The sequence below is a fragment of the Microbacterium sp. NPDC078428 genome, assembly GCF_044542535.1.
Classification (GTDB): domain Bacteria; phylum Actinomycetota; class Actinomycetes; order Actinomycetales; family Microbacteriaceae; genus Microbacterium; species Microbacterium limosum.
Map to the genome: position 1 here is coordinate 55,167 of NZ_JBITUP010000001.1, position 55,961 is coordinate 111,127.

A 55,961-nucleotide genomic window follows, 5' to 3' on the forward strand; every position below is an offset into this window, starting at 1 on the left:
GACCGGCGAGAGCGAGGGGGTGCGCTGATGGACGGGTTCCGCATTCCTCTCGGAGACTGGATCGACACGGCCGTCGACTGGCTGCGCGACAACCTCGCGGGGCTGTTCGACGTCATCACCGTGGTCGTGCGCTTCCTCGTCGACGGCCTCACCGACGGACTCACCGCAATTCCCGTGTTCGTGGCGATCGCCCTCTTCGCGCTGCTGGGCTGGTTCTTCCGGTCCTGGCAGATGGCACTGGGCACCGCACTGACGTTCACCCTCATCGTCGCGATGGACCTCTGGGTGCCGGCGATGCAGACGCTCTCGCTCGTGCTCGTCGCGACGCTGGTGGCGCTGCTGATCGGCATCCCGCTGGGAATCTGGTCGGCGCGCAACGACACCGTGCGCGCCATCCTGAAGCCGATCCTCGACTTCATGCAGACGATGCCCGCGTTCGTCTACCTGATCCCCGCGATCACGTTCTTCAGCATCGGGGTCGTCCCGGGCCTCGTCGCGACGGTCATCTTCGCGCTGCCCCCGGGCGTGCGCCTGACCGAGCTGGGCATCCGAGGCGTCGACTCCGAGACCGTCGAGGCGGGGCACGCGTTCGGGGCCACGCCGGGACAGATCCTGCGCGGCATCCAGCTGCCCCTCGCCACCCCGACGATCATGGCGGGCGTCAACCAGGTCATCATGCTCGCGCTGTCGATGGCCGTCCTCGCGGGCATCGTCGGTGCCGACGGGCTCGGCAAGATCGTCGTGCAGTCGGTCTCGACGGTCAACCTCGCGCAGGGCGTCGAGGCGGGCCTGGGCGTCGTCATCCTCGCGGTCTTCCTCGACCGCGTCACGGCCGCGCTGGGCAATCCCGCCGACTATCCGAGCTCGCTGCGACGCGCCCTCGGCCGCCGTCGTGCGGCGCAGGGGTCAAGCGGTGACGCGCCCGAGGGCGGTTCGAACGCCGTGGCCGAGCAGACCGAGCGCGAGGTCGCCTCGCCGCGGCGCGCGCCCGTCGGCGGCGGTGCCGTCTGACGCGTGCAGCCGACGAAGACTGACAACTGAAGACCCATACGGAACGAGTGCAATCACACATGAAGATGAAGGGAAGCACCATGAGAAATCGCAAGCTGACAGGAATCCTCGCCCTCGGCGCGGCCGCGACGCTCACGCTCGCCGGCTGCTCGAGCGACGCCGGTGACAACGGAAACGGCGACAACGGCTCGGAGGACATGGGCACGATCACGCTCGGGTTCCTCCCCTCGTGGACCGACGGACTCAGCACCGCCTACCTGCTCCAGAACCAGCTCGAGAAGATCGGCTACACGGTCGAGATGCAGGAGCTCACCGAGGCGGGCCCGCTGTACGCCGGCCTCGCGCAGGGCGATGTCGACATGTACCCGTCGGCCTGGCCCGAGGTCACGCACGCCTCGTACATGGAGGAGTACGGCGACGACATCGAGGACATCGGCGCGTACTACGAGGGCGCCGTGCTCACGATCGCGGTTCCCGACTACGTCGAGATCTCCTCGATCGAAGACCTCAAGGGCAACGCCGACATGTTCGGCGGCCAGATCATCGGCATCGAGCCCGGCGCCGGCCTCACCGGCGTGACGCAGGACTCGATGATCCCCGCCTACGAGCTGGGCGACGAGTACGAGCTCGTCACCTCGTCGACCGCCGCGATGCTCACCGAGCTCGAGAACGCGATCGCCGGCGAGGAGAACATCGTCGTGACCTCGTGGCGCCCGTTCTGGGCCAACGACGCGTACGACCTGCGCGACCTCGAGGACCCGAGGGGCGCCATGGGCGAGCCCGAGGCGCTGCACTTCCTCGGCACGAGCGACTTCTCGGAGCGCTTCCCCGAGGCGGCCGAGCTGATCGCCGGCATCCAGCTGGATGACGCGCAGTACGCCTCGCTCGAGGACATGGTCGTGAACGAGTACGGCGAGGGCAACGAGCCCGAGGCCGTCGAGGCCTGGATCGAGGCCAACCCCGACGCGTTCGACACGATCATCACCGAGTGATCCGGTCCTAGCGATCCTGTGAGCGGGTCCCGGCTTCGGCCGGGGCCCGCTTCTTCGTGGGGGTGGGGCGGGGGCGTGCGCCGGCGTCGGTGCCGCGTACGACGTCGCCCGGCACGCGGTTCGTCGCTTGGTCGACGCCTCGGGCGGGACAACACTCCGGAAGGAACGTGGCCGGGCGGGGTGGACAGGCGGCAGGGGCCCACGGCCGCGCGAAGTCTCCGGAATGTTGTCACGCGGACGGGGCTAACCCGCGATGCGGCCGCGGGGTCCGGATGCGGGATCAGCCGCGCGGACGGGTGATGCGCCCGGGAGGGGGCGGCGTCCCCGGTCCCGTGCGTCTTCTCACGGGTGGGTCCTCGGCGGAGGGCGACGCTTCCTCGGATGCCGGAGCCCGCGGCGCTCCCGGTTCGCGTGCGCCGTCCGCGGGCTCGCTCATGGCACCCGCCGCCCCCGCACCCGCTGCCCCCGGGTCCGGCGGCTCCGCAGCCGAGGTGAGCTCCAGCGCAACGCGCTTCTCGAGCACATCGATGGCCTCGTCCGACACGGAGATGAGCCCGTCGAGTTCCTCGCGCACGCGTCGGTAGGCCAGCTGGCGCTCGGCCGGGGTCGCGGCCTGGTCGACGGCGACCGTCAGCAGCTGCTTCGCGGTGTCGAGCCGCTTGCGCTCCGCCTCGGTGAACGATCGGTCCCGAAGCCGCCGCGCGTCGCGCTCGGCGATGTCGAACGCCGCCTCGTACTCATGCACGGCGTTGCGATAATCGGCGAAATCGTCCTTGCTGATCCTCGCCTTCGCCGACGCCGGGCGGAACCCGTCTGCCGTGCGCTTGGCCCGGAGGAATGCGGCGGTGAGCGGCTGGCGACCGTCGCTCATCGCGGGGAAGGCGATCAGCTTGGCGACATCCAGCTCGTACTCGAGCCATCGAGCGGTCACCGCGTCATGCGCCTCGAACAGGCGCTGGAGCCGGGCGGCGGGGGAGTCGTCGACGCGGGTGGCGCGGTCGGGGCTCACGGCGCCTGCCGGGGCCTGCGATGCGGCGCGCAGTTCGCTCTTGGCCCGCAGCACCTCGAGCCGTCGGACGTGTCGGCGCTCGAGCGCCTTCTGCCAGGCGCCCCCGATGCCGCCCGCCATCGCCATGACGGGGAAGATCAGCCACCAGTAGTTGGCGAACAACTCCCCGAAGTCCACCCCGTCATGCTACGCGTCGGCGGCGGGCGCGCGGGACGTCATTCCGCGGAACGGCGGGGCACCGGCCACGTCGGGCGGCGCGGCGAGGAGGGGGGAGGCGCTGCCCCCGCGCCGGGCTGCGGCGCCGCCTCCGCGGGCTGACCGGCAGCGGTCCCCCGCGATGCCGGGGGTGCCGCCTCCTGCGGTGCTCCCGTGCCGGCGGCGGATGCCGCGGGTCCCTCCGCGCCCGGATCCCGGTTCGCGGCCCGCCAGACGACGTCGCGCGCCGCCTCCGCCGCTGCGGCCGCGGCCGAGGCGGCGACCGCCCGCGTGCCCTCGAGGAAGCCGTTCCAGGCTCCGCGCACCTGCGGCGGCAGGCCGCCCTGCGCCCCGCCGCCGTCGGATCCCGGTGTTCCCGCGCCCGCCGCGCGCCAGGCCGCGGCCTCGGCGACGCGGAAGGCCGTCTCCACCTCGGTCACGGCCGCGCGGTAGCGGGCGAACTCCTCCGGCGTCAGCGTCGGGCGCCCCGGGCGGGGACGCAGCCACCATGCCCGCTCCATGGCCGTCAGCAGGGTCGCCGTCGCGGGCACGCGGGCGTCGCTCATCGTCGGAAACGCGATGGCCTTCGCCGGGTCGGTCTCGTAGGCCATCCACCGGGCGACCACGGCGTCGTGCTCGGCGACCAGCCGGGCCAGCGGCAGGTGCTCGTCGCCCCGCGGCATCCCGCGCAGCAGCGCCCTGGCCGCCTTCACCTGCACGCGTCGGCCGCGCAGTGCGGTGTGGGCGGCGCGCGCCTCGCGCTGGGCGTCGCCGACGGCCGTCCGCGCCGCTTCGACCTCGCCGGGCGCGCCCCGACCGCTCTGCCGACCGCTCTTCGCCACGAGCAGGGCCGCCTGAGCGGCCTTCGCCCGCGCCCGTGCCGCCTGCAGCCGTGCCCGCGCTGCCGTCAGCTCGTGCCGCGCCCCCGCGTACTCCAGGGTGCGGGCGCGCCGCCGGCGACCGTACCGGAGGCCCGCGAAGGACGCGGCGCCGCCGGCGATCGCCGCGGGGCCGAGCCACCACAGCTCCGCGGCGAACGCGAAGAGAGGCTCCATGCCGCCATGCTAACCGCGCCGCCTGGGCGCGTCAGCAGGCTCGGTGCCGCGACTCAGCCGAAGAAGATCGATACGACGGTCGCCCCGCCACCGCCGAGGATGAGCGCGACGATCACGACCCACGCGACCACCCTCATGCGCTTCTGTCGCTTCGCGCCGAGATCGCCGTAGTCGTCGTCCGACATCGGCCCGCTCACGCGACCGGGCGCACCGCGGGCGCCACGAACTCGCCGACGGTGGGGCCGAAGGCCGCGGGAAGCGTCTCGCGCCACGTGCGCGAGAGCTCCGACACGGGCACGGTGAACAGGTCCTGGATCTCCAGCTCGGCCTCGCCCGTGGGTGGGACGTCGGTCACGCCGATGCGCAGCACGGGGTACCCGCGGCCCTCGCACAGGCCGCGGAACTTCACGTCGTCCTCGCGGGGGACGGTCACGATGACGCGACCGGTCGACTCGGAGAAGAGCGCGGATGCGGCATCCACCCCGTCGCGCTCGATGATCTCGCGCAGCCACACCCGTGCGCCCACGCCGAAGCGCAGCACGGCCTCGGCGAGCGCCTGGCCGAGGCCGCCGCCCGAGAGGTCGTGCGCGCTCGAGACGAGCGACTGCTGGGATGCCGCGTGGAGCAGCTCGGCGAGCTGCTTCTCGGCCTCGAGGTTGACCTTGGGCGGGTGGCCGCCCAGGTGCCCGTGCACCGCGGCGGCCCATTCGGAGCCGCTCAGCTCGCTGGCGGTCACGCCGAGGAGGTAGATGTTCTCGCCCGCGTCCTGCCACCCGCTCGGGATGCGGCGGGCGACGTCGTCGATGATGCCGAGCACGCCCACGACGGGGGTGGGGTAGATCGGCTGGTCGCCCGTCTGGTTGTAGAAGCTCACGTTGCCGCCCGTGACCGGGATGCCGAGCTCACGGCATGCGTCGGCCAGGCCCTCGACCGACTGCTGGAACTGCCACATCACCTCGGGGTTCTCGGGGCTGCCGAAGTTGAGGCAGTCGGTGACGGCGGTGGGGACGGCGCCCGTCACGGCGACGTTGCGGTACGCCTCCGCGAGGGCGTGCTGCGCTCCCGCGTAGGGGTCGAGCTGGCAGAAGCGGCCGTCGCAGTCGGTGGCGATCGCGAACCCGAGGCCGGACGCCTCGTCGACGCGCACCATGCCTGCGTCGTCGGGGAACGACAGGGCGGTGTTGCCCATGACGTAGTAGTCGTACTGGTTGGTGATCCACGACTTGTCGGCGAGGTTCGGGCTGCCCAGCACCTGGAGGAACTGCGCGCGCAGGGTGTCGGCGTCGTTCGCGCGGGGCAGCGCGCTGGCCGAGTCCTCCTGCAGCGTCTCGATCCACGTCGGGTAGGCGACGGGGCGCTCGTAGACGGGTCCGTCGACGGCCACCGTCGAGGGGTCGACGTTGACGATCTCCTCGCCGTGCCAGTTGATCAGCAGGCGGCCGTCGCCGGTCACCTCGCCCAGGACGCTCGTCTCGACATCCCACTTCCCGGTCACGGCGAGGAAGGCGTCGAGCTTGTCCGGCGCGACGATCGCCATCATGCGCTCCTGGCTCTCGCTCATGAGGATCTCCTCGGGCGTGAGCGTGGGGTCGCGCAGCAGCACGTTCTCGAGGTCGACCTTCATGCCCGATCCGCCGTTGGCGGCCAGCTCGCTCGTCGCGCACGAGATGCCGGCCGCGCCGAGGTCCTGGATCGCCTCGACGAGCTCGCCGCGGTACAGCTCGAGGCAGCACTCGATCAGCACCTTCTCGGCGAAGGGGTCTCCCACCTGCACGGCGGGGCGCTTCGTCGGGCCGCCGTCGGCGAACGTGTCGGAGGCGAGGATCGAGGCGCCCCCGATGCCGTCGCCGCCCGTGCGGGCGCCGAAGAGCACGACCTTGTTGCCCACGCCGCTCGCGTTGGCGAGCTTGAGGTCCTCGTGGCGGAGCACGCCGACCGCGAGGGCGTTCACGAGCGGGTTGCCCTGGTACACCGGGTCGAAGTACGTCTCGCCCCCGATGTTGGGCAGGCCCAGGCAGTTGCCGTAGAACGAGATGCCGCTGACCACGCCGTGCACGACGCGTGCGGTGTCGGGGTGGTCGATCGCCCCGAAGCGCAACTGATCCATGACGGCGACGGGGCGTGCGCCCATCGAGATGATGTCGCGCACGATGCCGCCGACGCCGGTCGCGGCGCCCTGGAACGGCTCGATGTAGCTCGGGTGGTTGTGGCTCTCGACCTTGAAGGTGACGGCCCAGCCCTCGCCCACGTCGACGACGCCGGCGTTCTGTCCCATGCCGACCATGAGCCTCTCGCGCATCTTGTCGGTCATGCGCCGGCCGAATTCGCGCAGGTAGATCTTGCTCGACTTGTAGGAGCAGTGCTCGCTCCACATGACGGAGTACATCGCCAGCTCGGAGCTCGTGGGACGACGGCCGAGCAGCGCGCGGATGCGGTCGTACTCGTCGGGCTTGAGGCCGAGGGCCGCATACGGCTGCTCGCGCTCGGGCGTGGCGGCGGCGTTCTCGACCGTGTCGGTCGCGGGCCGGGGGGAGACGGCGGCGCGGCCGTCGGGAGTGGGGATGGTCACGCGGCTGGGCTCCAAGATCACGGGATGCCGGACCGCCCCAGTCTAGCCCGGGCCGTCGCCGCCCCCGGCGCTCCGCCCGTCGCCGCCCCGCCCCCGCCCCGCCCGTCGCCCCGCTCCCCTGTCGCAAAGCGACGCATCGCCGGCCGCGGCGGAGCGTTCCGTGACAGGGGAGCGGGCGGGGGCGGGCGCCGCGTGATCACGACACGTGTCGGGAACGCGGTGAGATGACACTGGATGTCACGTATCGCGCGCGGTTTCGGGCGGTTCGGGTCGACCTTGTCGTGACACTTTCCTGAGCAAGGGCTCAGCCCTATACCCGCGAAGTCTTCCGACCCAAGACGCCATCGCTCGCCGACGCAGCCCTCGGGCGTGAGGAACGAACTGGTGACAGGTGTGGTTTAGGCCGCGAGGGTGAGCGGCTCGGCCAGCTTGGACTCGAACTCGATGGGGGTCAAGCCGCCGAGGGAGTCCTGGGCTCGTTGCCGGTGATACTTCCGCTCGATCCAGACGACGATGGCGAGCCGCAGATCCTGCCGGGTGGTCCACCGCTGCTGGTTGAGGACGTTGGTCTGCAGGAGCGACCAGAGGTCAAGTCCCTTCTCGTGGTGTAACTCGGTTCATGCGGTGAGGAGTAGCTCGGGGCGTGTCGGTTCGACGGTTTCGGAGAGGGTGTGGACGAGTTTGCGCATGGAGGTGTCGGAGCAGTAGCGGCGTTCGCCGTAGCCCCATTCCTCGTGCTGCTCCTGCAGCACGGCGCCGATCAGGCGAGTCACGGAGTCGCGGTCGGGGAAGATCTGGACGACGTCGGCGCGGCGTTTGATCTCCCGGTTGAGGCGTTCGATGGGGTTGTTGGACCAGACCTTCTGCCAGTGCTCGCGGGGCAGCGGCGCGAACCCGGTGAGGTCGGCTTCGGCGCCCTCGAGCATCGTTGCGATCTCGGGGAACGATGAGCGGAGGCTGTCGGTGACGGTCTTGTATTGGGCGACCACGGCTTCGGAGGTCGTCTGCGCGAAGATCGTGGAGATCAGCGCGTTGACGGGCTTGGAGCGGGCTGACCCGAGCTTCTGGGTGACGTTGCGGGCGAAGTGAACCCGGCATCTTTGCCACCCGCTCCCGGGCAGGATCGCCTTGACCGCAGCCTTCAGACCGGCATGGGCATCGGACGTGACCAGGGCGACGCCGAGGGGGTCGGTGGCGGTCGCGATCTTCAGCCCTCGGTCCCGGAGCCCACGGAGGAACTCGGTCCAGAAGTCGGTGGTCTCCGCGTCGCCGAGGGCCATCCCGAGGATCTCTCGCCGGCCCTCACCGCTGACACCGGTGGCGACGACGAGGGCTTGCGAGACGACGCAGCCGCGGTGGCGGACGTCGAGGTAGGTGGCGTCCAGGAACACGTACGGGAACCAGGTGTGATCGATCCGGCGGTGCAGGAACTCCTGCACCGCCTCGTCGATCTCGGAGCAGATCCGCGACACCGTCGACCGGGAGATGCCGGTGTCGTTGCCCAGTGCACGGACCAGCTGGTCGACCTTGCGGGTGCTCACCCCGTCGATCCATGCCTGACAGATCACCGCGTAGAGAGCCTTGTCGACCCGGCGGCGTGGGTGCAGCAGGCTCGGGAAGAACGAGCCTTCGCGCAGTTTCGGGATCTGAAGGTCGACCTCGCCCGCGGGGGTCGCGAGCGTCTTCGGCCGGCTGCCGTTGCGGCGGGTGATTCGCTCCGGGGTCCGCTCATGAGGCGCGGCGCCGATCTTGACCGTCGCTTCCGCATCGATCAGATCCTGCAGACCCGCTTGCAGCATCCGCCGGAACACGTCGGAGTGCGCGAGCTCGGGATCGGCGAGGACTTCGCCGATGAGGGTCGTCAAGGCAGACTGATACTGGGTCATCGTGGGATCACTTTCGTGGTTCTTGGCGGAACAACAGGTCTCCCACGATGACCCTCCTCGACGTCAATGACGACGACGAGAACCCCGCGGGAAGTGACACCGCGCTACGAGACGCACCCGCTATCTCAGACGCGTGCGGGTTTCCAGCAGAACCAAGGTCTCTGACCACGCGCTCTTGATCCGCTTTGATTCGGTAGATCCCTCCGTAAATCTGGTTCCGTCCCCTGCGGGGGCGCACCTCGACGTGCATATTCGACCGGGCCTCACCCGGCAGTATTCATTTGTTGGTGCGCCTCATGTTGATGAGCACTATGTGGTGTGCGTTCAACGAGAGCCAGGAGGGCGGGGGGATCGATCGCATTCCACGACGACCTGCGGGATGGCGCTGAGATCGAGGTGTCAGCGCCGCGAAGCACCTTCGGGCTTGTTCCTGAGGCTCAGAGAGCTCTGCTGATCGGTGGGGGTATCGGGTTGACGCCGCTGGTGTCGATGGCGGAGCACTTGTACCAGCAAGGGCGTGAGTTCGAGTTCCATGTGTACGCAAGGAATGCTTCTGCCCTTCCGTTGCACGCCGAGCTCGCCACGCGTGCCTGGGCGGCACGCGTCCATCGACACTTCAGTGACGACGGCGATTCTTTCCGTGCCAGTGCACCGCCGGCGCTGGGTGCGGTTGATCCCCAGGGCGCGGTATACATCTGCGGGCCAGCTGGCTTCATCGATCTCGCGCTTGTTCGTGCCGCGGCAACTGGTTGGCCTGCCGAACGTGTGGTGACCGAGCGATTCTCACCTCCCGCTTCGACGGTCGATGCGGGGACCGTGTTCGACGTCATCGCCGCCGACGGGGGAGCGGATGACGGTGGGCAAGGATGAGTCCATCGCGGATGTGCTCGAGCGTCAGGGCTACGAGACGTATCGGTCGTGCGCGCAGGGCTATTGCGGATCTTGCGTGGTGAAAGTGCGTTCCGGACTGCCTGATCACCGCGACGACTTCCAGACGGACGCGCAGCACGTAGCGAACACGCAGATCAACGTGTGCGTGTCTCGCTCGCTGACGCCGACCCTGGAACTGGACGTCTGAGACTAGGCGTTCATCACCACGAGCATCACTGCCATCCCCGCAGCCATACCCGCGTAACAGACGTCGTGCAGGTGTCGGCCGCGGCTCCGTAGCAGCGTAACTATCCACCAGAGCGCGGCGCCCGCACTCAGTGCGACGAAGAGCCAGTTGACGACATCCGCCCAGATCGGCGTGCTCGTGGGCAGAGCAGCCGCCTCACCGCCGTGGTGATGACCGGAGGATGCCCCATCGCCCGCGGTCAACCCTGCCATGAGGAGCGGCATCGCGAGCAGCATCCAGATCATCGCCGCGTTCAAGACGATGTGGCCGAGAAGCGACACGCGCCGTGCGCCGTGCGTCGCGCCGAACATGCCGGGGAGCAGCGCCAGGGCGAAGATCCCGAACACCGCCACCTGAGCCCACGTGACTGCGTCGATGACGATGACCCAGATCATGAGGATCATCGCGGCACTCATCACGAGGTGGTTGATGTCGACGATCGTGTGCTGGCTGATCGATCCGTCACTCGTGCGGGACTGGGCGCGGTGGCTGATGAGGTCAGCAGCGCACCACGTGCCGGTAATGGCGAACAGGACGGTGAGGATCAGATCCCAGGGTGATGTCAGCACCGCGCCAGTCTATTACTACAATGCGTAGAGCTAATATCCCGCGCGAAGAGGAGCCGACGTGACCACGCCCGATACTGAGGCCGCACCTCAGCCCCCACTCGAACCCGCGACCCCCGCCCCGACAGCGCCGGGCAAGCGGCGGGTGAACTGGTTCGGGGCGTTCTGGCGCTGACACTTCTACGGCTCTCTGATCGTCATCCCGGTCCTGTTCGTATTGTCCGTGTCGGGCATGACCTATATGTTCCGCGCGCAGGTCGACGCGTGGCAGCACCCGGGGGTGCTGACCGTCTCCGTCCCGGCGGGTGCGGAGCGTCTGCCGCTGTCTGACCAGGAGGTGGTTGTACGCGAGGCGTTCCCCGACCGCGACATTCTCTCGGTGACCGACAACTCCGGGGATCGCACAACGGTGTTCGTCACCTCGAGCGGCGAAAGCACCCGAAATGTGTACGTCGACCCCTACACAGCCACGGTCACGGGGGATCTGACCGTCGACGACCTGATTTCGACATGGGCTGAACGCGTGCACGGTGACCTGCTGCTCGGCGATGGCGAAGTCGGGGACCGCATCGTGGAGCTGCGGGCGAGCTGGGCGATCGTCCTGACGATCACCGGGTTCATCATCTTCTTCCTCGGCCGGCGCCCACGAAAGGCTGCCGCGGCGAAGAAGGTGAAGGGCGCATGGTTGCGGAACTGGCACGCCCTTGTCGGGCTGCCCGTCGGTCTGGGGATTCTGATGCTGGTCGTTTCGGGGCTGCCGTGGACGGGCGTATGGGGAAGCCTGGCCTCCAGCGTCGCCTCCAACACCGGTGATTCGCTGTGGGGAGCTGATCCAGGGGCGGAGTCGACGGTGAAGGAGCAAATCGAGGCCAGCAATGGCTCGTCCAGCCCCGCCGGGTGGGAGGTCGCCGACCTTCCGACGGCGACGAGCAGGGGAGGCGGCACGCAGATCTCGATCGACCAGGCGCAGGCGGCCGCGCGGGCCGAGGGTGCGCCCGAGCCGTACTTCGTCACCTACCCCGAGGGTGAGACCGGCGTGTTCAGCGTGTACGGGTACCAGTGGGCCAACAACGGCAACCCGGCCGAGTCGGATGTGACTCTGCAGAAGACGGTGCATGTCGACCAGTACTCCGGCGAAGCCCTGGCGGTGTACAGCTACGATGATCTGTCGCTGCTGTCCAAGACGGTCGCCAACGGCATCGCCATCCACGAGGGCCGCCGGTTCGGGCCGGTGAACATGATCCTCACCACGCTGTTCTGTCTCGCGGTGATCTTCATGTGCGTCTCGGCACCGATAATGTGGGGGACCCGCCGCGGAAACGCCTCGGGTCTGGCCGCCCCGCGGGCGCGGCTGCCGATCTTCGCAAACTGGATACTGCTGATCGCCGTCGTCGCGCTCGGGATCTTCCTGCCCCTCTTCGGACTGTCACTTCTCGTGATCCTGGCGCTGGATCAACTCATGATCCGCAGGATCCCCGCCGCGAAGAAGTTCTTCGGATCGGTGTGATTGAAGGATGATCCGTGGGTCGGCGAGTGGTGCGTCGACCCACGGATCATCAGAACTGCAGGACCGCGTCTGCCGGCACGAGCTTCCGGGCGGGCGCCCACGTCCGCTCGGCCAGCCGCTCTGCCCGCAACTCCATCGTCGGGTCGTTCGTGCGCGCGGCGACGGTGACCAGGGCGTTGGCCAGATGCACCGCTCCGGCGCGACGCGCAGCGTGGTCATCGGCAATCAGTTCCACGAGCAGTGAGCTCGCCCGCAGCAGCCGCTTCCCCGCCCGCGCGGACGGCACGCAGGCGCGGTTGAGCTCCGCCAGCCGCACGGCGAGGTAGTGCCGGCCACGCAGGTGCGCGCGCTCGTGAGCGACCACTGCCCGCAGCTGCGCAGGTGTGAGGATCTCCCGCAGCATGGTGGAGACGACCACTGCGGCGTCTGGGCCGGGGATCGCACAGGCGAACGGTTCATCGCTGCGACAGGTGATAAGGGTGGTGCGACGGTCGAGGCGTTCTCGAGTGTGTGGGAGCGACAACACATCCCCGAACGCGCGGCGACCGGCACCGACCAGCTCATCAGAGTTCGTCCCGATGATGACGAGCCCGGCGCCCACCGCGCCCAGCGCCGTCCACCCAGCGACGGTCTGCACGATCCCCGCCGTCGCGTCCGCCGCGTGCTGCGCAGACAGGGTCGCCGACACGGCCGCCACGACGGAGCCGAGCAGCGCGATCAGCCCGATGCCGAGAGCGGCGTGCCAGGCCGCCAACGCGAGACGCGGGAATCGTACCTGCCAGCGCCCGGCAGTCAGCAGCCGCGGCCCCACCCACCAGATGAGAACAGCGACCGCGACGCAGACGCCGATCGCGATCACGACGTGCGACGCTTCTTCGCCAGGGCACTGCGGAGTATCTCCACATCGCCCTCATCGAGGTCACCAGCGAACTGCAGCAGCGCCGCGCGCCGGTCATCCGTGCCCTGCAGAGCACGATGCATCGAATCACTCGCGTTCTCCGCCGCCGACAAGCGAGCAGCGAACCGCACCTTGCGAGGAGACTCCGCGTGCCGAGTGACCTCGCCCTTATCGATCAGCCGATCCAGCGCCGTGAGGATCGTCGTGTACGCCGGGGTGGGCTGCGTGAACGCCTCTTGAATGTCCGCTGCACCCACCGGAGCGGCATGCCCACGGAGGATGGTGAGGACTTCGCTTTCCAGTTCGCCGCGCCCGCGGCTTCGCGTTCCGCTCATCGATGACCTCCTCCGAGGATTCTACCCACTGTCGAGAACGCGCACTCGGGGACGGCACCGGCGTAGTGCACAGAATGTAGAATTAAGGGATGTTTGCCACCCGAGCTAGAGAGGGAGCATGCTCATGACGGAGAGCCGGATTGTCATCGACGGGATGACCTGCACGCACTGCGAGCACGCCATCCACGACGCCCTCACACCCTTGGTCGGCGTCATCGGAATTCGAGCGAACGCGAGCGACGGTGCCGCGATCGTTGAGCACGACGGCCCGTTGAACATCGACGAAATCGCCGCTGCCGTGACCGTGCGCGTGTGAGCGCCACCTCATCTGCGGAGCTTCCGGCCTACACTGACCGCCGCATCCGACGATCCCCGTTCGCGGTCAGCCTGGTCGCGATCGTGACGCTCGTCCTGGCGGCCGGCATTCCCATCGTCGTGACGGTGCTGCTCGGCGACACCGGGTATGTGAAGATCTCGCGCGGGTACCCCGGGGTGACGACCGCACTGCTTTCCACGTCGTTGCGCATTGTTGCCGACGCGGCCTCGTGGGTCACTATCGGGGCTCTCGTCGTCGCATTAGGTGTGCTCGCCGCGCCGCGCATAAAGCCACTTGAGGTCGTCGCCGGTCTGGAGTTGCGGGTGCTGCGGTACGCGCTGCTGGGGTGGATGCTCGCGGCCGCGGCGCTCGTTCCGGTTGACGCCGCCGACGCCAACGGCCTGAGCCTGGGCCGGCTCGCTGAACCTGGGGCGCTGGCCTACCTGGTGGAGGCCGCCTACCTCCCGAAGGCGTGGATCTTCGTGTTCGCGGCCACCGCGATCGCATCCGCAGTTGCTCTCTTCGCCCAGCGGTGGGCGGGCTTCCTCCCGATCGCTGTCCTGGCAGCATTGGCGGTGCTGGCGCCGGTGCTGGTGCACCAGGTGCAGGTCGGCGCCGACCACGACTTCGGATCGGACGCGGCGATCTTTCAAACCCTCGCGGCCGCGATCCTGTTCGGCACCATCATCATGCTCCTCACCCGCGCGGCTTCTGGCAGACTGCTGCGCCCGGAGGCGGTGACCCGCGCGGGATGGGTGATTGCCGTGTCCTGGGTGGTCGTCGCCGCATCCGAAGCGATCATGGCGGCCTTCAAGCTGGCCGGCCCGCTCGATGGGAACCCCACCGTTGTACTCGTCGCGATCCGCGCGGTGATCGTCGTGGCCACGGGGGTCGTCATCGCCGTGTTCTGGGGGCAGCGGCGCCGGTGGACCGATCGTCGCATCGTCGGGCTGTTCAGTGCGGTTGCGGTGTGCGGGGCTGCGTACCTCGGAGTGACGGTGGCGATGACCCGGGTGCCGCCGCCGCAGTACTTCGTGAATACGAACATCTCGCAGGTGTTCTTCGGCTTCGACATCACCAACACGGCCCCTACCTGGACGGTCTTCCTGACCCAGTGGCGACCCAACATCCTCTTCCTCGTCATCTCGATGCTCGGGATCGGGGTGTACCTGGCCGCGGTGATCCGGCTCCGTCGCCGCGGTGATGCCTGGCCGATGGGACGCACTATCGCGTGGGTGCTCGGCTGGCTGGTCGTCGTGATCTCCACCAGCTCCGCGCTCGGGCAGTACGCGGCCGCACAGTTCGGCACGCACATGATCGTGCACATGAGCCTGAACATGCTCGCCCCCGTGCTGCTGGTCCTCGGCGGGGTCATCACACTGCTGCTACGCGCCACCACACCCCACACCAGGTCGCAGCCAGCTGGACCGCACGAGTGGATCACCGCCGTACTGCACTGGCCCGGCACCAGGATCATCTACAGCCCGATCCTGGTGTTCATCCTCTACATCGGCTCCTACTACGCCCTGTACATGTCGCCGCTGTTCGAGAACCTGATCCGCTACCACTGGGCGCACCAGGCGATGAACATCCACTTCCTGATCGTCGGGTACCTGTTCTACGGGCTCGTCATCGGCGTCGACCGCCCACCCCGCCCGCTCCCGCCAATCGGGAAGCTCGGATTCGTGCTCGCCGCGATGCCGTTCCACGCGTTCTTCGGCATCATCCTGATGACCGCCACCACGCCGATCGCCGAGAACTTCTACCGCACCCTCGATTTCCCCTGGATGGGAGATCTGATGGCGCAGCAATACCTCGGCGGTGGCGTCGCGTGGGCCGGCGGCGAACTTCCCTTGCTGATCGTCGTCACCGCGCTCGGCATCCAATGGGCGCGGCAAGACCAGCGGGAAGCGAAACGCAAAGACCGCCACCTCGATTCCGGCGTCGACGACGAGTTCGACGCATATAACCGGATGCTCGAAGACCTCGCCGCCCGATCCGCCCGCACCCACAGCCCCGTCCTCACCCCCGCACCACCGAAGGACACCCCATGAGCACTACCGCACCCGCTACCGTCGCTGCGCCGCCGGTCGAGCTCAACATCTCCGGCATGAGCTGCGCCGCCTGCGCCGGACGCGTGGAACGCGCCCTGAACAAGCTCGACGGTGTCGACGCGGTCGTGAACTACGCCACCGAACGCGCGATCGTCACCGGCCTTGAGCCCGACCGGCAGGCTGACGCGGTCGAGGCGGTCGCTAGGGCTGGGTACGGGGCCGTCGTGCGGGTGGATGTTGCCGACGAGTGGACGAAACGCAGCAACGAGACCCGCATCACCGGGCTCCGTCGCCGCCTCATCGTGGCCGCTCTGCTGACGATCCCGCTCATGGATCTCACGCTGATTCTCGCGCTCGTGCCCGGTCTGCGGTTCCCGCACTGGGAACTGGTGTGCATCGCCCTGGCTATCCCGATCGTGACCTGGTGCGCGTGGCCGTTCCACCGCAACACGATCCGCAACCTCCGCCACGGTGCGGTCAGCATGGACACCCTCGTCTCCCTCGGTATCGCCGCCTCGTTCGGGTGGGCGCTCGTCACGGTCTTGATCGGGTCGGATGCTGCCGGCTACTGGATCGGCTACGGCCCCACCCCGCCGGGCGCGAACGCCATCTACCTGGACGTGGCTGCCGGGATGACGACGTTCCAGCTCGCCGGTCGCTACTTCGAGGCCCGCTCCCGCCGCAAGGCCGGAGACGTCCTGGACGCCCTCGCAGCGCTCGCCCCCACCACCGCGCGCATCCGCCGGGACGACCGCGACGTGGTCGTCCCGATCACCGAGGTGCGCGCCACTGACACCGTGATCGTCCTCCCGGGGGAGACGATCCCCGTCGACGGGGAGGTCACCGAGGGATGGGCGGCGGTGGACACCAGCGCGATGACCGGGGAACCCGTCCCGCGCGAGATCGGGCCGGGCAAGCAGGTGATGGCCGGCACGGTCAACACCAACGGACGCCTCCTCCTGACCGTCACCGCAGCCGGAACGCGCACACAGCTCGCGCAACTGGCCACCCTCGCCGAACGCGCCCAAGAATCCAAGGCACGCATCCAATCACTTGTGGACCGGATCGTGCAGTGGTTCGTACCCTCCATCGTCGTGCTCGCGATTGCCGTCACGACCGTGTGGCTCATCGCTGGCGTACAGCCCTCGCATGCGGTGTCGATCGGTGTTGCCGTGCTGATCATCGCCTGCCCCTGCGCGCTGGGCCTGGCCACCCCGACCGCGCTCATGGTCGGGGTCGGCCGCGGCGCGCAACTCGGCATCCTCATCAAGGGGCAGGGTGCGCTTGAAGCATCCGGGCGCATCGACACCGTAGTACTGGACAAGACCGGCACCCTCACCGAAGGCGTGATGCGCGTGATCTCCGTGACCGTCGACGAGACGGTCGCCCCACACGAGGCGCTATGCAGTGCGGGGGCGCTCGAAGCGGGCTCCACCCACCCCGTCGCCGTCGCCGTCCTTGAGCACGCCCGCACCCAGGTCCACGACCTCCCCGACCTGACCGGCTTCCGGGTGCTTCCCGGACTCGGCGTAGAAGGCACCATCGACAGAGCGCCGGTCGCGATCGGCGGGCCTCGGCTCGTCAATAACCTGAAAGCTGACATCGCTCCGAAGCTGACGGAAGCGATCGAGGTCGCACGCGCGTCGGGTGCGTCCCCGATCGTCCTGATTCGCGCAGGCCGTGCCGTGGCGGTGTTCGCCGTCGAGGATCAAGTACGCGCCACCGCGCCCGGCGCGATCACTGCGCTCAAGGCCATGGGCATGCGCACCGTCCTGCTCACCGGTGACGATGACGCGGCCGCCCGGCTCGTCGCGGCCGCGGTCGGTATCGACGAAGTGCGCTCCCAGGTCAGCCCGGTCGAGAAGGCTCACGCGATCACCGAGCTCCGGGAGGCCGGTCACCGTGTCGCGATGGTCGGAGACGGCATCAACGATGCCGCGGCCCTCGCCGGCGCAGATCTCGGCATGGCCGTCGTGACCGGAACCGACGTCGCTCTGAAATCCGCCGACATCATCCTCGTCCGCGACGATCTGACCGTCGTCCCCGACGCCATCGGCCTCTCCCGCCGCACCCTGCGCACCATCCGCGGCAACCTCATCTGGGCCTTCGGGTACAACATCGCCGCGATCCCCCTCGCCGCTGCGGGCCTGCTCAACCCGCTCATCGCGGCCGCGGCGATGTCGCTGTCCTCGGTGTTCGTGGTGTGGAACAGCCTCCGCCTGCGCAACGCCGGCATCACCCGCAGCTGAGGTCCACACGTAACAACTACGACATGTAGAGTTGTGCCGTTCCCGCCGTCGAGTTTCGCTGCATTTAGTGCAACGACAACTGGGACTAGTGCAACGTAAAGCCCACAAGTGCAACGAGAACGCATTCCCGACAAAACACGTGCTTGACGGCCGCGGCATCCTGCCATAACGTACAACCAAATGGTTACATATCCTCTGAGCGACACCGAGATCGACGCCGTCTTCCACGCGCTCGCCGACGCGACGCGACGCGACATCCTGCGCCGGTCCCTCACGCGCGAGCACTCGATCTCGTCTCTCGCCCGCGAGTACTCGATGTCGTTCACGGCCGTGCAGAAGCACGTCTCCGTCCTGACCGCCGCGGGGTTGGTCGTCAAGCGCGCCGAGGGGCGGGAGCGGCTCGTCCGTGCCGACCCCGTCCGGATCGCGCGCGCGCGACTGCTCCTCGAGGGCTACCAGGAGATGTGGCGGGCGCGCATCGACCGCCTCGACGAGATCCTCGCCGAACCCACGCCGCCCCCGGCATCCATCGAAGGAGAATGACATGCCCGTGACCGACGTCACCACCGACCCCGAAGCCCTCACGATGACCCTCACGGCGGAGTTCGCCGCGCCGCCCGAGCGGGTGTGGCGGGCGTTCACGCAGCCGCGCGAGCTGGAGCGGTTCTGGGGTCCTCCCGGCTGGCCGGCGACCTTCACCGAGTTCGACCTCAGCGTCGGCGGGCGTGCGGCGTACTACATGACCAGTCCCAGAGGCGAGCGCGCCCCCGGGGCGTGGGAGTTCCTGGCGATCGAGGAGCCGCACCGCTTCGAGGTGCTCGACAGCTTCACCGATGAACACGGCGATCCCGTCGAGGGGATGCCGTCGATGCGCACGACGTACGAGTTCACGGCGGTGGATGCCGGCACCCGCATGACGAACGTGACCTACTTCACGTCGGGCGAGGCTCTCGAGCAGGTCGTCGCGATGGGCGCCGTCGAGGGCTCGACGATGGCGATCAACCAGCTCGACCGCGTGCTCGCCGGGCTGCGGGAGTATGCGCAGGGGAAGGGCACGCGCAGCGAGATCCTCGACGACACGCACGTGCGCATCACGCGGCTGATCGAGGGACCCCGCGACCTCGTCTGGCGCGCCCACACCGAGCCCGAGCTCGTGAAGAGGTGGCTGCTGGGCCCCGACGGCTGGCGCATGAGCGTGTGCGAGATCGACCCGACCCCCGGCGGTCGCTACCGGTACGCGTGGGAGCCCGTGGGCGACACGGAGGGCGAGGCGTTCGGCTTCGACGGCGAGACGGTGCTCGCCGAGCCCCCGCGGAGGGCCGTGACGACCGAGCACATGACCGGCACCGACTTCCCCGCGACCCTCAACGACATGATCCTCGACGAGGAGGACGGCGCGACGCTCATCGTGCTCGTGATCGAGTACCCCGACGTGCAGACGCGCGACGCCGTGCTCGCGACGGGCATGACCGACGGCATGGAGGCCTCGTACGCCCGGCTCGAGACGGTGCTGGCGGGCTGACGCGCGACCGGGGGTGTGCCCGGACGCAGCAGCGACGCCCACGGTGCTCCCGCACGCGGTCCCGCCGGGTCAGGCGCGCGAGAGCGCATCCTCCAGGGCGACCCATGCGAGCATCGCGCACTTCACCCGGGCGGTGTACTTCGACACCCCCGACAGCGCCGCGGCATCCCCGTAGTCGTCGATGTCGAGCTCGCGCGCCCCGCGCGAGCGCATGACGTCGCGGAAGCCGTCGATGAGGGCGGATGCCTCGGCCCGCGTCAGCCCGGCGGAGAGATCCACGAGCATCGACGCGCTCGCCTGCGAGATGGAGCATCCGGCGCCCTCCCACGTGACGTCGCGGATGCTGCCGTCGTCCGCGAGCCGCGCGCGGAGGGTGATCTCGTCGCCGCACACGGGGTTGCGCTGGTGGGACGTGGCGTGGGTGCCCTCCTCCGGCGCGAGGGTACGCCCGTGCGGGTGCTTGGAGTGGTCGAGGATGAGCTCCTGATAGAGCGATTCCAGGCCGCTCACGAGGTCACCCCGAAGAATTCGCGTACGCCGCTGACCGCATCGAGCATCCGGTCGACCTCATCCTCCGTCGTGTAGAGCGCGGCGCTCGCGCGCACGGTCGCGGTGAGCCCGAACCGCCGGTGCAGCGGCTGGGCGCAGTGGTGGCCGACGCGGACCGCGACGCCGCGGGAGTCGAGGAACTGACCCACGTCGTGCGCGTGAACGCCGTCGACATCGAACGACCAGAGCGCCACCCGCTCGGCGTCGGCGGCGTCTCCCAGCAGGCGAACGCCCTCGATCCCGCGCAGGCCGTCGCGCATGCGCAGGGCGAGGGATGCCTCGTGCGCCGCGATCGCGTCGTGCCCGATCCGCCCGAGGTACTCCACGGCGGCCGCGAGGCCCACGGCTTGCGAGACGGGCTGCGTGCCCGCCTCGAACCGCTGCGGCGGATCGAGGTACTCCGCCTCGTTGAGCGTCACGGTCGTGATCATCGATCCGCCCGTGAGGAACGGGGGCAGCGCCTCGAGCACATCGGTGCGGCCGTACAGCGCACCGACACCGTAGGGGCCGAACAGCTTGTGGCCGGAGAACACGGCGAGGTCGACCCCCAGGGCGGGAAGGTCGAGGCGCAGGTGCGGCGCCGACTGGCAGGCGTCGAGAACCGTCGTGGCCCCCACCATCCGGGCGAGCTCGACGAGTTCCGCGACCGGATTGACGATGCCGAGCACGTTGGACACGTGGGCGAAGGCCACGACCCGCGTACGGTCGCTCACCAGGCCGGCCGCGGCATCCATGTCGAGGGTGCCGTCCTCGCGCACGGGGATGTGGCGCAGGCGTGCGCCGGTGCGGGCGGCCAGCTCCTGCCACGGGATGAGGTTCGCGTGGTGCTCGGCCTCGGTCAGGAGGATCTCGTCGCCGGCGAAGAGCCGGAACCGGGATGCCGCGCGGCCGCCGCGCCCCGCCGAGGCGTTGCCGATCGCGTAGGCGGCGAGGTTCAGCCCCGCCGTCGCTCCCGAGGTCCACACCAGCTGCTCGGGCGCCGCCCCGACGAAGCCCGCCACGACCTCACGGGCCGACTCGAAGGCGTCGGTCGCATCGGCGGCGAGCGTGTGCGCGCCGCGGTGGACGGCGGAGTTCGACGATTCGAGGAACGCGATCTCGGCGTCGAGCGCGGCGCGCGGGCGCTGTGCGGTCGCGGCCGAATCGAGGTAGGCGAGGGGGTGCTCGTGAAGAGTCCGCGCGAGGATCGGGAAGTCCTCCCGCACGGCGGCCACGTCGAAGGCGGGGGCGCTGGTGCTCACCCCTCCAGGCTACGCCGCGCCGCGGGCCCGCGACGCGCCTACGCCAGGAACTCGCGCGCGGCGGCCGTCAGGGCCGTCACGCCCACCTCGATCGTCGGGCCCGCCACGGGCGCGAAGAAGGGCGAGTGGTTCGTCGGGATGACGCTCTCGACCGTGCCCGAGGCGACGGCTCCTGCGTAGAGCGCGGGGTCGATGCCGCCCCAGAACCAGAACACCAGGGGCACCCCCGCCTCGCGGGCGAACCACGAGACATCCTCGCTGCCGGTGAACATCCCCGGGTCGATGACGGAGCCCTCCCCGAGCGCCGCGTCGATCGCGGCCGACACCCGCGCCGTCGCTGCGGGGTCGTTGATCGTCGGCGGCAGGGAGTGGTCGTTGACGATCGTCGGGGGCGTGAGCGCGCCGGATGCCTGGGCCTCGGCGGCCACGATGCGCTCCACCTTCTCCAGCACCCGCTCGCGCGTCTCGTCGTCGGGATAGCGAAGGCTCAGCTCGAGCACCGCCTCCGCCGGGATGATGTTGTGCTTGAGTCCCGCGTGGATGGAGCCCACCGTCACCACCGCGACATGGCGCGGATCGATCTCGCGGGAGGCGATCGTCTGCAGCCGCATCACCGTCGCGGCGGCCATGACCACGGGGTCGACCGTCGCGTGCGGGCGGGACCCGTGCCCGCCGCGTCCGTGCATCGTGACCGTGAGTCCGTCGGAGGCCGCCATCTGCGTCCCCGGACGAACCCCGACGGTGCCCACCGGCAGGGGGGTCACGTGCTGGCCGAGCACGATGTCGGGACGGGGGAACCGCTCGAGCACGCCGTCGGCGATCATCGCCTTCGATCCGGCACCGAACTCCTCCGCGGGCTGCAGGACGGCGACCACCGTGCCCGCCCACTCCGTGCGGGTCGCGACGAGCGCCTCGAGCGCGCCGATCAGCGCCGTGACGTGCATGTCGTGTCCGCACGCGTGCATGACGGGCACCTCGACGCCCGCGGGGCTGATGCCGCGGGCCGTGCTCGCATACGGGAGTCCCGTCTGCTCCTCGACGGGCAGGGCGTCCATGTCGGCCCGCAGCCACACCACCGGACCGGGGCCGTTCTCGAGCACTCCCACGACGCCCGTGATGCCGATGCCCTCCTCCACCCGCAGGCCGAGATCGCGCAGGTGTACGGCCGCGACCGAGGCGGTGCGCGTCTCCTGGAACGACAGCTCCGGGTGGGTGTGCAGGTCGACGTAGAGGGCTTCGAGGTCGATCGTCATGACCCGAGCCTACGGGCGGGCCCGCGCCGTGGTTCCCCGGACGACCAGCTCGTAGGGCAGGTCGGCCGCGGACGCGGGGACCGCGGCCGACCTGCCCTCCAGCTGGGCGAGCATCGTCTCGGCGGCGCGCTCGCCCTGGCCCTGGGGGAACTGATCGACGGTGGTCAGCCGGAAGAACTCGCCCAGCTCGTGGCCGTCGATGCCGACGATCGAGAGGTCCTCGGGCACCCGGAACCCCAGCTCGCGCGCGGCGAGCACGGCGCCGATGGCCATCTCGTCGCTCGCGGCGAAGATCGCGGTCGGGTGCGCTCCGGGCCTTCCGAGCAGCTGCTTCGCGGCGCGGAATCCGCCGTCCAGCGTGAAGTCGGCCGGCTCGTACAGCTCGGGGCGCGCGGGCATCCCCGCCTCGGCGAGGGCCAGCTCGAAGCCGCGCCTGCGGTGGGTGGGGATGTGGAAGTCGCGGTCGAACTCGGGGTTTGCGCCGATGTGGGCGATGCTGCGGTGCCCGAGCCCGATCAGGTGCGAGGTCGCGAGCCGCGCGACGGCCACGTCGTCGACCGTGAGGCTCGGGAACGACGGATTCGGCCCGCCGAGGCCGATGAGCGGGATGCCCAGCTGCACCAGTTCCGCCGACTCCTCCGCGCCCAGCTCGATCGAGATTGCGATCACGCCGTCCACGCGCTGACGGCGCAGGAAGGTCTCGAAGATCTCGCGCCGCTCGCCGGCATCGGCGGTGAGGGGGTACAGCGTGATGTCGAACCCCGCGCGGGCCAGCGCCGCGGCGACCCCGCTCAGCACGGTGCTGAAGAACCAGCGGTCGAGGAAGGGTACGAGCACGCCGATGTTGCGGGTGCGGCCGGTCGCCAGGCTCGATGCCGACGCCGAGACGACATAGCCCAGGTGCTTCGCGGCGGCGGCGACCCTCTCGCGCGTCATCGCGGAGACGTGCCCGCGGCCCGAGAGGGCGCGCGAGACCGTCGCCGTCGACACGCCCGCCAGATGTGCCACTTCATCGATGCTCACCATGCGCGGTCTCCCTTGATCCGCCGGATGCCGCGCGGTCGCGCTCAGCTCGCCGAGGTGATCCAGACGGCGGTGTCGACCGGGAGGGTCGCCCCGTCGATCGGGCCGCTCGCGACGAGCACGCGCGCGCCCGCGGGCAGCTCGACGGGCTCGGCGCCCGCGTTCGCCACGACGGTCACCGCGCCGTTGCGGAACGCCACGACGTCGTCGCCGTAGCCCTCGACCCACGAGAGGTCGCCCGCGCCGAGACCGTGCTCGCGACGCGTCGCCAGCAGCGTGCGGTACAGCTCGAGCGTGGAGCCCTCCACCCCGACCTGCCGGTCACGGGCGAGCCGGGCCCACTCCGCGGGCTGGGGCAGCCACGACTCGCCCGAGTCGTTGAAGCCGTACGCCGGGGCATCCGCGGTCCACGGGATGGGCACGCGGCAGCCGTCGCGACCGTAGCGCTCACCGTTCGTGCGGAACCACGTGGGGTCCTGACGCGCGGAGTCGGGCAGGTCGATGACCTCGGGAAGCCCGAGCTCCTCGCCCTGGTAGAGGTACGCCGAGCCGGGCAGCGCGAGCATGAGCGTCGTCGCGGCGCGCGCACGTGCGAGGCCCACGTCGGGGATCGGCTGACCGGCCGAGTCCGGACCGATGCCGTGGCCCTGCGGGTTCTCGGCCGTGAGGGCGAGACGGGAGGCGTGGCGCACGACGTCGTGGTTGGATAGCACCCACGTGCTGGGGGCACCCACGGCGGGGAAGGCCCGAAGCGATTCGGTCACGACATCGCGCAGCGCCGCGGCATCCCACCCCGTCTGCAGGTAGGGGAAGTTGAAGGCCTGGTGCATCTCGTCCGGCCGCACCCACAGGGCGGTCTTGTCGGGCGTGGGCAGCCACGCCTCGGCGCACAGTGCACGGTCGCCGGCGTAGCCCGCGAGCAGCTCGTGCCAGTCGCGGTAGACCTCGTGCACGCCCTCCTGCCCCCAGTAGGGCACGTCGGTTTCGCCGCCGCCCATCGAGTCGGACTCGGCCGGCGGGGTGTAGTCGGGCAGTCCGTCGGCCTTGATGAGGCCGTGCGCCACGTCCACGCGGAAACCGTCGACGCCGCGGTCGAGCCAGAAGCGCAGGACGCCGCGGAAGTCCTCGCGGACGACCTCGTTCGACCAGTCGAAGTCGGGCTGCGACGAGTCGAACAGGTGCAGGTACCACTGGCCGGGCTCGCCGTCGGCCTCCTTGATGCGGGTCCACGCCGGGCCGCCGAAGACGGACTCCCAGTTGTTGGGCGGCAGCTCGCCGTTCGCGCCCTTGCCGTCGCGGAACATGTAGCGGGCGCGCTCGGGGCTGCCCGGGGCGGCGGCGAGGGCCTCCTGGAACCAGGCGTGCTGGTCGGAGGAGTGGTTCGGGACGAGGTCGACGATGACCCGGATGCCGCGGGCGTGGGCGGCCTCGAGCAGATCGTCGAAGTCGGCGAGCGTGCCGAAGAGAGGGTCGACGTCGCAGTAGTCCGCGACGTCGTATCCGGCGTCGCGCTGGGGCGAGGTCATGAAGGGGCTCAGCCAGATGGCGTCGACGCCGAGCGTGCGCAGGTCGTCGAGGCGGCTCGTGATGCCGGGCAGGTCGCCGATGCCGTCGCCCGAGGCGTCGGCGAAGGACCGGGGGTAGATCTGGTAGATGACGGCGGTGCGCCACCACTCGGTGCCCGGCTCGGCGTCGACGTGCAGGGCGGAGGGGTTCTCCTGCGTGGAAGTCATCTCTCCAGGATAATGCAAGCGCTTACACAGGGTCGCGCTCCGTCCGGCCCGGGGCGCCGGCGCTGCGCCCCCGGACAATACTCCGGAAAGATGCGGTCGGACGGCTGGTCGGCCGGCGTCGTTCCGCGGGTCGACCGGAGCCGGGCGGCAACGTTGCCGGAGTGTTGTCCCGCCCGCGGCGCCCGCGGGCCCCCGGACCCGCCCGCGGCTAGGGTGAACCCCGTGCCAGAGAACGACGCCCTCGCCCGTGCCGAATCGCTGATCGGCGTCATCCCCGACTACCCGAGCCCCGGCATCCTGTTCCGTGACATCACACCGATGCTGGCCGACGCCGCGGCCCTGCGCGCGTGCATCGGCGCCCTCGTCGAGCCGTTCGCGGGCCGGTTCGACGTCGTCGCCGGCATCGAGGCGCGCGGGTTCCTGCTGGCCGGGGCGGTCGCGGCGGCGGCGGGCGTGGGACTGGTCCCCATCCGCAAGGCGGGCAAGCTGCCGCGGCCGGCCGTCTCGGTCGACTACGCCCTCGAGTACGGCACCGCCACGATCGAGGCCCACGACGACCTGCCCGAGGGATGCCGGGTGCTCCTGCTCGACGACGTGCTCGCCACCGGCGGCACCCTCGCCGCCGCCCAGCGGCTGGTGGGCAGGCTCGGCTGCGTCGTCGGGGGGTCCGCCGTGCTCCTCGAGCTCGACGGGCTCGGCGGTCGCGCGCTCGCCGGCGACGACGTGCACACGCTCTTCCACGCCTGACCGGGGGTCGGCTCAGGTCAGGATGCCGCCGCCCAGGTTCACGGGCGAGTCGACGATGTTGCCGACGATGCCCCGGATGACGCCGCTGCCGTCCTCCGTGCGCAGCTCGTCGTACCAGGCCTGCGTCGCGGCGGGATCGAACGCGTGCGTCTCGAACGCGCGCTTGCGGGCGCGACGCACCAGCTCACCCGCCCGCTCGGCGCGGATCTTCTCGTAGCGCTTCAGCGCATCCGCCACCCCCAGCGTGTTCGTCGCGAAGACGATGCCGAGCGCGAAGCTGTCCTCCAGCGCGGAGCACGCGCCCTGTCCGATGTCGGGCGCGGTGTTGTGCGCCGAGTCGCCGAGGAGCGCCACGCGGCCGTGCACCCATGTGTCGAACGGATCGATGTCCCAGATCTCCACCCGGTTGAAGGATGCCTCGGGGTCGATCGAGTCCAGCAGCGCCCGCACGCCGGGCGCCCAGCCCCCGAACGCCTCGCGCAGCGGGGCGATGCCCTCGGCCCGGTCGTAGGGGACGCCCGCGGGCTGCGGCACGTCGAGGAAGAAGTAGAACCGGTCGCCCGCGACCGGCATGACGGCGCAGCGCTTGCCGTCGGCGACGTAGGTCGTCCACTGGTCGAGCGGGCCGACGGCGGGGTCGGCGGGCACGAGGCCGTTGAAGTTCGTGTAGCCCGAGTAGGTGCGCTCGATCGGGTCGAGCCCGAGGACGCCGGTCAGGTACTCGCGGGTGAAGGAGCGGGCGCCGTCCGCGCCGATGAGCAGGTCGGCGGTGTCGGTCGAGCCGTCGGCGAAGGTGGCGGTGACGCGCTGCCCGTCGTCCTCGATGCCGACCAGCCGCATCGACAGGCGGATGTTCTCGGAGCCGACCCGGTCCATGAGCAGCGCCTGCAGCTCCGCGCGGGCGACGGGGTACGCGCGCTGGCCCGTCTGCGCCGTGACGGGCTCGAGGCTGAAGCGGCACAGCTCCTCGCCCGTGTGGCCGTCGTAGTAGGCCATGTCGTCCATGCGACCGCCGAGGGCGGCGACCTCGTCCGCGAGCCCGAGCCAGTTGAGCACCTTCACGCCGTTGGACCACAGCGACAGCGCCGCACCGACGGGCTTGTTCTCGCGCATCTGGTCGTACACGACGACGTCGTGTCCGAGGCGCTGCAGCGCGATCGCCGCGCTCGTGCCGCCGATTCCGGCGCCGATGACGATGACCTTCATGGGTTTCCTCCGTGCGGGCGGGCTCAGCTGCCGCGGTAGGTCGAGTAGGCGAACGGGCTCAGCAGCAGCGGCACGTGATAGTGCCTGCTGGTGCCGTCGTCCGCGACCTCGACGGTGAAGGTCACGGTGACGTGGGGGTAGAACGAGGCGATGCCCCGTGCCGCGAAGTACGCGCCGGTGGCGAACGTGAGGCTGTAGTCGCCGGACTCCAGCAGCTCCGGGCCGAGGCCGGCCCGCCCGTCCCGATCGGTCGTCGCGCGGGCGATCACCGGCCCGGATGCCGCGGAGAGCGTCACGTCGACAGCGGGCGCCGGCGTTCCCGTCGCGGCGTCGAGGATGTGGGTCGTCAGGTGCGGGGTCATGCGCCCATCCTGTCGTCGCGGACGGCCGAGCGCAGGCGCAGCACCGCGATCTCGCCCAGCTGCGCCGCCGCCTCGCGCCACTCCGCGTCGGGGTCGGCGGTGAGACGCCGCTCGAGCTCGGCGAGCATCTCGTGAGGGGAGCGGCCGGCCGCGCGGATGAGGAAGACGCGGCCGAACCGCCGTTCGTAGGCGGCGTTGCCCGCCGCGATCCGTGCCGTGACGCCGGCGTCGGCGCCGGTCATGGACGCCTGCTCGCCGCGGGATGCCTGGGCCTCCGCGCCCGACCCGGCCGGCTTCTCGCCGATGCGGGGGTGGTGCGCGAGGGCGGCGTCGAGGTCCGTCTCGGACCATGTCGCGGCCAGTCCGGCGGCGCGTGCCGCGAGCTCGTCGACCGATCCGTAGGGGCGGGCGGCGAGGATGCCGTCGACGAAGGAGGGCACATCGGCCCACACCCGCACGAGGGCGGCGGCCTCCGCGGCATCCGCCGTGTTGAATTGCGTCAGGAGCACCCGGCCACGCTAGCGCCGGGACGTTTCCCGAATGTTGCTGTGAGTAACATCCGGGAAACGCGGGGGCCCTACCGTGGGGGCCATGACCGCACTCCCCGACGCCCCGCGGGCGTTCGCCGCTCGCCGCGTCTGGATCGACGGTGTCTTCCGCCCGGCCCTCCTGCGCATCGAGGACGGGCGCATCGCCGCGATCGACCCCCTCGACCCGGCTGCGGCCCTCCCCGACGGGTTCGACGTCGTCGCGCTGCCCGACGAGGCGGTGCTCCTGCCGGGTCTGGTCGATTCGCACGTGCACCTCGACGAGCCCGGCCGCACGGAATGGGAGGGCTTCGAGACGGGGACGGCGGCGGCCGCCGCGGCAGGCATCACGACGATCGTCGACATGCCGCTCAACAGCGATCCCGTCACGACGACCGTGGCGGCGCTCGCCATCAAGCGGGAGGCGACGCGCGGCAAGCTCGCGGTCGACGTCGCCTACTGGGGCGGCGCGGTGCCCGAGAACCTCGGCTCCCTCGCCGCGCTCGCCGCCGCCGGGGTAGTGGGGTTCAAGTGCTTCCTCTCGCCCTCGGGCATCGACGAGTTCGGCAACCTCGACGCCGCGCATCTCGAGGCGGCGCTCGCCGAGATCGCGGCCTTCGACGGCCTGCTGATCGTGCACGCGGAGGACCCCGCGCACCTGCACGGCGACGGTGCCCTCGGTCCGTACTACGACACCTTCCTCGCGACCCGCCCGCCCGAGAGCGAGCGCGAGGCCATCCGGCGCGTGATCGACGCCGCGCGACGCACGGGAGCGAGAGCGCACGTCGTGCACGTCAGCGACGCCGGCTCGCTCGCCGACGTGCGCGCGGCGAAGGCGGAGGGCGTGCGCCTGAGCATCGAGACCTGCCCCCACTACCTCACCCTCGCCTCGGACGACGTGCCGGACGCCGCGGCCGAGTTCAAGTGCTGCCCCCCGATCCGGGACGCCGCCAACCAGGACCTGCTCTGGCAGGGCGTGGTCGACGGCACGATCGACGCGATCGTCAGCGATCACTCGCCCTCCACCGCCGAGATGAAGAACCAGGGCGGCGGGGACTTCGGGCTGGCGTGGGGCGGCATCTCGGGGCTGCAGACCGGGTTCGCGTCGGTGTGGACCGAGGCGAAGCGGCGCGGCATCCCTCTCGCGGCGCTCCTGCCGCTGTTCACGACGGGGCCCGCGAAGGTGGCGGGGCTCGCCGGGGCGGGGACGATCGCCGTCGGCGGCCCCGCCCACCTGGCGGTCTTCGCCCCCGAGGAGGGCTTCACGGTGGATGCCGCGGCCCTCGAATACCGAAACAAGATGTCGCCGTGGCACGGGCGCGCCCTCGTGGGGGTCACGGAGGCGACGTATCTCGCGGGCCGGCGCGTCTTCGCCCGCGGTCGGGGCGTGCTGGCCCGCGGCGGGCGGGAGATCCTGAGCGCAGAAGCGGCCGTCGCCGCGACCGACGTCGACGAGGAGGTCGTGTGAGCATCACCATCCTGCAGCCCGGCACGGGAGAGGTCCCCGGCGACCACTACCTGCGCGCGTCCGCGGAGACCGTCCACTGGGGCCGCCTGCCCTGCGCGCGGGATGCCGCGGTGCTGGAGATCGCCGCGGGCGAGACCGTCACGATCGACACCGTGAGCCACGAGGGGATCCTCGAGGACCAGGGCAAGGATCCGCTGGCCTACTTCACCGGCAAGGGCGTGCCCGCGGCATCCGTCCTCTCCGACGCGATCGAGATCGCGCGGGAGCTCGCCCGGGACACGCTCGCCGACGGCCCGCACGTCGTGACGGGGCCGATCCGGGTGGCGGGGGCGATGCCCGGCGACCTTCTCAAGATCACGGTGGTGCGGCTGCAGCCGCGCGTGCCGTACGGCGTGATCTCGAACCGGCACGGCAAGGGAGCGCTCGTGGGGGAGCTGCCCCGCGGCGAGCACAACGTCAGCGTCTTCACGCCCGTCGAGGAACGGGAGGGGCGCCTCGTCGGCGTGCTCCCGGTGACGGAGGGAGGCCCCGGCGTGGTCGAGTTCCCCCTCGCGCCGTTCCTCGGCACGATGGGCGTCGCCGTCGCGGGCGATCAGCGCCCGCACTCCGTGCCCCCCGGCGAGCACGGCGGCAACATCGACATCAACCTGCTGGTCGAGGGCAGCGTGCTGTACCTGCCCGTGCAGGTCGAGGGCGCGCTGGCGTACGTCGGCGACCCGCACTTCGCGCAGGGCGACGGCGAGGTCGCGCTCACGGCGCTCGAGGCATCCCTGCGCGCGACGCTGCGCTTCGAGGTCGTGCCGCGCGAGGAGGCGCTCGCCGAGTTCGGCGCGTTCACCGGCCCCCTGGTGCGCACCGACGAGTACCTCGTGCCGACGGGGCTCGACCCCGACCTCGGCGAGGCGATGCGCCGCTGCGTGCGGGCGGCGATCTCGCTCATCCGCGCCCGCTGGGGGCTCGACGAGCACCTCGCCTACGCGTACCTGAGCGCCGCGACCGACTTCGACATCTCGCAGGTCGTCGACATCGTGTGCGGCGTGCACGCCCGCATCCGCGAGGCCGACTTCGCGGGCGTCGAGCGCACGGGGCATCCGTCCGCCGACTCGCTGGGAACAGGAGATCGTGCGGGCACAGGAGAAACCCCGGCGGATTCTCCTGTCTCCGGCGGATCGCCTGCTCCGGGGCGGGAGGACGCGCGATGACGGATGCCGCGGCCCGCGGCGCGGAGACGGTCCCGGCCGACCTGCTGCAGGCGTTCGAGGCCTACGAGCGGGCGATCATGGCGAACGACCTCGACGCGCTCGACGCGGCCTTCGCGCCCGGCGAGGGCACGATGCGCGGGGATGCCGCGGGCCTGCTCGTCGGCCACGACGCGATCAGCGCCTTCCGCGGCGTGCGAGGGGGAGTGCCGCCGCGATCGATCGAGCGGATCGAGCGCCGCGAGCTCGCCCCGGATGTCGCGCTGCTCGTGTCGATATCGCGGTACGCGGGCGGGGGCACCGGCCTGCAGACGCAGATCTGGCAGCGGATCGAGGGCCGGTGGCTCATCACCGCCGCGCACGTGACCCCGCGGGCCCAGGCGCTCGACCGGTCGGTGTGGCGCACCGTCGGCGACCCGCTCTTCCAGGGCGCGTGGGAGGGCCCGCTCGAGGGCCTGACGGTCGCCGTCAAGGACCTCTTCGCGATCAAGGGCTACCGCATCGGCGCCGGCAACCCCACCTATCTCGACTCCGCGCGCGCCGAGACGACCACCGCCGCGGCGGTCTCCGACCTGCTGCGCGCGGGGGCCTCCCTGCGGGGCATCGCGCGCACCGACGAGTTCGCCTACTCCGTCGCGGGCGACAACGCCCACTACGGCACGCCCCCCAACGTGGCGCTGCCGGGGGCCCTGCCCGGCGGCTCGTCGAGCGGCCCGGCGTCGGCCGTCGCCACGGGGCAGGCGCAGATCGGCCTCGCGACCGACACTGCCGGTTCCATCCGCGTCCCGGCGTCGTATCAGGGTCTGTGGGGCCTGCGCACGACCCACGGGCTCGTGCCCCGGCAGGGGCTGCTCCCCCTCGCGCAGACGTTCGACACGATCGGGTGGCTCACGCGCGACGGCGAGACGCTGCAGAAGGTCGTCGACTGGTGCCTCAGCTACGACGGCTCGGAGTCGACCGAGAGCGTCTTCGGGGAGTCGGGGCGCGACCTGCCGTGGAGCTTCGCCGTCCCCGCCGAGGCGCGCGACTCGCTCGAGCCGCAGACGCGCGAGGCGTTCGACGCGTTCGTCGAGGCGCTGCGCGCCGGGCCCGACGCGCCCGAGGTGGCCGCGGCATCCCTCGGCGATCTCGACGAGTACCTCGCCGCGTTCCGCGCGGTGCAGGGCGCGGAGGCCTGGCGCAACAACGGCGAGTGGCTGCGGGAGCATCCCGGCGCCGTCGGGCCGGCCGTGGCCGAGCGGTTCCGCATCGCCTCGGAGGTGACCGCCGACGCCGAGTCGGGCGCACGCACCGCGGTCGAGTCGCTCCGAGAGCGGATGCACGACGCGACCCGCGACACCGTCCTGATCATGCCGACCGTGCCCGGTCCCGCACCGATGCGCACGCACCGCGGCGAGCGCGTCGACGCGGTGCGCACGGCGACGCTGCGCATGACGACGCCCGCGGCGATCGGGGGCATGCCCGCGATCTCGATCCCGCTCCTGACCGTGCCCTCGACGCTCGGCCCCGCTCCCGTGGGCGTCAGCCTCATCTCGCGCGCGGGCACCGATATCGCCCTCGTCCGCCTCGCGCGCCGCCTCGTGCGCGCGGCGGCCCCCCTCCCTCCGAAGGACCCCGCATGACCCTCCTCCCCGGCCCCATCGACCCGCCCGCCCGCCTGCTCATGGGCCCCGGGCCGATCTCGGCCTACCCGAGCGTGCTCACCGCGATGTCGGCGCAGCTGGTGGGCCAGTACGACCCCTTCATGACCGGGGCGATGGCCGAGACGCAGGAGCTGTACCGCCGGATCTGGGCGACCCGGAACGACGCGACGCTGCTCATCGACGGCACCTCGCGCGCCGGCATCGAGGCGGCGATGATCTCGCTCGTCCGCCCCGGCGACCGTGTGCTCGTGCCCGTCTTCGGCCGCTTCGGGCATCTTCTGGCCGAGATCGCCGAGCGCGCGATGGCGGAGGTGCACACGATCGAGGTGCCGTGGGGGCAGGTCTTCACCCCCGCCGCGATCGAAGAGGCGATCGTGCGCGTCAGGCCTCACCTGCTGGGTCTCGTGCAGGGCGACACGTCGACGACGATGCTGCAGCCGCTCGACGAGATCGGCGCGATCTGCGACCGGCACGGCGTGCTGTTCTACTCCGATGCCACCGCCTCGCTCGGCGGCAACCCCTTCGAGGCGGATGCCTGGGGCCTGGATGCCGCGACGGCCGGGCTCCAGAAGTGCCTCGGCGGGCCCTCGGGCTCGGCCCCGATCACGCTCTCGGAGCGCGCCGTGGAGATCATCCGGTCGCGCAAGAAGATCGAGGCGGGCATCCGCGAGCCGGGCGACGAGGACGCGCCCGACTTCGTGCGCTCCAACTACTTCGACCTCGGCATGATCCTCGACTACTGGGGCCCGCGTCGCCTGAACCACCACACCGAGGCCACGTCGATGCTCTACGGCGCGCGCGAGTGCGCCCGCGTGCTGCTGGGCGAGGGCCGCGACGCCGTCATCGAGCGGCACGTGCTGCACGGCGAGGCGATGCTCGCCGGCGTGCGGGGGCTGGGACTGGTCGTCTTCGGCGATGTCGCGCACAAGATGTCGAACGTCGTCGCCGTCGAGATCCCGGAGGGGGTCGCGGGGGATGCCGCGCGACAGGCCATGCTCGAGGACTTCGGCATCGAGATCGGCACCTCGTTCGGGCCCCTCCACGGCCGCGTCTGGCGCATCGGCACGATGGGCTACAACGCCCGCAAGGACGCCGTGCTGACGACCCTCGCGGCGCTCGAGCAGGTGCTGCGCCGCTTCGGCGCGAAGGTCCCCGCCGGGGGCGGCGTCGAGGCGGCGCTCGACGTCTACGCGGGGGCGCGATGATCCGCACCCTGCTCGAGGACCTCACCCCCGACCGCGTCGCGGCCGCCGCGCGGCGCGTCATGGCGCGGTGCGACGAGCTCGCACGCGTCACGGCGACGCCCGGCGGGATCGAGCGGGTCTACCTCTCCACCGAGCACGCGCGGGTGAACCGCCTCGCGGCGGAGTGGATGCGCGAGGTCGGCATGTCCACACGGCAGGACGCGGCCGGAAACCAGATCGGCCGGCTCGCGGCATCCGACCGCGACGCGCCCGCGCTCATGCTCGGCTCGCACCTGGACACCGTGCCCGACGCGGGACGCTTCGACGGCATCGTCGGCGTGCTGATGGCGCTCGAGGTCGTCCGGCTGCTGCGCGTTCCGGCGCCCGTCGGGGAAGGCAGCCTGTCGCCCCTCCCGTTCGCGCTCGAGGTCATCGCCTTCTCCGACGAGGAGGGCACGCGCTTCGGCAAGGCCCTGCTGGGCTCGTCGGCCGTCGCCGGCACGTGGGACGAGGACTGGTGGCAGCTGACGGATGCCGACGGCATCACGCTGCGTCAGGCGTTCCTGGAGTTCGGCCTCGACCCCGGTCGCGTGGGCGAGGCCGCACGCCGGCCCGAGCAGCTCGTGGGGTACCTGGAGGCCCACATCGAGCAGGGGCCCGAGCTCGACCGTCGGGGGGAGTCGCTCGCCGTCGTCTCGTCCATCGCGAGCGCCCGACGCTTCCAGCTCGTCGTCGAGGGCGAGGCCCGGCACGCCGGTGGCACCCCCTACGACATGCGCCGCGACGCCCTGCTCGGGGCGAGCGAGGCCGCACTCGCGGTGGAGCGGATCTGCTCGGGCGAGCACCACGTCATCGGCACGGTCGGCCAGCTCGAGGCCTTCCCCGGCGCGGTCAACATCGTGCCGGGCGAGGCGCGCTTCAGCCTCGATCTGCGCGGCGAGTTCGACGAGTCCCGCGACCGCGTGTGGAGCGCGATCTCGCGCGACCTCGACGCGGTCATGGGCCGGCGCGGACTGCGCTGGCGCGCGCGCGAGGTGCACAACGCCCCCGCCGTGATGTGCGCCCCGCTGCTGCAGGACGTCGTGCGAGAAGGCATCCGCGGCGCCCTGCCGGAGGCGCCCGGCGACCCCGCGACGCTGTTCAGCCCCGCGGGGCACGACGGCATGTCGATGGGCGCGATCACCGGCGTCGGGATGCTCTTCCTGCGCAATCCCGACGGCATCAGCCACCACCCCGACGAGGCGGTGAGCGCCGGGGACGTGGCCCTCGGCATCCGCGCCCTCGCCGAGTCCGTGCTCCACCTGGGCGCCGAGCCCCGCTGAGAACCCCTCACCCGTTAGGAACCCATGTCTCTCCTCGTCATCAACGCACGCCTCATCACGATCCCGACCGGCAGCGACGACCCCGGCTACATCGAGCGCGGGTGGATGCGCGTCGAGGACGGCCGCATCGCCGGGATCGGTGCGGGAGACCCGGGAGATGCGACCGCCGACGAGGTGCTCGACGTCGACGGCGCGTTCGTCGCCCCCGGCTTCGTCTCGAGCCACAGCCACCTGTTCACGAGCGGCCTGCGCGGCCTCGGCGTCGCCGACACCCTCTACGGCTGGTGCGACTCGATGCTCGGCATGACCGCCCACGCGACGCCGGAGGACGTCTACTGGTCGACGCTGCACGGCGCCCTCGACTTCCTCGGCAACGGCGTCACGACCGCCTACAACTTCACCGATCCGCAGCAGGCGTGGGAATCGATGGTCGACGGCAAGCGCGTCGGCGACGCGCCCCTGCGCGGCACCGAGTACCACACGCGTCAGGCCGACGGATGCCTGGATTCCGGCATCCGCTTCGTCGACTCGATCGGCATGGACGTCACCGCGGGGACGGATGACGAGATCTTCGCGCGCTTCGAGGCATCCGTCGCCCACACCCGCGCCATGGACCCGGACTTCGCGCTCGGCGCCTCGATCATGGGCCAGGTGCAGTGGTCGCCCCGGCCCGAGGCGGCCGAGATCGAGGTCGAGGCGATGCGGCGGTTCGGCGTGACCAACCAGGCTCACTTCCTCGAGTCGCCAGAGGCCGTGCCGCTGCAGCAGTCGAAGTTCGCGCTGTACCGGGATGCCGGGGCCCTCGGCGAGGGCATGATGTTCGGCCACTTCATCCAGACGACCCCCGAGATCATCGAACAGGCCGCCGCGGGCGGCGCCTCGATGTCCTGGCAGCCCGCCTCGAACGGGCGCCTCGCCTCCGGTACGGCGCTCGTGCCCGAGATGATCGCGATGGGCATGAAGGTCGGCATCGGGCTCGACGACCAGGCCTGCACCGACGTCTCCGACCCGTGGCAGAACATGCGCATGGGCATCGCGATGCAGCGGGCGCGAACGAAGGACCCGCTGTCGATGATGCCCGAGCTCGTGCTGCGTCTGCACACGCTGGGCTCGGCCGAGATCATGGGCGTCGCCGACCGCGTCGGCAGCCTCGAGGTGGGCAAGTTCGCCGACTTCGTCGTGGTCGATCCCCGCCGCCCCGACGTGGGCCCCCTGTGGCATCCCGTGCGCAGCTACGTGCTGTCGATGAGCCTGCGGAACCTGCTCGGCGTCTACGTCGGCGGCGAGCTCGTCTCGCGGGCGGGGGAGTCCATGAATCCGCTGGCCGCCGAGGCATCCGCCCGCATCCACGCCGACCTGCCCGCGGTCGCCGAGCGTCGGGGGCGCCACCCGCACTGACTCGCCGCTGGGCCGCGCGTCCGTTCGCGCAACGGCGGGGCCGAAGGTGTAACGGCGCCGAAACATCCGGCCAGTGTTCGTGAAATCTACATCCCATACCGTCGGAGGCGTCGCTCACCGCCGAGGCCGTGGGCCGTGGCGACATACCCGAGTGCACACACCGTCCTGATGGAGACACAGCACATGACCTTCTTCGCATCCTCGCGTCGCCGCTTCGCGGCCGCAGGCGCCGGCATCGCCGTCGCCGCCCTCGCTCTGACCGCCTGCGCGGGCGGCAGCGGCTCCGAGACCTCCGAATCGCCCGCCGGCGAGGAGGGCTACGGCGACCTCACCCTCCAGCTCAGCTGGATCCTCAACGAGGAGTTCGCCGGCGAGTACTTCGCCGACTCGAACGGCTACTTCGACGAGGCGGGCTTCAGCTCGGTCAACCTCGTGCCCGGCCCGTCCACCGGTGTCGCCGAGCTCGTCTCCGGCACCGCCGACATCGCGCTCAGCGACTCCGTCTCGATCGGCTCCGCCGTCGCGAACGAGGGCGCGCCCCTCAAGATCATCGGCGCCACGTTCCAGTCCAACCCCTTCACGATCCTCTCGCTCGCCGACGGCGGCGACATCGCCACGCCGGAGGACCTCATCGGCAAGCGCATCGGCGTGCAGGACTCCAACACGACGCTCTTCAACGCGCTGCTGGCGGCCAACGACATCGACCCGTCCGAGCTGACGATCGTCCCCGTCCAGTACGACCCGGCCCCGCTGGTCAACGGCGAGGTCGACGGATTCGTGGCGTACTTGACGAACGAGGCCATCTCCGTCGAGATGGAGGGTCTGGACACGACGAACCTCGCGTTCGCGGAGAACGGCCTGCCGTTCGTCGCCGAGACCTTCACCGTCACCGACGAGCAGATCGCGAACAACCGAGAGATGCTCAAGGCGTTCCTCGTCGCCGAGATCAAGGGCTGGACCGACGCGCTCGCCGACCCGCAGGCCGCCGCCGACCTGGCGATCGAGACCTACGGCGCCGACCTCGACCTCGATCCGGCGAAGACCCTCGCCGGTGCCGAGGCGCAGAACCTCCTGATCGTCTCGGACGAGACCGAGGCCAACGGCCTGTTCACCATTTCGGAGGAGCTGCAGGCCATGACGATCGCGAGCCTCGCTGGCGCGGGCGTCGAGATCGAGGCCGGCGACCTGTTCGACCTCAGCCTCCTCGCCGAGGTCTACGAAGAGAACCCGGACCTCATCGCCTACGCGGGCTGAGCTCCCCACCTCGATCGAGAGAATCACTGTGACCGATACGGCCACCCAGACCGGTGCCCAGGGGACGACCCTGGGCACCGGCCTGCAGATCACCGGACTGAACAAGGTCTTCAGCGTGGGACGCAAGAGCGTCGTCGCGCTGCAGGATGCCGACCTCCACACCGAGCAGGGCAGCTTCCTGGCGCTGCTCGGCCCCTCGGGCTGCGGCAAGTCGACCATCCTGCGCATCCTCGCGGGCCTGGAGGACCCCACCAGCGGCACGACGCGCGTGGACGGCAAGAGCCCGAAGGAGCTCCGAAGGGGCAACGAGCTGGGCATCGCCTTCCAGGACTCGGCGCTGCTGCCCTGGCGCAGCGTGCAGTCCAACATCCAGCTGCCCTTCGAAGTCGCGGGCAAGCCCGTCGACAAGGAGTACGTGCGCGAGATGATCGCGCTCGTGGGCCTGACCGGCTTCGAGAAGGCCAAGCCCGCGCAGCTGTCGGGAGGCATGCGCCAGCGCGTCTCGATCGCGCGTTCGCTCATCATGAAGCCCTCCGTCCTGCTCTTCGACGAGCCCTTCGGCGCGCTCGATGACATGACCCGCCAGAAGCTCAACCTCGAGCTCCTGCGCATCTGGACCGAGAAGCCGGCCACGACCCTCCTCGTCACGCACGGCATCTCGGAGGCGATCTTCCTCTCCGACCAGGTCGCCGTCATGAGCCCCCGCCCCGGTCGCATCAAGGAGGTCATGACGATCGACCTCCCCCGTCCTCGCACCCCGGAGATGATGCGGAGCCCGGAGTTCCACGCCTACGTGGACCAGGCCTCCGAACTGCTCTTCGGCGTCGGAGGCGCCGCCGCGGATGACCACTGACGTGGCGGAGAAGGGCACGGATGCCGCATCGGGCTCACCCGGGCCCGGTCCCGAGACCGGCTCGGGCAAGGCCCGCGGCATCCAGTGGGAGGACGTGCGTCTTCCCGCCTGGGTGACCGGCCTCATCGGCGGCGTCGGCATCATCGCCGCGTGGTGGATCCTCGCGGCCACGGTCTTCTCCAACGTCGGTCCCGGAGGGGTGCAGGCGATCCCGACCCCGCCCCAGGTGATCATCGAGTTCGCCGACACGGGGTGGGAGTTCTACGTCAAGAACTTCAGCGTCACGCTCGCGGAGGCGGGCATCGGATACCTGTGGGGCAACGGCCTCGCGCTCGTGCTGGCCGCGCTCGTGCTGATCGTCCCGCGCCTGGAGGGCGTCGTGATGCAGATCGCGATCATCACCTATTGCATCCCGATCGTCGCCCTCGGCCTGCTGCTCTCCGTCATCGTCCCGATCCCGACGGCCGGCCAGCCCTCGACCACCGCGATCTTCCTCGCTGCGCTCAGCTGCTTCTTCACCACCGTCGTCGGTGCGCTGCTCGGCCTCAAGGCGGCCGACAGATCCAGCCTCGACCTCGTCACCGTCTACGGCGGGTCGCGCCTGACGCAGCTGCGCAAGGTGCGGCTCATCGCCTCGCTGCCCGCCATCCTCAACGCCCTGCAGATCGCGGTCCCGGCCGCGTTCCTCGGCGCCGTCCTGGGGGAGTTCTTCGGCAAGGTCACCCTCGGGGTTGGCCCCGCCATGATCGCCGCCCAGCAGGCCCTCAACTCCGCCCGTGTCTGGGACATCGCGCTGGCCTCGGGTGCCGTCGCGCTCGCCGGCTACGGCCTGCTCGGGCTCGTCTCCCGGGCGATCGCGCCCTGGTCGAAGGGAGCCTCGAAGTGACCGCGCTCATGACAAGCCCGCAGCCCACGGCATCCACGTCCGCGTCGTCCGCGACGCAGCCCCTCGATGCCGAGATGCGCCGCGAAGTGCGCCGGGCCACCCTGCGCGCGCTCGGCCGGAGCGTCCTCACGTTCGTGCTGACGATGGTCGCCGTCGTGGTGATCTGGGTCGGCTCGCTCTGGGCGTTCCAGATCTCGCCGTACGTCGGCAAGGGTCCCATCGACGTGTGGAACTTCCTCGTCACGGTCCCGGCCGCCGAGGCCAACCGCGAGCAGATGTTCGGCCAGCTCTGGGCGACCCTCGGGCACGCGTTCGTCGGCTTCATCGCGGGGCTCGTCGTGGCGCTGATCGTCGCGATGGTGTTCCAGCTCAGCAAGGGCGTCGAGCACGCGCTCATGCCTCTCGCGATGCTGCTGCGTTCCGTGCCGCTCGTCGCGATGGCGCCCGTCATCATCCTGATCTTCGGGCGCGACTTCGTGTCCGTTGCCGTCATCGGCGGCATCGTGGTGCTCTTCCCGGCGCTCGTGAACATCGTCTTCGGCCTCAAGACCGCCTCGCCTCAGATGAACGACCTGGTGACCGTCTACGGAGGATCCTCGTGGACGCGCCTGCGCAAGGTGGCGCTGCCCAGCTCGCTGCCCGAGTTCTTCGCCGCCGTGCGCATCTCGGTGCCCGGCGCGATCACGGGCGCGCTCCTCGCCGAGTGGCTCGCGGTCGGCGGCGGCATCGGCGGGGCGGTGGGCGGCTACATCGCCGGCGCGCAGTTCAGCGCCGTGTGGACCGCCGTCGTGCTCGTCACCGGCACGGCGCTGATCCTCTACAACCTCGTGCAGATCGTCGAGTCGGTCGCCCTCGCCCGCATGGGCATGGCGGACCGCGCCTGACGACGGGATGCCGCGCCCGCGCGCGCGGCGGCATCCTCCCCGTCGTCCCTCCCCGAAAGGACCCCCATGACCGTCGACCTCGTGTCCTTCGCCCACGGCCTCCCGAAGGCGGAACTGCACCTGCACCTGGAGGGAACGCTCGAGCCCGAGCTGAAGTTCGCCCTCGCCGCGCGCAACGGCATCGACCTGGCGGAGAAGACCGTCGAGGAGGTGCGGGCGACCTACGACTTCACCGACCTGACGAGCTTCCTCGCCGTGTACTACCCCGCGATGCGGGTGCTCGTCACCCCCGACGACTTCCACGACCTCGCCTGGGCGTACCTGCAGAGGGCGCACGCGCAGGGGGTCGTCCACGCCGAGATGTTCTTCGACCCGCAGGCCCACACGAGCCGCGGAGTCCCGTTCGACGACGTGATCGCGGGCTACCGCCGCGCCGTCGTGCGTGCCGAGCGCGAGCTCGGGGTGAGCGCGGAGCTCATCATGTGCTTCCTCCGGGATTTCTCGGCGGAGTACGCGATGGCGACCCTCATGGACGCCGTGAGGTACAAGTCATGGATCGTCGGGGTCGGCCTCGACTCCGACGAGCGCGACCACCCGCCGGCCAAGTTCGCGGAGGTCTTCGCGCGCGCCCGGCAGGAGGGGTTCCTGCTCACGATGCACTGCGACATCGATCAGGTGGGTTCGATCGACAACATCCGCTCCGTGCTGAACCAGATCGAGGTCGACCGCATCGACCACGGCACGAACATCGTCGAGGACCCCTCCCTCGTGGCCCTCGCCAAGGAGCGCGGCCTCGGGTTCACCACGTGCCCCGTGTCGAACTCCTTCGTCACCGAGCAGATGAAATCGGACGAGATCGTCGCGCTCCTGCGCCAGGGCGTCAAGGTCACGGTCAACTCCGACGATCCCGCCTATTTCGGGGCCTACGTGGGCGACAACTACGTCGCCCTCGCCCAGAAGGCGGGGCTGGCGGCATCCGACCTCGTTCAGCTCGCGATCAACTCCTTCGAAGCCTCGTGGCTCACCCCGGCCCGCCGTGCCGCCTTCGTCGCGGCGGTCGAGGACTACGCACGCGCCGAAGGCGTCACGGTCGCCGCCTGAGGCGCAATCATGACGGCCACCATCGTCGAGGACGCCGCCGCCGGCGACGCGGCGGCGAGCCGGCGGCTGGGTGCCTGCATTCGGCAGCTCCGGCAGCGACGAGGGCTCACCCTCGTCAGGCTCGCCGAAGCCACCGGCCTGTCGCATCCGTTCCTCAGCCAGCTCGAGCGGGGGCTCGCGCAGCCGAGCCTGTCGTCGCTGCGACGGATAGCGGTGGCGCTGCAGACGAGCCCGATCGAGCTCATCGCCGCCGCCGACGCGCCAGACGGGGATACCGAGGCGGTGGAGGTGCACCGCCGCGGGGAGACCGCTCTCGACGCGTCGTTCGCGTCGGGGTCGGCCCGCATGCTCGCGCACGGTCGGCGCGCGATCCACCCCCTGGAGGTCTCGGGCGACCAGACCGAGCCCGGCGAGACCTTCGTCCACGGCGAGGACGAGTTCCTCTACGTCGTCGAGGGGGAGGTGTGCGTCGAGCTCGACGGGACGCAGCGGTGCCTGCGTCCGGGCGACTCCGTCTACTACGCCGGCGGTGTCTCGCACCGGTGGTGGTCGGCGGGCGGCGCGTCGTACCGCCTCGTCGTGGTCAAGCAGGGGCCGGCTCTGCCGCGATGGGAGGGCGGGTGATCGGCAGGGCGGATGACGGCGCGCCTGCGCGCCGACCCCCGTGCCCGCTTCCTCGCCCTCGACGCCCCGCCCGCCCGAACCGGAGGACCCGATGATCTCGTACCCCGACTACCTGCGCCTGCTCCCCAAGGCCGAACTGCACTGTCACTTCATCGCGACCATGCGGCCCGAGACGATCCTCGAGCTCGCCGATCGCAACGGTGTGGTCCTGCCCACGCGCGACATCGACTCCCTCCTGGACTCCGACAACCTCCAGGACTTCCTCACGCTCTTCGTCACCGCCAACGACGTGCTGCGCACGGCGGACGACTTCGCCGAGGTGGCGTACCAGGGCGTCGTCGACGCCGTGCGCGATGGCAACCTCCGCTACCGCGAGTATTTCGTCAACTCGCAGAACTCCCGCCGCTACCTCGCCTACCCCGACCTCGTCGACGGGGTCATCGACGGGCTCCGCCGCGCGGAGCGGGAGTTCGGGGTGGGCTTCCGCATCGTCAATGCGATCAACCGCGCTCTCTCGCCGGAGGACGCCGTGGCGATGGTGCGCGAGATGATCGATCATCCGCGCGACGAGGTGGTCGGCATCGGTCAGGACCATCTGACGGAGGACGGCCGGGAGGCGCCCGGGATGTGGGTGGAGGCCTACCGGCTGGCCGAGGCGAACGGGCTCCGGCGCACCGCCCACGTGGCGGAGACGCTTCCCGCCGACCCCGAGAGCGTCCTCGTCGCGATCGACGACCTGCACGTCGACCGGATCGATCACGGCTACCGGGCGGCCGACGACCCCGACGTGCTCGCCCGCCTCGTGGAGTCGCAGGTTCCGGTCGCGTGCACCCCGATCTCGACGCTCGTGCTCTCCGGGTGGGCTCCCGAGCCCGATCACCGCATCGCCCGCCTCATCCGCGCGGGTGCGAACGTCACGCTCTCCACCGACGACGCGGTGTTCTTCCGCACCGACCTCGGCCGCGAATACGTCGAGGGACTCGGCGGCATGGGGTTCGGTCCCGATGTCGCCAAGCGCGTCTCGCTCGCCGGCGTCGAGGCGGCGTGGTGCGACGAGGCGCAGAAGGCGCGGCTGCGCGCCGACTTCCGGGCCCAGCACCTCGCTCTCGACGCCGTGCTCGATCCGGCCTCCCTCCCCGGCGCCGCGGCCGGGTGACGGCGGCCACCGCTCAGAGGGCGGCGGCGCCGGCCTCCGCGACGGTCTGATCCTGCTCCCCGGAGCCCCCGCTGACACCGAGGCCGCCCACGACGACGCCGTCGCGCAGCAGCGGCACGCCGCCGGCGAAGATCGCGACCTTGCCGCCGTTGGTGGTGTGGATGCCGAAGAACTGCTGCGTGGGCTGGGAGTTCTCGCCGAGATCCTTCGTCTGGATGTCGAAGGCGCGGGAGGTCCAGGCCTTGCTGACCGAGATGTCGATGCTGCCGATCCAGGCGCCGTCCTGGCGGACGTGGGCGATGAGGTTGCCGCCGCCGTCGACGACGGCGATGTTCATGGGCTGCCCGATCTCGTCGGCGCGCGCCTCGGCGGCGGCGATGACGGTGCGGGCGTCCGCGAGTGTGAGAGCTGACATGGGTTTCTCCTTCGATCGTGCGGGTGACGGATGCCGCGGCCCGCTCAGGCCGCGATGAATCCGTTCGGATTGAGGACGTACTTGGTGGCGGCCCCGGCATCGAACTCGGCGTACCCGCGGGGGGCGTCCTCGAGCGGGATCGCGGTGGCGTTGACGGCCTTGGCGATCTGCACCTTGTCGTGCAGGATCGCCATCATCAGCTGACGGTTGTACCGCATCACGGGGCACTGGCCGGTTGTGAACGAGAGCGACTTCGCCCACCCCGTTCCGAAGCTCAGCGACAGCGAGCCCTTCTGCGCCGCCTCGTCCGTCGCGCCCGGGTCGCCCGTGACGTACAGGCCCGGGATGCCGATGGCTCCGCCGGCTGCCGTCACGTCCATCAGCGAGTTCAGCACCGTCGCGGGGGCCTCGGCGGCGTCGGCGCCGTGGCCCTGGCCGCGCGCCTCGAAGCCCACGGCATCCACCGCAGCGTCAACCTCGGGCACGCCGAGCAGCTGTTCGAGCTGGTCCGCGATGTCGCCCTCGCCGACGTCGATCGTCTCGCAGCCGAAGCTGCGCGCCTGCGCGAGCCGCTGCCCGTTGAGGTCGCCGACGATCACGACGGCGGCGCCCAGCAGTTGCGCGCCGGCGGCTGCCGCGAGTCCCACGGGTCCCGCGCCGGCGATGTACACGGTGGAGCCGACGCCCACGCCCGCCGTGACGGCGCCGTGGAAGCCGGTCGGGAAGATGTCGGAGAGCATCGTGAGGTCGAGGATCTTCTCCAGCGCCTGCTCCCGATCGGGGAAGACGAGCGCGTTCCAGTCGGCGTACGGCACGAGCACGTACTCGGCCTGACCGCCGACCCAGCCGCCCATGTCGACGTAGCCGTAGGCGCTGCCCGGGCGGTCGGGGTTGACGTTGAGGCAGATGCCCGTCTTGCCCGCCTTGCAGTTGCGGCAGCGGCCGCACGAGATGTTGAAGGGCACCGAGACGATGTCGCCGACCTTGACGAACTCCACGTCGGGGCCGACCTCCACGACCTCGCCCGTGATCTCGTGTCCGAGCACGAGATCGGTGGGGGCGGTCGTGCGCCCGCGGACCATGTGCTGATCGGATCCGCAGATGTTGGTGCTGACCGTCTTGAGGATGACGGCGTGCGGCAGCTTCCTCCCGACGTTCTCGGGGTTCACGCCCGGGCCGTCCTTGAGCTCGAAGCTGGGGTAGTCGATGTCGATGACCTCGACCTTGCCGGGTCCCTTGTAGGCAACGGCGCGATTGCGCGTCATGGTGGCTCCTCTCCGAACCATCGAGCGGGGTGCGAGACGCCGGATCGGCGTCGGCTCGACCAGCCTGCGCCACCCTTTCCGGTAGCGGTATCGACAGTCGGGGTAGTCCGCGCCGTCCGTTCGGGTAGCGCGCACGACGCGCGTCGTGGTTAGCATCGACCGATGCCGTCGAAACGAGCAGTGAGGCCGCGGCGGGGCGATCGGGAGTCGCCCCCGGCCGGAGTGCTCGCCGCCGTCGCCGACATCGTCGCCGCCCCCCTGCCCGAGCTCGCCGCCGCGCTCTCCCGCCACCTGACGCGACGGCTGCCGCATTCGGCGCTCGTGATCCTCGCCGAGGACGACGTCACCCACCCGCTGAAGCACCACGGCGACCCGGGGCTGGTGGCGCGGGTCGGTCTCTCGGAGATGGTCGACGCCCGCTCCCGCCTGCCGGGGACGGGCGTTCTGCGTGCCCGCCTCACGCTCGGCGGCGAGGAGAGGGAGGCGCTGCTCGCGCGCGCCGAGGCAGGCCCGCTGCTCGTCGTCGTGGATCCGGGAGCGGGCGACGACGACGAGCTGCTGCAGCTGTGGCGGATCGTCGCGATGCGCATCCGGCAGCCCGCGCGGGAGGCCCTCCCCAGCTATCTGCTGGAGTCCCGCGCCGCGGCGGGAGTGCGCGCCGAGGTCGTCGCGGAGCTCAGCGACAGCCACTCGCGCACTCTCGAGTCCCTGCTGGCGGTGCTGCGATCGTCATCCACGGACGACCACTCCGCGCGACAGGCGGCGATCGGGGTGGCGGCACGCGCCATGGTGCAGCTGCGCACCTCGACGGATCTCGTCCGCACCTTCACGGAGGAGCCGGTGACGTCGGCCTTCGAGCGGCTGCGGGACGACCTGACGCCTCTCGTGCGCTACCGGGACGTCGAGGTGCAGTTCGTCGAGCCGCCGGTGGACGGGCGGGCCCTGCCGAGCGAGATCGCGCACGGCGCGCGGGCGATCGTGCGCCGTGCGATCCTCGCGTCCGTCGACCAGCCCGGCACCTCCCGCGTGCGCGTGCAGTGGGACTGCGACGGACGGAACCTGCTCATCAACGTGCGGGACGACGGTCCGGGGGACGGTTCGCTCGACCGCGAGGCCTTCGACGATCTGCGCCAGCGGGTCTCGGCCGTCGACGGGGAGGTGACCCTCGCGGTCACGAAGGGCTGGGGATCGGAGCTCTCGGTGGTGCTCCCCCTGGATCCGCCCCACACCCACGGCGAGGACCCGCTCATCGCGCGGCTCGGGCCGCGGGAGCTGCAGATCCTCGACCTCATGACCCAGGGGGCGCGCAATCGCGGCATCGCACAGCGCCTGGGCATCAGCGAGAACACCGTCAAGTTCCACGCGTCGAAGATCTTCCGCAAGCTCGGGGTGTCCTCGCGATCGGAGGCGGCGGCGCTCATCGTCGCCGGTCGCGCCCATCGCTGAGACGGTCCCCGCGATGGGAGTCACGATTCAGCGGGCCTGGGCGAGGCGCCACACCCGATCGCGCGAGAACGGCTGCTCGAACGGCCGCGTGCCGAGGGCGCGGGCGATCGCGTTGCCGATCGCCGGTGCCACGGGGTTGTAGGGCGACTCGCTCATCGACTTGGCGCCGAACGGGCCGAGATCGTCGTTCGTGTCGGCGAAGTGGATCTCCGTCTCCGGGATGTCGGCCATCTGCGGAACCCGGTACAGGCGGAACTGCCCGTTGACGACGGCCCCGGCATCCGTCATGACCTCTTCGTACAGCGCGCTGCCCACGCCCTGAGCCACGCCGCCCTCGATCTGACCGCGGCATTGGGCGGGGTTCATCACGAACCCGGCATCCGCCGCGTGCACCTGCTGCAGGATGCGCACCGACCCCGTCTCGGGATCGACCGCGAGCCGCACGGCGTGCACGTTGAAGGCGAGGGAGCGGTGCTCGCCGAGCTCGCTGCCCACCGCCGTCACGCCGCCGTGGGCGAGCTCGTCGGGGGATGCCGCGCCGACGAGCTCGGCGAAGCCCACCGTCCCCGACGGGGTCGCCACCCCGTCTGGAGTGAGGCGGCACTGCGCCGGCGGCACGGCTGTCACGCGAGCCGCGATCGCGACGAGGCGTTCGCGCAGCGCCAGGCAGGCGGCGTAGAGGGCCTTGCCGGCCACGGTCGTGCCCGCCGAGGCGAACGCGCCGGTGTCGTGCTCGACCTCGTCGGTGTCGGCGTGGGCGAGGGTCAATCGGGCGGAGTCCACCCCGAAGACGGATGCCGCGATCTGCCGTTGCACGGTCGTGGTGCCGTTGCCGAACTCGGCCGTTCCCGTGCGCAGGGCGTACGTCCCGTCGGGTCGGAGCGTCGCGCTCGTGTGCGAGATGTGGCCCCGGGGCGCCATCGTCGCGATCATCGAGGCCGCCATTCCCTCGCCGACGAGCCAGCCGTCGGGGGCCGTGGCGCCGTTGCCGCGCCGCAGGCCGTCCTGCGCGAGGTCGAGGCACTGATCGAGCCCGTAGCTGCCCCAGATCACCTCCTCCTCGATGACGCCGTCGGCGGTCCGCAGCGGGTCGGCCTCGGTCACGGCGTTGATGCGGCGCAGGTCGAAGGGGTCGATGCCCAGACGCTCCGCGAGCATGTCCATTGCCGATTCCACGCCGAGCATGACCTGGCCGAGCCCGTATCCGCGGAACGCGCCGGAGGGCACGTTGTTGGTGTACACGGCCTCGGCGTCCACGCGCGAGACGGGCGTGCGGTAGATCGTCAGCGACTCGGCGCAGCCGTGGAACATGACGCCGATCGCGTGGTTGCCGTACGCGCCCGTGTCGCTGAGCACGTCGAGCTTGACGGCGGTGAGCCGGCCCGCGGCATCCGCCCCCAGTGTCACGCCGACCCGCATCGGGTGACGCACCGAGGCGCGCACGAACTGATCGGCGCGCGAGAACTCGTAGCCGACGGGCCGGCCGGTGCGCAGCACCGCGAGGGCGACGAGGTCTTCGGTGAAGATCTCCTGCTTGCCGCCGAATCCGCCGCCCACCCGAGGCGCGTAGACGCGCACCTTCTCCCGGGGCAGGGCGAGGATGCGGCACAGCTCGTCCCGGGTGAGGAAGGGCACCTGCGTGCTGGAGCGGATGACGAGGCGTCCGTCGTCGTCGAGCCACCCGACCGAGCCGTGGGTCTCGAGCTGCGCGTGGGAGACCCGCGATGTCTGCCACGTGCCCGAGACGGTGACCGCGCTCGCCGCGAGCGCCGCGTCGATGTCGCCGCCGTAGCCCGCGTGCAGGGCCGCGACCACGTTGCGGGAGGCTTCCGCGACGCGATCCTCCGGCGTGCGGTCGGGGTGCAGCAGCGGAGCGCCCGGTGCGCGTGCCTCGTCCGCGTCGAACACCGCGGGCAGAACCTCGTAGTCGATCCGGATGAGCCGGCAGGCCGCATCCGCGGCGGCGGCGGTCTCGGCGACGACGGCCGCGACCCGCTGACCGATGTGCCGCACGACGTCGTCGAGCATCCGGGTGTCGTCGGGGTCGTCGGTGCGATGCTCGTGGCGTCCGGTGGAGTAGCGCGCACGCGGGGCGTCCTCGTGGGTGAAGACGGCGACGACGCCCGGCACGGCGAGAGCGGCGGCCGTGTCGATCGAGCGGATGCGCGCGTGGGCGTGCGGCGATCCGACGACGCGCAGCACGAGGGTGCCCGGAGGCACCTCGTCGAACGTGTAGGGCTCGAGGCCCTGCACCACCCGGCGCGCGGCCTCGGGGGACACCGATGCGCCGACGCCCGAGCCCGTGACGGCGGGCGGGTGCGCGCACGCGTGCTCCGGGGCGCAGCCCGCGGCATCCGCGCGGCGACCGGTCTCCCGCACGGCGCCCATGATGGCCTCGCGGATCGGGCGGTAGCCGGTGCAGCGGCAGAGGCTGCCCTTCATACGACGGTCGAGGTCCGGCAGGTCGTCGGCGCCCAGCGTGGATGCCGTGACGCTCATCCCCGGCGTGCAGAAGCCGCACTGGAAGCCGAAGCTCTCGATGAGGGCGTCCTGCACCGGGTGCAGTTCGCCTTCCGGGGCCAGGCCCGCGGCGGTCGTGACGTGCCTGCCCTCCACTCGGGGGGCCGGGACGATGCAGGAGTGCACGGGCTCGCCGTCCAGCAGCACGGCGCAGGCGCCGCAGTCGCCCGAGTCGCACCCCTTCTTCACCTGGGTGCGCCCCGTCTCCCGCAGAAGCGTGCGCAGGCACTGGCCCGGTCGCGGCTGCGCCTCGACGGCCTCGCCGTCCACTTCGAATCTCATGCGCGGACCTCCCCGTCGGCGAGCTCGCGTCGCGCCCGTTCGGCGAGCACGATCGCCACCCCTCGGCGCCAGTCGGCGCTGCCGAGGGCGTCGGTGTAGTACCCGGATGCCGCCGCGATGTCGTCGGCGAGCTCCTGCGCGGACGGGATGCCGCGGTAGCGGAACACCGTGGGCCGCTGCGTCGCCGCGGTGATCCCGAACACCGTCCCGCCGTCGGCGTCGAGTCGGCCGGTCGCCACGGCTCCCGAGCGGCCCAGTTCGGCGAGGGCGATCTTGTGCAGGACGAGGCGGCCCCGCAGCGTCGCCGCCGGGACGTCGATGCGGCGCAGCACCTCTCCGGGCGCGAGGTCGTTCTCGCCGTTGCCCGTGACGAGGTCTGCGACGAGGGCCCGGCGTTCTCCGCCGTCCGGCGACCAGATCAGCGCGGTGGCGTCGAGGCCCGCCGCGAGCGAGACCATCGCGCCGGCCGCGAAGGAGCGGCAGATGTTGCCGCCCACCGTCGCGGTGTTCCAGATCTTGAACGACGCCAGCAGCGCGTTCGCCGCGTCGGGGAAGGCCGCGGTGGCGGCCCACTCGGCGGGCGGCGTCACGTGATGGCGCCCCTGTGCGAAGGCGACGAGCGTCGCGATCGTGCACGTCGCTCCGATCTGCAGGCCCTCGGGGGTGACGACGAGGTCCTCCCAGCCCATCGTGGTCAGGTCCACGAGACCGGTGATCCGGGGCTGCGGCTCGCCGTAGAGCCAGGTGCCGCCGCCGAGGAAAGTCTCGCCCGCCGCCAGCGCGAGGTCCTCCCGCCTCCGCGCGCTGCGGAAGGACGTCACGGAGGTGAGGTCCACGATTTCTCCCGAGCGGTCGAGTTGTTGATGAGGCGAACACCCCGAGTGAAGCAGGCGTGCATTTCGCCCGTGTTTCCTGTCGGCCGCATGTCAGGCTAGGCGCGTCTGAGGAGGATCGGATGCTCGCCGCAGGACTCGTCCTCGCCGCCCTGGCGGCGCTCGTGCACGTGTACATCTTCTGGCTGGAGTCCCTCGCCTGGAGCGGCGCGCGCAGTCGCCGGATCTTCCGCCTGCGCACCGACGCCGAGGTCGAGCACACGCGCGTCCTCGCGTTCAACCAGGGCTTCTACAACCTCTTCCTCGCCGTCGTGACGGGCGTGGGGATAGGCCTGGTGATGGCGGGAGCCGTCGCCGTGGGGGTCACCCTCGTCCTCGCGGGGACGGGCTCGATGCTCGCCGCGGCGGTCGTGCTCGCGCTCGCGGCGCCGGGAAGGGGCCGGGCTGCGCTCGTCCAGGGCCTGTTCCCGCTTCTCGCCATCGCCCTGACGATCGCGGGAGCCCTGCTGCTGCCCTGAGGGCCGTTCAGAGCTCCAGCTCGACCGCGGTCTCGAGCGCGGCCTCGATGGAGCGCATCCATCCCTCCTTCAGCGCCGCCTTCGTGTCGTCGTACAGGGAGGCGCCGTCGACGAGGTTGCTCGAGCACGCGCACACCATGCCCGCTCGCAGGCCCCGCAGGCGCGCGACGATGTACAGCGCCGAGGCCTCCATCTCCACGTTGAGGATCCCCATGCGGTTGAGCTGCCCGATCCACTCCGGGGTCTCGGCGTAGAAGGCGTCGTCGCTCGCGCTGATGCCGCGGAAGGAAGACGTTCCGGATGCCGCGGCGATCCTGTCGGCGTGGCGGCCGAGCGCGGCCGTGAGCTCGAGGTCGGGCACCGCCGGGAAGCCCTTGGGCAGATAAGCGTCCGTCGTGCCGTCGTTGCGGAAGCTGCCCTCGCTCACGAGCAGGTCGCCCGGTGCGATGCCCGGCTGCAGGCCCGCCGAGCTGCCGACGCGGATGAACGACGTCACTCCCACGCGGGCGAGTTCCTCGACGGCGATCGCGGTGGAGGGGCATCCCAAGCCGGTCGAGGTCGCCGTGATGTGACGCCCTTTGTACCAGCCCGTCATGGTGCGATGCTCGCGGTTGTGGGCGACCTCGCGCACGTCGGTCAGGAACTCCGCGACGAACGGCACGCGGAACGGGTCGCCCGGCAGAAGCGCCACCGACGAGACCTCGCCGGGCGCGATCCCGATGTGGTACTGGCGGGCGTCGACGCCCGCCTGGGACTTGTCGACGGGTGCGGATGCGGGTGCGGACATGAGGACCTCCGGGATGCTGTGACGAACGATGTCGCGACAGTCCCCGCCCTGAGCCGCCCGGCTCGTCACTCCACCGCGAGCGGCGGGAGGTCATGGTTGTTAGGACACGCAGTGCGGGAGCGTAGCACGGTCCTGCGCGGCGTCCGGGGCGTGTGGGTGGATCGGCCCGGAGAGCTCGTGCAGCGGGCGCGCCGTAGCGCCGTGCCGCACAGCCTGGATCTCGGCGAGGGCCGCGATCGCCGCTTCCTCGGGGCTCGATCCGCCGAGGTCGAGCCCGAGCGGCGAGTGGATGCGGGCGAGATCGTCGAGCCCCACGCCCCGCTCGCTCAGAAGCTCGCGACGCCGCGCGACCGTGCCGCGGGCGCCCATCGCGCCGACGAATCCGGCATTCATGCCCAGAGCGGCATGAATCGCGGGGACGTCCAAGCGCTCGTCGTGGGTGAGGACGCACACTGCGGTGCGCATGTCGGTCGAACCCGGTTCCGCCGCCTGCGCGCGCAGGTACTCGGCGGGGTCGGCGACGACGAGGTCTGCGGCGCCGGGGAAGCGCTCGGGGGTGACGAGCAGCTCCCAGGGATCGCAGACGGTGACCGCGAATCCCGCTGCCGCGCCGATGCGGCAGAGGGCCGCCGCGTGTTCGCCCGCGCCGGCGATGATCAGGCGCGGGCGGGGGGCGTGGCAGAGCACGAGGAGGGCGTCGCCGTCGGCGTCGATGCAGCGGGTCTCGCCCAGCAGGCGGGCCGCGTCGAGCTCCGCGTGCACCGCCGCGCTCGCGAGCGGCGCCGCGGTGTCGAGGATCCTCCCCGCGCCGGGCCCCGTGAGGGGGAGCATCACGCTCACGCGCTCGTCGTGCACGGCGCTGCGCAGCGCGCGCAGGGCCACTGCGTCGGTCGCGCGCACGAGATACGCGATCACCTCGACGGTCCCGCCGCAGGCGAGACCTGCCGCGTGGGCCTGCTCGTCGCTGAAGCCGAAGCGCGCCGTCCGGGCGCGCCCGTCGGAGCGCACCTCGTGGGCGAGCGCGATCGCGTCGGACTCCACGCACCCGCCCGAGATCGAGCCGATCAGCTCGCGCGTCCCCGTCACGGCCATCGAGGCTCCGACTCCCCGCGGTGCGCTGCGGGCGACGCGCGTCACGGTCACGACGACGGCGTCGCCGGAGGGGAGGGATGCCAGCAGGCCGTCCGCGATGTCGAGCATGGGTTCACGCTAACCCGCCCCTGTTACGGGCGCGCTACGCTGGCGCACCATGGCACAGCACCCGCACGCGATCGCCGGCGTCGTCCTCGCCGCAGGTGCGGGATCGCGTTTCGGCGGGCCCAAGGCGCTCGCCCGCGATGCGGGCGGGGAGGCGTGGATCGCGCTCGCCGTCGAGGTGCTGAGGGACGGCGGCTGCGCGCCCGTCGTGGTCACGCTCGGCGCCTCCGCGGACCATGCCCAGGCGCTCGTTCCCGCGAACGCCGAGCCGGTGCGGGTCGAGGCGTGGACGCGCGGCCTGTCGGCATCGGTCGCGGCGGGCCTCGACGCGGCGGCCGCGCACGGGGTCGACGCCGTCGTCGTGATGCCCGTCGACACCCCGGATGCCGCGGCATCCGCCGTGCGCCGCGTCATCGCCGCGGCCGGCCCGCGTCCGCGGCGGGCGCTCGTGCAGGCCACGTATGCGCGGCGGCCGGGGCATCCCGTGCTCATCGGGGTCGACCATGTGCGCCCGCTGATCGCGGCCCTGGAGGGCGACCGCGGTGCGCGGGACTACCTGCGTGCGAACGGCGCGGTCGCCCTCGAGTGCGAAGACCTGTGGAGCGGCGCCGACATCGACACGCGATCAGAGCTCGGCTCCGGAGGGTAGGGCGCCGATCGTCCGCCGGCGACTACCGCGTGCCGTCGAGCACGACGTTGAGCGCGGGCTCGCCCCTCACCATGCGCTCGGCCTGCGTGCGCACGAGTCGCGCGATGCGCGGCCGCATCGCGTCGGAGGCGCCGCCCACGTGCGGGGAGACGAGCACTCCGGGCAGGCGCCAGAGCGGGTGGCCCGGCGGCAGGGGCTCGGGATCGGTCACGTCCAGCGCGGCGCGGATGCGACCGCGCTCCACGTGGCGCACCAGCGCGTCGGTGTCGATGAGCGGCCCGCGGCCGACGTTGACGACGAGCGCGCCGTCGGGAAGGGCCGAGAGCACCTCGTCGTCGATGATGTGACGGGTGCTCTCCCCGCCCGGCAGCGTCGTGATCAGGATGTCGGCGCCCGGCAGCAGCTCGCGTAGCTCCGAGACGCCGTGCACGGCCACCCCGTCCTCCTCGCGGGCGCGGGAGGCGACGGGGACGATCTCCACCTCGAACCCCTGCAGGCGGGCGGCCACCGCCTTGCCGACCCCGCCGTACCCCAGCAGCAGCACGCGGCGATCGGCGAGGCTCGGGGTGAAGGCGGTCGTCCAGCTCTCGCTGATCTGTGAGTGCACGAAATGCGGGATGCCGCGCTGGGCCGCCAGCGTCAGGGCGACGGCGAGCTCCGCCGTGGACGTCTCGTGCACGCTCGCGGCGTTGGCGAACACCGTGCCCTCCGGCAGGCGCTCCTTCATCCCCTCGTAGCCGATCGACTGCCCCTGGACGAGGCGCGTCTCCACGGTCTCGAGCATCGGCAGCCGCCTGCCGCCCCCGAGGTAGGGCGGGACCACGATGTCGATGACCGGCCGGGGCGCGGGGGTGGAGAGGTCCCACACGATCACCTCGACGCCCTCCGGCGGGGGTGTCAGGTCTTCGGCGAGCTGCTCGGTGGGCACGGACACGACGACGTGGGTCATGCTTCCAGCCTAGAGACGTCGCGCGGGCCGGGTTCGCGCGCCCGCCCGCACCGCGAACGGTCGCGACGCGCCGTCGCGCGCAGGGCGAAGCGGCGTGTCGCGACCGTTCGCCGGGGGCCAATCGGGGTCTTACCCCCTGCGCCCCGCGCCGCCGGGGGCTACGCTCGGCATCGAACCGAAGGGAGCTTCCCCATGATTCCCGAGATCAACTACTGGGCCGTGCTCATCGCCACGGCATCGAGCATGGTCGTCGGCTCGATCTGGTACACGCCGAAGGTGTTCGGCACGAGGTGGGCGCGGCTCGCGAAGGTCGACATTGACCGGCCCGGCGCGTCCGCCGGGCTGCCGATCGTCGTGACGGTGATCGTGAGCTTCGTCACCGCCTGGGTGCTCGCGGGGGCCGTGGCCATCGCCTGGCACTTCTACGGGGGATCGTTCCTCATGTCCGCGCTCGTGACGGGGCTCCTGCTCTGGGCCGGCTTCACCGCGGCGCGGTTCATCACCCATGACGCGTTCGAGGGTCGCCCGGGCGCGCTCACGGTCATGAACGTCGCGCACGAACTGGTGACGATCGTCGTGATGGCGCTCATCATCGGCGTGTGGCCCCCGGCCGGGACCGTCTGAACCCGCAGGCTCAGGCGGCGGCGCCCACGAGGGCCGCGACGGCGCTTTCGAAGAAGACCCGGCCGTCGGTGCCCGAGCGCATCGCGGCGCGGGTGTCGGGGCCGAAGCCGGGCTCGACCGCGTGCTCGGGGTGGGGCATCAGGCCCACGACGTTTCCGCGCTCGTTGCGCAGGCCGGCGATGTCGCGCAGCGATCCGTTGGGGTTGACGCCCAGATACCGGAACGCCACGAGACCCTCGCCCTCGATCCGATCGAGGGTGTCGTCGTCGGCGATGTAGCCGCCGTCCCCGTTCTTCAGCGGGATGACGATCTCCTGGCCGTCCGCGAAGCCATTGGTCCAGGCGGTGTCGGCGCTCTCGACGCGCAGCCGCTGGTCGCGCCGGATGAACTGCTGGTGGGCGTTTCGGATCAGCCCGCCGGGCAGCAGATGCGCCTCGACGAGCATCTGGAATCCGTTGCAGATGCCGAGCACCGGCATCCCGGATGCCGCGGCATCCTTCACCTCGGTCATGATCGGCGAGTGCGCGGCGATCGCGCCCGCGCGCAGGTAGTCGCCGTAGCTGAATCCGCCGGGGAGCACGATGGCGTCGACGCCCTGCAGGTCGTGGTCGGCGTGCCAGAGCGCGACCGGCTCCGCGCCGGCGAGCGAGACGGCTCGGCGCGCGTCGGCGTCGTCGAGCGAGCCGGGGAAGGTGATGACCCCGATGCGCGTCGTCACGCGACCACCTCGATGTTCACGACATCCTCGATGACCGAGTTCGAGAGGATGTCGTCGGCGACCTCGCGTGCCTTGGCGAGCACGGCGTCGGTGACCTCGCCCTCGACGGAGAGCTCGAAGCGCTTCCCGATGCGGACGGCGCTGAAATCCTCGACCCCCAGGCGGGAGAGGGCTCCGGTGACGGCCTTCCCCTGCGGGTCCAGCAGCTCGGCCTTGGGCATGACGTCGACGACGATGGTGGGCATTCGAGGCTCCGGATGTCGCGGGTGGGGATCGCGGCAAGTCTAGCCGCCGGCGCGTTGCCGTCGCCCCGACCTCGTGCGGCGCGACCCCGGCAAAACTTCTTGACACTCGTGGGATCGCTCCCATAGAGTCACGTCCGATCGATGGGAGCGTTCCCAAATCGGGCGCGCGCCCCCGTCGGCATGCACCGAGACACAAAGGAGTGAACGTGAAATCACGCGTACAGCGGCGCATCGGGATCGTCGCAGCCACAGCCGCCGGATCTGCCCTCGTCCTCGCCGGCTGCGGCGGCGGCGGGTCCGACACCGAGGGCGACACCGACGGCACCACGACCCTGACGCTCGCCACCTTCAACGACTTCGGCTACACCGACGAGCTGCTGCAGGAGTACATGGACGCAAACCCGGGCGTCGAGATCGTGCACAACAGGGCCGCGACCTCGAACGACGCCCGCGCCAACTACTTCCAGAAGCTCGGCAACACCGGCCTCGCCGACATCGAGGCGGTCGAGATCGACTGGTTCGCCGAGATGATGCAGTACTCCGACCTGCTCGCCCCGGTGCCCGACGACCTCAAGGGCCGCTGGCTCGACTGGAAGGAGGCGGCGGCGACGGATGCCGA

At 71.1% G+C, this 55,961-nt stretch carries 54 protein-coding genes and 2 pseudogenes (2 of these 56 cut by a window edge); 30 read left to right on the plus strand and 26 right to left on the minus strand.

The features are described 5' to 3' along the window. The 3 genes from ACIGCK_RS00295 to ACIGCK_RS00305 form a co-directional block, all read left to right on the plus strand. Positions 1-28 carry the 3' portion of a glycine betaine/L-proline ABC transporter ATP-binding protein gene (locus tag ACIGCK_RS00295; RefSeq protein WP_396662906.1) on the plus strand. The gene continues 1,313 nt to the left of window position 1, outside the view, so 28 of the gene's 1,341 nt are visible here — the last part of the coding sequence; its start codon lies off the left edge, out of view; the stop codon is at positions 26-28. Next, on the plus strand, positions 28-1,011 hold the full coding sequence (locus ACIGCK_RS00300) for an ABC transporter permease (protein ID WP_396662907.1): 984 nt from the start codon (positions 28-30) through the stop codon (positions 1,009-1,011). The genes ACIGCK_RS00295 and ACIGCK_RS00300 overlap by 1 nt, the downstream gene beginning before the upstream one ends. An 80-nt stretch (positions 1,012-1,091) precedes the next feature. Continuing rightward, complete coding sequence (locus ACIGCK_RS00305) at positions 1,092-2,003, plus strand: glycine betaine ABC transporter substrate-binding protein (RefSeq protein WP_396662908.1); 912 nt, start codon at positions 1,092-1,094, stop codon at positions 2,001-2,003. Positions 2,004-2,283: 280 nt separating this feature from the next. Here the strand turns inward: ACIGCK_RS00305 and ACIGCK_RS00310 are convergent, their stop codons facing one another. From ACIGCK_RS00310 to ACIGCK_RS00335, 6 genes and pseudogenes are all read right to left on the minus strand, one after another. After that, on the minus strand, positions 2,284-3,189 hold the full coding sequence (locus tag ACIGCK_RS00310; protein WP_396662909.1) for a hypothetical protein: 906 nt from the start codon (positions 3,187-3,189) through the stop codon (positions 2,284-2,286). Positions 3,190-3,227: 38 nt separating this feature from the next. Then, the gene (locus ACIGCK_RS00315; protein ID WP_396662910.1) at positions 3,228-4,262 is read right to left on the minus strand and encodes a hypothetical protein; all 1,035 of its coding nucleotides are present in this window, start codon (positions 4,260-4,262) and stop codon (positions 3,228-3,230) included. Between the two features lie 53 nt (positions 4,263-4,315). Then, on the minus strand, positions 4,316-4,447 hold the full coding sequence (locus ACIGCK_RS00320) for a hypothetical protein (RefSeq protein WP_330170830.1): 132 nt from the start codon (positions 4,445-4,447) through the stop codon (positions 4,316-4,318). Between the two features lie 8 nt (positions 4,448-4,455). After that, complete coding sequence (gene purL / locus ACIGCK_RS00325; RefSeq protein ID WP_396662911.1) at positions 4,456-6,831, minus strand: phosphoribosylformylglycinamidine synthase subunit PurL; 2,376 nt, start codon at positions 6,829-6,831, stop codon at positions 4,456-4,458. A 398-nt stretch (positions 6,832-7,229) separates the two neighbouring features. Further along, positions 7,230-7,415 (minus strand): annotated as a pseudogene (locus ACIGCK_RS00330) (IS3 family transposase); the annotation flags it as partial. Between the two features lie 33 nt (positions 7,416-7,448). Further along, positions 7,449-8,717, minus strand: coding sequence for an IS256 family transposase (locus ACIGCK_RS00335; protein WP_396662912.1), 1,269 nt, complete (start codon positions 8,715-8,717; stop codon positions 7,449-7,451). A gap of 471 nt (positions 8,718-9,188) precedes the next feature. On the opposite strand from ACIGCK_RS00335, the gene ACIGCK_RS00340 reads away from it, so the two are divergent. Together ACIGCK_RS00340 and ACIGCK_RS00345 are read left to right on the plus strand one after the other, a co-directional pair. Next, on the plus strand, positions 9,189-9,587 hold the full coding sequence (locus ACIGCK_RS00340) for a hypothetical protein (RefSeq protein ID WP_396662913.1): 399 nt from the start codon (positions 9,189-9,191) through the stop codon (positions 9,585-9,587). Further along, on the plus strand, positions 9,568-9,795 hold the full coding sequence (locus ACIGCK_RS00345) for a 2Fe-2S iron-sulfur cluster-binding protein (RefSeq protein ID WP_396662914.1): 228 nt from the start codon (positions 9,568-9,570) through the stop codon (positions 9,793-9,795). Before ACIGCK_RS00340 ends, ACIGCK_RS00345 begins: the two co-directional genes overlap by 20 nt. A 2-nt stretch (positions 9,796-9,797) precedes the next feature. Here ACIGCK_RS00345 and ACIGCK_RS00350 read toward each other — a convergent pair whose 3' ends face one another. Then, entirely contained in the window at positions 9,798-10,403 is a 606-nt protein-coding gene (locus tag ACIGCK_RS00350; protein WP_396662915.1) for a DUF5134 domain-containing protein, read from the minus strand. Positions 10,404-10,587: 184 nt separating this feature from the next. Between ACIGCK_RS00350 and ACIGCK_RS00355 the strand changes: the two are divergent. Beyond that, a pseudogene (locus ACIGCK_RS00355) lies at positions 10,588-11,907 on the plus strand (PepSY-associated TM helix domain-containing protein); the annotation flags it as partial. 49 nt (positions 11,908-11,956) lie between these two features. On the opposite strand, the gene ACIGCK_RS00360 reads toward ACIGCK_RS00355, so the two are convergent. Together ACIGCK_RS00360 and ACIGCK_RS00365 are read right to left on the minus strand one after the other, a co-directional pair. Then, complete coding sequence (locus ACIGCK_RS00360; protein ID WP_396662916.1) at positions 11,957-12,766, minus strand: M56 family metallopeptidase; 810 nt, start codon at positions 12,764-12,766, stop codon at positions 11,957-11,959. Then, positions 12,763-13,140 (minus strand): BlaI/MecI/CopY family transcriptional regulator, encoded by a 378-nt coding sequence (locus tag ACIGCK_RS00365; protein ID WP_396662917.1) that lies wholly within the window; start codon positions 13,138-13,140, stop codon positions 12,763-12,765. Before ACIGCK_RS00365 ends, ACIGCK_RS00360 begins: the two co-directional genes overlap by 4 nt. A 118-nt stretch (positions 13,141-13,258) precedes the next feature. On the opposite strand from ACIGCK_RS00365, the gene ACIGCK_RS00370 reads away from it, so the two are divergent. The 5 genes from ACIGCK_RS00370 (at position 13,259) to ACIGCK_RS00390 (ending at position 19,281) form a co-directional block, all read left to right on the plus strand. After that, a complete protein-coding gene (locus ACIGCK_RS00370; RefSeq protein WP_396662918.1) occupies positions 13,259-13,456 on the plus strand; it encodes a heavy-metal-associated domain-containing protein in 198 nt (65 codons plus the stop codon). Continuing rightward, entirely contained in the window at positions 13,453-15,510 is a 2,058-nt protein-coding gene (locus ACIGCK_RS00375; protein WP_396662919.1) for a cytochrome c oxidase assembly protein, read from the plus strand. The genes ACIGCK_RS00370 and ACIGCK_RS00375 overlap by 4 nt, the downstream gene beginning before the upstream one ends. Further along, positions 15,507-17,759 carry a heavy metal translocating P-type ATPase gene (locus tag ACIGCK_RS00380; RefSeq protein WP_396662920.1) on the plus strand — a complete coding sequence of 751 codons (2,253 nt, stop codon included), beginning with the start codon at positions 15,507-15,509 and terminating at the stop codon, positions 17,757-17,759. Before ACIGCK_RS00375 ends, ACIGCK_RS00380 begins: the two co-directional genes overlap by 4 nt. A 180-nt stretch (positions 17,760-17,939) precedes the next feature. Continuing rightward, positions 17,940-18,302, plus strand: a complete 363-nt coding sequence (locus tag ACIGCK_RS00385) for an ArsR/SmtB family transcription factor (protein WP_396662921.1) — start codon at positions 17,940-17,942, stop codon at positions 18,300-18,302. A gap of 1 nt (position 18,303) precedes the next feature. Next, on the plus strand, positions 18,304-19,281 hold the full coding sequence (locus tag ACIGCK_RS00390) for an SRPBCC domain-containing protein (RefSeq protein ID WP_396662922.1): 978 nt from the start codon (positions 18,304-18,306) through the stop codon (positions 19,279-19,281). Between the two features lie 69 nt (positions 19,282-19,350). Here ACIGCK_RS00390 and sufU read toward each other — a convergent pair whose 3' ends face one another. The 5 genes from sufU to ACIGCK_RS00415 are packed head-to-tail and all read right to left on the minus strand — an operon-like array spanning position 19,351 to position 25,080. Further along, entirely contained in the window at positions 19,351-19,791 is a 441-nt protein-coding gene (sufU, locus tag ACIGCK_RS00395) for a Fe-S cluster assembly sulfur transfer protein SufU (protein ID WP_396662923.1), read from the minus strand. Then, entirely contained in the window at positions 19,788-21,071 is a 1,284-nt protein-coding gene (locus ACIGCK_RS00400; RefSeq protein ID WP_396662924.1) for a SufS family cysteine desulfurase, read from the minus strand. The genes sufU and ACIGCK_RS00400 overlap by 4 nt, the downstream gene beginning before the upstream one ends. 38 nt (positions 21,072-21,109) lie before the next feature. After that, positions 21,110-22,324, minus strand: coding sequence for an amidohydrolase (locus ACIGCK_RS00405; RefSeq protein WP_396662925.1), 1,215 nt, complete (start codon positions 22,322-22,324; stop codon positions 21,110-21,112). A 9-nt stretch (positions 22,325-22,333) separates the two neighbouring features. Beyond that, a complete protein-coding gene (locus tag ACIGCK_RS00410; RefSeq protein WP_396662926.1) occupies positions 22,334-23,350 on the minus strand; it encodes a LacI family DNA-binding transcriptional regulator in 1,017 nt (338 codons plus the stop codon). A 41-nt stretch (positions 23,351-23,391) separates the two neighbouring features. Beyond that, complete coding sequence (locus tag ACIGCK_RS00415) at positions 23,392-25,080, minus strand: glycoside hydrolase family 13 protein (protein ID WP_330170838.1); 1,689 nt, start codon at positions 25,078-25,080, stop codon at positions 23,392-23,394. A gap of 222 nt (positions 25,081-25,302) precedes the next feature. On the opposite strand from ACIGCK_RS00415, the gene ACIGCK_RS00420 reads away from it, so the two are divergent. Further along, positions 25,303-25,827, plus strand: coding sequence for an adenine phosphoribosyltransferase (locus tag ACIGCK_RS00420; protein WP_396662927.1), 525 nt, complete (start codon positions 25,303-25,305; stop codon positions 25,825-25,827). Between the two features lie 12 nt (positions 25,828-25,839). On the opposite strand, the gene hpxO is transcribed toward ACIGCK_RS00420, so the two are convergent. From hpxO to uraD, 3 genes are read right to left on the minus strand one after another with little or no spacing between them, the layout of a single operon-like run. Then, the gene (gene hpxO / locus ACIGCK_RS00425) at positions 25,840-27,033 is read right to left on the minus strand and encodes an FAD-dependent urate hydroxylase HpxO (RefSeq protein WP_330170840.1); all 1,194 of its coding nucleotides are present in this window, start codon (positions 27,031-27,033) and stop codon (positions 25,840-25,842) included. A 23-nt stretch (positions 27,034-27,056) separates the two neighbouring features. Beyond that, positions 27,057-27,395, minus strand: coding sequence for a hydroxyisourate hydrolase (gene uraH / locus ACIGCK_RS00430; protein ID WP_330170841.1), 339 nt, complete (start codon positions 27,393-27,395; stop codon positions 27,057-27,059). Further along, the gene (uraD, locus tag ACIGCK_RS00435; protein WP_396662928.1) at positions 27,392-27,904 is read right to left on the minus strand and encodes a 2-oxo-4-hydroxy-4-carboxy-5-ureidoimidazoline decarboxylase; all 513 of its coding nucleotides are present in this window, start codon (positions 27,902-27,904) and stop codon (positions 27,392-27,394) included. Before uraD ends, uraH begins: the two co-directional genes overlap by 4 nt. Positions 27,905-27,986: 82 nt before the next feature. Here uraD and allB point away from each other — a divergent pair, with 82 nt between their 5' ends. The 13 genes from allB to add (ACIGCK_RS00500) all read left to right on the plus strand — a co-directional run bounded on the left by allB (position 27,987) and on the right by add (ACIGCK_RS00500) (position 42,894). After that, a complete protein-coding gene (gene allB, locus ACIGCK_RS00440; protein ID WP_396662929.1) occupies positions 27,987-29,390 on the plus strand; it encodes an allantoinase AllB in 1,404 nt (467 codons plus the stop codon). After that, positions 29,387-30,592 carry an acetamidase/formamidase family protein gene (locus tag ACIGCK_RS00445; protein WP_396662930.1) on the plus strand — a complete coding sequence of 402 codons (1,206 nt, stop codon included), beginning with the start codon at positions 29,387-29,389 and terminating at the stop codon, positions 30,590-30,592. Before allB ends, ACIGCK_RS00445 begins: the two co-directional genes overlap by 4 nt. Continuing rightward, positions 30,589-32,211: an AtzH-like domain-containing protein gene (locus tag ACIGCK_RS00450; RefSeq protein WP_396662931.1), complete on the plus strand. Its 1,623-nt coding sequence runs from the start codon at positions 30,589-30,591 to the stop codon at positions 32,209-32,211. Before ACIGCK_RS00445 ends, ACIGCK_RS00450 begins: the two co-directional genes overlap by 4 nt. Beyond that, positions 32,208-33,437, plus strand: coding sequence for a pyridoxal-phosphate-dependent aminotransferase family protein (locus ACIGCK_RS00455; protein ID WP_396662932.1), 1,230 nt, complete (start codon positions 32,208-32,210; stop codon positions 33,435-33,437). Before ACIGCK_RS00450 ends, ACIGCK_RS00455 begins: the two co-directional genes overlap by 4 nt. Then, positions 33,434-34,738, plus strand: coding sequence for an allantoate amidohydrolase (locus ACIGCK_RS00460; RefSeq protein WP_330170847.1), 1,305 nt, complete (start codon positions 33,434-33,436; stop codon positions 34,736-34,738). The genes ACIGCK_RS00455 and ACIGCK_RS00460 overlap by 4 nt, the downstream gene beginning before the upstream one ends. A gap of 24 nt (positions 34,739-34,762) precedes the next feature. Next, positions 34,763-36,136 (plus strand): amidohydrolase family protein, encoded by a 1,374-nt coding sequence (locus ACIGCK_RS00465; RefSeq protein ID WP_396662934.1) that lies wholly within the window; start codon positions 34,763-34,765, stop codon positions 36,134-36,136. 183 nt (positions 36,137-36,319) lie between these two features. Then, the gene (locus tag ACIGCK_RS00470; RefSeq protein WP_396662936.1) at positions 36,320-37,390 is read left to right on the plus strand and encodes an ABC transporter substrate-binding protein; all 1,071 of its coding nucleotides are present in this window, start codon (positions 36,320-36,322) and stop codon (positions 37,388-37,390) included. Between the two features lie 28 nt (positions 37,391-37,418). Further along, a complete protein-coding gene (locus ACIGCK_RS00475; protein ID WP_330170850.1) occupies positions 37,419-38,243 on the plus strand; it encodes an ABC transporter ATP-binding protein in 825 nt (274 codons plus the stop codon). Then, positions 38,233-39,129: an ABC transporter permease gene (locus ACIGCK_RS00480; RefSeq protein ID WP_396662938.1), complete on the plus strand. Its 897-nt coding sequence runs from the start codon at positions 38,233-38,235 to the stop codon at positions 39,127-39,129. The genes ACIGCK_RS00475 and ACIGCK_RS00480 overlap by 11 nt, the downstream gene beginning before the upstream one ends. Before the next feature lie 8 nt (positions 39,130-39,137). Beyond that, positions 39,138-40,013: an ABC transporter permease gene (locus tag ACIGCK_RS00485; RefSeq protein WP_396662940.1), complete on the plus strand. Its 876-nt coding sequence runs from the start codon at positions 39,138-39,140 to the stop codon at positions 40,011-40,013. A gap of 66 nt (positions 40,014-40,079) precedes the next feature. Continuing rightward, positions 40,080-41,114 (plus strand): adenosine deaminase, encoded by a 1,035-nt coding sequence (gene add / locus ACIGCK_RS00490; protein WP_396662941.1) that lies wholly within the window; start codon positions 40,080-40,082, stop codon positions 41,112-41,114. 9 nt (positions 41,115-41,123) lie between these two features. Continuing rightward, positions 41,124-41,738 (plus strand): helix-turn-helix domain-containing protein, encoded by a 615-nt coding sequence (locus ACIGCK_RS00495; protein ID WP_396662942.1) that lies wholly within the window; start codon positions 41,124-41,126, stop codon positions 41,736-41,738. A gap of 91 nt (positions 41,739-41,829) precedes the next feature. Next, entirely contained in the window at positions 41,830-42,894 is a 1,065-nt protein-coding gene (gene add / locus ACIGCK_RS00500; protein ID WP_396662944.1) for an adenosine deaminase, read from the plus strand. 13 nt (positions 42,895-42,907) lie between these two features. Here add (ACIGCK_RS00500) and ACIGCK_RS00505 read toward each other — a convergent pair whose 3' ends face one another. Together ACIGCK_RS00505 and fdhA are read right to left on the minus strand one after the other, a co-directional pair. Then, positions 42,908-43,309 (minus strand): heme-binding protein, encoded by a 402-nt coding sequence (locus ACIGCK_RS00505; protein WP_396662946.1) that lies wholly within the window; start codon positions 43,307-43,309, stop codon positions 42,908-42,910. A 44-nt stretch (positions 43,310-43,353) separates the two neighbouring features. Further along, positions 43,354-44,574, minus strand: a complete 1,221-nt coding sequence (gene fdhA / locus ACIGCK_RS00510; protein ID WP_396662947.1) for a formaldehyde dehydrogenase, glutathione-independent — start codon at positions 44,572-44,574, stop codon at positions 43,354-43,356. A 162-nt stretch (positions 44,575-44,736) separates the two neighbouring features. Here fdhA and ACIGCK_RS00515 point away from each other — a divergent pair, with 162 nt between their 5' ends. Then, entirely contained in the window at positions 44,737-46,020 is a 1,284-nt protein-coding gene (locus ACIGCK_RS00515; protein ID WP_396662949.1) for a LuxR C-terminal-related transcriptional regulator, read from the plus strand. Between the two features lie 27 nt (positions 46,021-46,047). Here ACIGCK_RS00515 and ACIGCK_RS00520 read toward each other — a convergent pair whose 3' ends face one another. Then, entirely contained in the window at positions 46,048-48,822 is a 2,775-nt protein-coding gene (locus ACIGCK_RS00520; protein ID WP_396662950.1) for a molybdopterin-dependent oxidoreductase, read from the minus strand. Then, positions 48,819-49,658 (minus strand): FAD binding domain-containing protein, encoded by an 840-nt coding sequence (locus ACIGCK_RS00525; protein ID WP_396662951.1) that lies wholly within the window; start codon positions 49,656-49,658, stop codon positions 48,819-48,821. The genes ACIGCK_RS00520 and ACIGCK_RS00525 overlap by 4 nt, the downstream gene beginning before the upstream one ends. Positions 49,659-49,777: 119 nt before the next feature. Here ACIGCK_RS00525 and ACIGCK_RS00530 point away from each other — a divergent pair, with 119 nt between their 5' ends. Further along, positions 49,778-50,173, plus strand: coding sequence for a DUF1304 domain-containing protein (locus ACIGCK_RS00530; protein WP_396662953.1), 396 nt, complete (start codon positions 49,778-49,780; stop codon positions 50,171-50,173). Between the two features lie 7 nt (positions 50,174-50,180). Here ACIGCK_RS00530 and ACIGCK_RS00535 read toward each other — a convergent pair whose 3' ends face one another. Together ACIGCK_RS00535 and ACIGCK_RS00540 are read right to left on the minus strand one after the other, a co-directional pair. After that, a complete protein-coding gene (locus ACIGCK_RS00535) occupies positions 50,181-50,960 on the minus strand; it encodes a nucleoside phosphorylase (protein WP_396662955.1) in 780 nt (259 codons plus the stop codon). A 99-nt stretch (positions 50,961-51,059) separates the two neighbouring features. After that, on the minus strand, positions 51,060-52,160 hold the full coding sequence (locus ACIGCK_RS00540) for an XdhC family protein (protein WP_396662957.1): 1,101 nt from the start codon (positions 52,158-52,160) through the stop codon (positions 51,060-51,062). A gap of 49 nt (positions 52,161-52,209) precedes the next feature. Between ACIGCK_RS00540 and ACIGCK_RS00545 the strand changes: the two genes are divergently transcribed. Further along, positions 52,210-52,806: an NTP transferase domain-containing protein gene (locus tag ACIGCK_RS00545; RefSeq protein WP_396662958.1), complete on the plus strand. Its 597-nt coding sequence runs from the start codon at positions 52,210-52,212 to the stop codon at positions 52,804-52,806. 22 nt (positions 52,807-52,828) lie between these two features. Here ACIGCK_RS00545 and ACIGCK_RS00550 read toward each other — a convergent pair whose 3' ends face one another. Continuing rightward, positions 52,829-53,755, minus strand: a complete 927-nt coding sequence (locus tag ACIGCK_RS00550) for a 2-hydroxyacid dehydrogenase (RefSeq protein WP_396662960.1) — start codon at positions 53,753-53,755, stop codon at positions 52,829-52,831. A 192-nt stretch (positions 53,756-53,947) separates the two neighbouring features. Here ACIGCK_RS00550 and ACIGCK_RS00555 point away from each other — a divergent pair, with 192 nt between their 5' ends. Beyond that, entirely contained in the window at positions 53,948-54,379 is a 432-nt protein-coding gene (locus ACIGCK_RS00555; RefSeq protein ID WP_396662962.1) for a DUF1761 domain-containing protein, read from the plus strand. Positions 54,380-54,389: 10 nt separating this feature from the next. On the opposite strand, the gene purQ is transcribed toward ACIGCK_RS00555, so the two are convergent. Next, a complete protein-coding gene (purQ, locus tag ACIGCK_RS00560; protein ID WP_330170873.1) occupies positions 54,390-55,097 on the minus strand; it encodes a phosphoribosylformylglycinamidine synthase subunit PurQ in 708 nt (235 codons plus the stop codon). Continuing rightward, on the minus strand, positions 55,094-55,342 hold the full coding sequence (purS, locus tag ACIGCK_RS00565; protein ID WP_330170874.1) for a phosphoribosylformylglycinamidine synthase subunit PurS: 249 nt from the start codon (positions 55,340-55,342) through the stop codon (positions 55,094-55,096). Before purS ends, purQ begins: the two co-directional genes overlap by 4 nt. A gap of 206 nt (positions 55,343-55,548) precedes the next feature. Between purS and ACIGCK_RS00570 the strand changes: the two genes are divergently transcribed. Beyond that, positions 55,549-55,961, plus strand: partial view of an ABC transporter substrate-binding protein gene (locus ACIGCK_RS00570; protein WP_396662964.1) — the start only. Its footprint extends 859 nt past the window's final position; only the first 413 of its 1,272 coding nucleotides appear in the window; the start codon lies at positions 55,549-55,551; its stop codon lies beyond the right edge, outside the window.

Excerpts from the sequence above, each read along its gene's own strand:
- purS (WP_330170874.1), bottom strand. The coding sequence starts at position 55,342 with ATGCCCACCATCGTCGTCGACGTCATGCCCAAGGCCGAGCTGCTGGAC.
- ACIGCK_RS00535 (WP_396662955.1), bottom strand. The coding sequence starts at position 50,960 with ATGTCCGCACCCGCATCCGCACCCGTCGACAAGTCCCAGGCGGGCGTC.
- allB (WP_396662929.1), top strand. The coding sequence starts at position 27,987 with ATGACCGCACTCCCCGACGCCCCGCGGGCGTTCGCCGCTCGCCGCGTC.
- ACIGCK_RS00505 (WP_396662946.1), bottom strand. The coding sequence starts at position 43,309 with ATGTCAGCTCTCACACTCGCGGACGCCCGCACCGTCATCGCCGCCGCC.
- ACIGCK_RS00345 (WP_396662914.1), top strand. The coding sequence starts at position 9,568 with ATGACGGTGGGCAAGGATGAGTCCATCGCGGATGTGCTCGAGCGTCAG.
- ACIGCK_RS00460 (WP_330170847.1), top strand. The coding sequence starts at position 33,434 with ATGATCCGCACCCTGCTCGAGGACCTCACCCCCGACCGCGTCGCGGCC.
- ACIGCK_RS00465 (WP_396662934.1), top strand. The coding sequence starts at position 34,763 with ATGTCTCTCCTCGTCATCAACGCACGCCTCATCACGATCCCGACCGGC.
- ACIGCK_RS00320 (WP_330170830.1), bottom strand. The coding sequence starts at position 4,447 with ATGTCGGACGACGACTACGGCGATCTCGGCGCGAAGCGACAGAAGCGC.
- ACIGCK_RS00495 (WP_396662942.1), top strand. The coding sequence starts at position 41,124 with ATGACGGCCACCATCGTCGAGGACGCCGCCGCCGGCGACGCGGCGGCG.
- fdhA (WP_396662947.1), bottom strand. The coding sequence starts at position 44,574 with ATGACGCGCAATCGCGCCGTTGCCTACAAGGGACCCGGCAAGGTCGAG.
- ACIGCK_RS00515 (WP_396662949.1), top strand. The coding sequence starts at position 44,737 with ATGCCGTCGAAACGAGCAGTGAGGCCGCGGCGGGGCGATCGGGAGTCG.
- add (WP_396662941.1), top strand. The coding sequence starts at position 40,080 with ATGACCGTCGACCTCGTGTCCTTCGCCCACGGCCTCCCGAAGGCGGAA.
- ACIGCK_RS00410 (WP_396662926.1), bottom strand. The coding sequence starts at position 23,350 with ATGGTGAGCATCGATGAAGTGGCACATCTGGCGGGCGTGTCGACGGCG.
- ACIGCK_RS00385 (WP_396662921.1), top strand. The coding sequence starts at position 17,940 with ATGGTTACATATCCTCTGAGCGACACCGAGATCGACGCCGTCTTCCAC.
- ACIGCK_RS00405 (WP_396662925.1), bottom strand. The coding sequence starts at position 22,324 with ATGACGATCGACCTCGAAGCCCTCTACGTCGACCTGCACACCCACCCG.
- ACIGCK_RS00520 (WP_396662950.1), bottom strand. The coding sequence starts at position 48,822 with ATGAGATTCGAAGTGGACGGCGAGGCCGTCGAGGCGCAGCCGCGACCG.
- ACIGCK_RS00450 (WP_396662931.1), top strand. The coding sequence starts at position 30,589 with ATGACGGATGCCGCGGCCCGCGGCGCGGAGACGGTCCCGGCCGACCTG.
- ACIGCK_RS00550 (WP_396662960.1), bottom strand. The coding sequence starts at position 53,755 with ATGACCCACGTCGTCGTGTCCGTGCCCACCGAGCAGCTCGCCGAAGAC.
- ACIGCK_RS00300 (WP_396662907.1), top strand. The coding sequence starts at position 28 with ATGGACGGGTTCCGCATTCCTCTCGGAGACTGGATCGACACGGCCGTC.
- ACIGCK_RS00555 (WP_396662962.1), top strand. The coding sequence starts at position 53,948 with ATGATTCCCGAGATCAACTACTGGGCCGTGCTCATCGCCACGGCATCG.
- ACIGCK_RS00370 (WP_396662918.1), top strand. The coding sequence starts at position 13,259 with ATGCTCATGACGGAGAGCCGGATTGTCATCGACGGGATGACCTGCACG.
- uraH (WP_330170841.1), bottom strand. The coding sequence starts at position 27,395 with ATGACCCCGCACCTGACGACCCACATCCTCGACGCCGCGACGGGAACG.
- hpxO (WP_330170840.1), bottom strand. The coding sequence starts at position 27,033 with ATGAAGGTCATCGTCATCGGCGCCGGAATCGGCGGCACGAGCGCGGCG.
- ACIGCK_RS00530 (WP_396662953.1), top strand. The coding sequence starts at position 49,778 with ATGCTCGCCGCAGGACTCGTCCTCGCCGCCCTGGCGGCGCTCGTGCAC.
- ACIGCK_RS00485 (WP_396662940.1), top strand. The coding sequence starts at position 39,138 with ATGACAAGCCCGCAGCCCACGGCATCCACGTCCGCGTCGTCCGCGACG.
- ACIGCK_RS00365 (WP_396662917.1), bottom strand. The coding sequence starts at position 13,140 with ATGAGCGGAACGCGAAGCCGCGGGCGCGGCGAACTGGAAAGCGAAGTC.
- ACIGCK_RS00470 (WP_396662936.1), top strand. The coding sequence starts at position 36,320 with ATGACCTTCTTCGCATCCTCGCGTCGCCGCTTCGCGGCCGCAGGCGCC.
- ACIGCK_RS00455 (WP_396662932.1), top strand. The coding sequence starts at position 32,208 with ATGACCCTCCTCCCCGGCCCCATCGACCCGCCCGCCCGCCTGCTCATG.
- ACIGCK_RS00545 (WP_396662958.1), top strand. The coding sequence starts at position 52,210 with ATGGCACAGCACCCGCACGCGATCGCCGGCGTCGTCCTCGCCGCAGGT.
- ACIGCK_RS00540 (WP_396662957.1), bottom strand. The coding sequence starts at position 52,160 with ATGCTCGACATCGCGGACGGCCTGCTGGCATCCCTCCCCTCCGGCGAC.
- ACIGCK_RS00305 (WP_396662908.1), top strand. The coding sequence starts at position 1,092 with ATGAGAAATCGCAAGCTGACAGGAATCCTCGCCCTCGGCGCGGCCGCG.
- ACIGCK_RS00390 (WP_396662922.1), top strand. The coding sequence starts at position 18,304 with ATGCCCGTGACCGACGTCACCACCGACCCCGAAGCCCTCACGATGACC.
- add (WP_396662944.1), top strand. The coding sequence starts at position 41,830 with ATGATCTCGTACCCCGACTACCTGCGCCTGCTCCCCAAGGCCGAACTG.
- ACIGCK_RS00335 (WP_396662912.1), bottom strand. The coding sequence starts at position 8,717 with ATGACCCAGTATCAGTCTGCCTTGACGACCCTCATCGGCGAAGTCCTC.
- ACIGCK_RS00415 (WP_330170838.1), bottom strand. The coding sequence starts at position 25,080 with ATGACTTCCACGCAGGAGAACCCCTCCGCCCTGCACGTCGACGCCGAG.
- ACIGCK_RS00380 (WP_396662920.1), top strand. The coding sequence starts at position 15,507 with ATGAGCACTACCGCACCCGCTACCGTCGCTGCGCCGCCGGTCGAGCTC.
- ACIGCK_RS00480 (WP_396662938.1), top strand. The coding sequence starts at position 38,233 with ATGACCACTGACGTGGCGGAGAAGGGCACGGATGCCGCATCGGGCTCA.
- ACIGCK_RS00315 (WP_396662910.1), bottom strand. The coding sequence starts at position 4,262 with ATGGAGCCTCTCTTCGCGTTCGCCGCGGAGCTGTGGTGGCTCGGCCCC.